Origin of the sequence: Microbacterium sp. F2E (genome assembly GCF_020905435.1) — a bacterium.
In the GTDB taxonomy this organism is placed as follows: domain Bacteria; phylum Actinomycetota; class Actinomycetes; order Actinomycetales; family Microbacteriaceae; genus Microbacterium; species Microbacterium lacticum.
The window spans coordinates 1-56,766 of record NZ_JAJJIB010000015.1; the positions used below are offsets into that span (position 1 = coordinate 1).

A 56,766-nucleotide genomic window follows, 5' to 3' on the forward strand; every position below is an offset into this window, starting at 1 on the left:
CTCGTCACTCAGGACCAGATCAGCTTTCGGACGCCCAACTCGTGCCATACCCCATTCTAAGAGATAGACAACGAATTACTGGCGTACGACACTAGTTCGTTGTCGTTCATGACGCCTCCCAGCGTGGTTCACAAACAACATGTCCAGCAAGGCGTGAGGTGTTGCATCCGCCGGACAGATGTATCCGGAGATACATGCAGTCATCGATCGGGCTAGGAGAAGGTGTCGACAAGCGTCGATCCCGGCGCCCTGAATCGAAGGAGAGAAATGGCAGACAATAGGCCGCGCAGCAAACGCGGACGGCGTGCGCTCACAATGTCCATCGCAGCTGCTGCGTTCGTTACGGCGCTCGTCGGAGTAGGCACCGCACCTGCAATGGCGTGGGGCAGTGTCAAGGTCGGCGCTCCCGGCGGCTGCACGGGAAGCGCATCTGGCAATAGCTGGATTTCGGGACCCACGGCACATGCTGAGACGGGTGAGAGCGGCAACATCTGTCTCGTGATCGTGCCGGTGAGCGCGGGCCTACGCCACAACGGCGACTCCACGTTGTGGAATGGCTCGACCGGAGTGAGCTACGTTCACGTCACCGCGTCGCAGATCGCTTACGGCTACGACGGTGGCTGGCACCGCTGGGGCGCAAAGGTCGCCAGTTGATCCACCGAATCCGGGTTCCGCTCTCCGCCGCCTTCTCCCTCACCCTGAGGTCGAGAACTCGCTCGGCCGACTCGGCACGGACTGGATCGACCTCTACCAGGTGCACCGCCCCGATCCCGCCGTCGACATCGAGGAGACCCTCGGCGCCCTCAGCGACCTCGTCCACCAGGGCAAGATCCGCTACATCGGGTCATCCTCGTTCTCCGGCTCGCAGATCGTCGAAGCGCAGTGGGCGTCCCGCGCCCGCCGCCTCGAGCGGTTCGTCACTGAGCAGCCGCCGTACTCGATCCTCGTCCGCGGCATCGAGGAGGGCGTCCTCCCGACCGCGCAGCGGCACGGGATGGGCACCCTCACTTACAGCCCCCTGTCCGGCGGGTGGTTGTCGGGCACGTGGCGGAAGGATGCCGCGGGCGCGCCCACCTCGTCGGCGCGACCGAAGGCACGCTTCGACATGTCCGCCCCCGCGAACCAGCGGAAGCTCGACATCGTCGAAGATCTCGCCCAGCTCGCCGAGCAGAACGACATGACACTGATCGAGATGTCCATCGCGTTCGCGATCAACCACCCGGGCGTCACCGCCGCCATCGTCGGGCCCCGCACCATGGAACAGCTCGATTCCTACCTGCCCGCCGCCGACATCCGCCTGTCCACGGACGTGCCGGATCGGATCGACCAGCTCGTCGCGCCCGGCGTCACCGTCAACCCCGACGACAACAGCTACGGCGCGCACGAACTGCAGCCAACCGCACGCCGGCGGTGACCCGCTCCCGGCTATCGCCGACCGCGCGGGCCGGCGTCAAGACCTGGTCATGACGCCAGCGCCGCGCGGCCGACCAGCAGGCACGGGATGGCGGCGAGGAGGAGCACCGGCGCTCCGAGCAGTCCGCACCAGAAGCTGCGGGCGATGTCGGATGCCGGGAGCAGCGCCGCGACGACGGCGATGACGGTCAGGGCGACGCCCGCCCACGCCATGATCGGCTGCCCGCACACGAACGCGAGCGGCACGAAGTGGATGCCGACGACCGCGAGGATGAGCGGCGCGATCAGGTCGCTGCGTCGCGCGAGGGTGACCCACACGACGAGCGCGACACACGCGACGACCTCGATCGCGACCACGATGAGGTAGGCCACCCACGCGGTTCCCTGGAAGCGCATCGCCGTCCCGGCGGACCAGTGCCGCACCACAAGCGGGATCGCGAAACCCGCGACGACGAGTCCGATCACCCCGAGCCCGGCCAGCACGACCCGCACGCGCGAGGGGCCGCCCCGGCGCCGGATCACACGCCCGGCATCCTCTGCGCGCCGACCGCGCTCAACCTCCGCGACGCTCCGCACACGCGACGCAGCGCGTCGCGAAGGGGCGCGCCTCGAGCCGCGCGGCCGGGATCTCCCGGCCGCACACCTCGCAGATGCCGTACGTGCCGGCATCCACCCGCGCGAGCGCCACGTCGACGTCGGCGCGTTCGAGTGCGGCCGACCGGCGCAGCGCCTCGATGCGCTGCCACTCCCCCGACAGCGTCGAGCCCTCCGGGTCGTGCTCGTCGTCGGCGGTCGCGTCGGCCCGGTCGGCGCGCACCGCGCTCTCGTCGGCATCGAGGCGGGCGAGCAGCGCGTCGAGCTCCGCCGCCCGCGCGCAGAGCGCCGCCCGCGGATCGGAGCCGGTCACCCCTGGTAGCCGATGAGCCAGGTCACCCCGAACCGGTCGCGCACCTGCCCGTCGTGGTCGCCCCAGGGCTTCAGCGCGAGCGGGTCGAGCACACCCCCGTCGGCGACGAACGTGGCGAACTGGATGCCTCGGAGCACCGTCGTCTCCTCGCCGGGCGCCGTGTCCGAGGCGAACAGCTCGACGGGACCCTGCAACATGCCGTGCGCCACAGCGTCGGCCGGCCCGTCGTCGCGGCCCAGCTCGGCGGAGGTGTGCAGCACGATCTCACCGCCGAAGACGTCTCGGTAGAACTCCAGCGCCGCTCGGGCCGTTCCGTCGAAGTGCAGATAGGGCGTGATCCCGGTCATGCGCCGACTCTACGACCGGGCGCCGACACGCGCGAGACCCCGACCTGTCGGGCCCGTGTCAACCCCCCTCCCTCGCCGCGCCCGGCGGCGCAGACTCGGACACAAGCCCCATCGAAGGAGAGATCATGTCCGACCCGAACTCCACCGCCCCCGACGACGCCACGACCGAGGCCGCGGCCCGTGCGGCAGGCCAGGCCGCCGACCCGAACTCGACGGCCCAGCCGACGACGGAGCAGCTCGCCGAGCCGAGCACCGAGAAGGAGCCCGACGAGGAGCCGCTCGCACCGAACCCGTCGGAGCCGACCGTGCCGTCGCCGACCGAGCCCGGCGCCCCGACCCCGAGCGAACCGACGGTCCCCTCGCCCGAGGAGACTCCCGCGCCGGCGCCCGCCGAGCCCGGAACCGTCTCGCCGAGCGCCGGCGAACCCAGCCACGAGGCCACCGGCATCGGGGTGATCGGCGGCGCGGACGAGTGAGCCACGGGGGCATCCGTCGCCAGGGCACGCGCGGCTAGACTGGGTCCCACCCCCGGCATCCCGAGTCTTGGAGTCCAGCCGCGTGAGCACCCCTGTCGCCGATACCGTCCAGCACGCCGCGGAGACCCCCGAGAAGGAGCAGCCGTACGGCGCCCTCGGGCTCAAGCCCGACGAGTACGCGCAGATCAAGCAGATCCTCGGCCGCCGCCCCACGTCAGGCGAGCTCGCCATGTACTCCGTGATGTGGAGCGAGCACTGCTCCTACAAGTCGTCGAAGATCTACCTGCGCCGCTTCGGCCAGAAGGTCTCGGAGGAGATGAAGAGCCGCCTCATGGTCGGCATGGGGCAGAACGCGGGCGTCGTCGACGTCGGCGAGGGATGGGCGGTGACCTTCAAGGTCGAGTCGCACAACCACCCGAGCTACATCGAGCCGTTCCAGGGCGCCGCGACGGGTGTCGGCGGCATCGTCCGCGACATCATCTCGATGGGCGCGCGCCCCGTCGCCGTCATGGACCAGCTCCGCTTCGGCGCGATGGACCACCCCGACACCCCGCGCGTCGTGCACGGCGTGACGAGCGGGATCTCGTTCTACGCGAACTGCCTGGGTCTGCCGAACATCGGCGGCGAGACCGTCTTCGACGCCGTCTACCAGGGGAACCCGCTCGTCAACGCCCTCGCGGTCGGCGTCATGCGCCACGAGGACATCAAGCTCGCCAACGCCACCGGCGCCGGCAACAAGGTCGTGCTCTTCGGCGCACGCACGGGCGGCGACGGCATCGGCGGGGCGTCGATCCTGGCATCCGACACCTTCGCCGACGGCGGCCCGACCAAGCGCCCCGCCGTGCAGGTCGGCGACCCGTTCGCCGAGAAGGTGCTCATCGAGTGCTGCCTCGAGCTCTACGCGGGCGAGCTCGTCGAGGCGATCCAAGACCTGGGAGCCGCCGGCATCTCGTGCGCGACGAGCGAGCTCGCCGCCAACGGCGGCTCGGGCATGCGCGTCGACCTCGAGAACGTGCTGCTGCGCGACCCGTCGCTCACTCCCGAGGAGATCCTCATGAGCGAGTCGCAGGAGCGCATGATGGCGATCGTGGCACCCGAGAAGCTGGATTCCTTCCTCGCGGTGACGGGCAAGTGGGACGTCGAGACGAGCGTTCTCGGCGAGGTGACCGGCGACGGGCGCCTGCAGATCTTCTGGCACGGCGAGCAGATCGTCGACGTCGACCCCTCGACCGTCGCGGTCGACGGCCCGGTCTACGAGCGCCCCGTCGCCTACCCGACCTGGATCGACGCCCTCCAGCTCGACTCGGCCGCCGCCCTCCCCCGCACCGACGACCCCGCCGTGCTCAAGGACCAGTTCGTCGAGCTGCTCGGCAGCGCCAACCTCGCCGACACCTCGTGGGTGACGAACCAGTACGACTACTACGTCATGGGCAACACGGCGCTGAGCTTCCCCGACGACGCCGGCATGATCCGGGTCGACGAGGAGTCGGGCCTCGGCTTCGCGATCGCCACCGACTGCAACGGCCGGTACTGCCAGCTCGACCCGTACGCGGGCGCACAGCTCGCCCTCGCGGAGGCGTACCGCAACGTCGCCGTCACGGGCGCCGTGCCCACCGCCGTCACCGACTGCCTGAACTTCGGCAGCCCCGAGAACCCCGAAGTGATGTGGCAGTTCGGCCAGGCCGTCGACGGTCTCGCCGACGCGTGCCTCGAGCTCGGCGTGCCCGTCACCGGCGGCAACGTCAGTTTCTACAACCAGACCGGCGACACCCCGATCTTCCCGACCCCGGTCGTGGGCGTGCTCGGCATCATCGACGACGTCGCTCGCCGCATCCCGAGCGGCTGGCAGGATGCCGGTGAGAACATCTACCTGCTCGGCATCACCTCGACCGAGCTCAGCGGCTCGGCCTGGGCGGGCACCGTGCACGGCCACCTCGGCGGTCGCCCGCCGGCGGTCGACCTCGCCGCCGAGCGTCGCCTCGCCGAGCTCATCCAGGCCGCATCGCGGCAGGAGCTCGTCTCGTCGGCGCACGACCTCTCCTCGGGCGGTCTCGGTCAGGCCCTCGCCGAAGCCGTCATGCGCTTCGGCGTCGGCGCCCGCGTGTGGCTGCGCGAGATCATGGAGCGCGACGGAGTGGATGCCGCGACCGCGCTCTTCTCCGAGTCGACCGGCCGGGTCATCGTGTCGGTGCCGCGCGAGGAGGACGTGAAGTTCCGGGGCCTGTGCGAGGGCCGTGGCTACCCGGTGCTGCGCATCGGCGTGACCGATCCCGCCGCGGACGGCGACGAGCCGGCCCTCGAGGTGCAGGACGTCTTTACCCTCACGGTGCCGGAACTGCGAGCGATCTCCCAGGCGACCCTTCCCGCCGCGTTCGGCGCGACGGTCGCCGAGCCCGTAGGCTGAGCGTCATGACTGCTCCCTCCGACGAAGAATTCGACGAGATCGTCGAGAAGCGCGCACGCCGCACGCGCGTTATCGCCTGGATCGTGATCATCTCGCTGATCCTCGTCGGCGGCGGCGCGACGGTGCTCGCGCTCATCTTCGGCTGACCGCGCGCCCGCGACCCGCGGATCTGAGGTGCCTCAGCCCCGAACATCGGGCGATCGACCGATGCCCACGGGGGGCCTTAGCGACGACCGAGGAACGTGACGAACACCGTTTCTCACCTTCCAAAGGAGTCGCCATGCGTTCCGACCTCGATCTCATCGTCTACCGTCGCCGTGAGGCGGACATCATCGAACTCGCCGGGCAGCGGGCGTCGCCCGAGAGCCGCTCGTAGCGGGCCAGCAGCAGCTCGCGGAGGGTCTCGGGGATCGCGCTGTCGCGCCGGCAGGCGTCGATCGCGACGAGCTCCTCGACGAAGAACGGGATGCCGTCGCTGCGCTCGAAGACCGCGTCGACGTCGGTGTCCGCGGGCGCCTCGCCGATCAGCTGGTGCATCTGGCGGCGCACCTCGCCGCGGGTGAGCGGGCCGAGGTCCCACCGCTCGGCGGCGCGGTGGCGCTCGGCCTCGATGAGGAACGGGCGCGCGGGATGCCGGGGGCCGATGTCCTCGCCGCGGTAGGTGAGCACGAACAGCACCCGGCCCGCGGTGAGCGCGCGCATCGAGAACTGCACGGCGGCGAGGCTCGCCCCGTCGATCCAGTGGAGGCCTTCGATCACGACGACGACGGGACGCTCGCGCGAGGCCGCCTCGAGCAGCAGGGCGATCGCCTCGTGCAGCTGGGCCGCGCCGGCTCCGCCGACGGCGCCGGGTCGGAGCCGCCCTCCGGTGTCAGCTCGGTGAGCGCCGCGAGGGCGGGACCGGCCGCCTCCCGCGCGAACCCGAGCCCGAGCGCACCGACGACCGCCCGCAGCACGGATGTGATCGGCGCGTGCGGCGCGGAGACGTCTCCGAGATGAACGCACTGCCCGCGCCGACGATCGCGTCGTCGGCCGGGCGGTCGGCGAACGCGTCGACGAGGCGGCTCTTGCCCATGCCCGCCTCGCCGCGCAGGAGAGCGAACACGGGCGATCCCGACCGGGCGCGCTCCAGGGCGTCGTCGAGCCGCGCCACGTCGGCGTCGCGGCCGATGAGGGGGGCGCTCGAGACGGTCATCCCCTCATGCTGGCACGAGCATGCGACACCGGGGCGCGCACCGGGCAACACCACCCCCGTTCTCCTTTCAGGCATGCTCGATACCATGGCCAGGTGGATCCAGTGTGGGCGGCGATCGCCGAGTTCTGGTGGATCGGCCCGACGATGATCGGCGCCGGCACCCTCGGCTGGATCGGGCTGCGCCGAGGCCGCTCGACGAAGGCCCGTCGCCTCGCCTATGACGCGTCGCGCGATGCGCTGCGCCAGGCGCGGCAGGATGCCGCGGCCGCACGCGTCGGCGTGCGGGTCGCCCGCGCCGAGCTCTCGCAGGTGCAGGCCGAGGCCACCGCCGGCCGCGCGAGCCACGCCGAGGTCGCCGCGGCGCGGCGCGCGCTCGACGCCGCGCAGCGCAACACGCGGGCGGCGTCAGCGGGAGTGCGCGCACGACGGGCGAACCTGTCGGCCGACCGCGTCGCGCTGAGCGCGCAGAGCGGCCGCGGCGCCGACCCGGCCCAGCTGCCGCTCGCCCGGCTGATGGCCACCGACGACGCGATCACCGCGCGCTGGATGCAGTACGAGACGGATGCGGCACGCCAGCTCGCCTTCCCCGCCCTCGGCGATGCACGCGTACCGACCACGGCCGCCTTCCTCGCCGAGCTGAAGACGACCCGTGCCCTCCGACCGGCCGCCCCCGACGTGCGGATCACGCCCGCCCAGTTCACCGCCTACCGCGACGGCGTGGCCCGCCTCGGCCGCGCGTTCGACGCCGCCGAAGCCGAGGCCTGGCGCCTCGCGCGCAAGGACCGCTCGGCGCCCGCCGGCCCCGGCCCGGATGCCGCAGCACCCGCGGCGTGGGTCGTCTCGGTTCAGGAGATCGCACAGAACCTCACGCAGAGCGTGCTGGCGCGGGGTGCCGAGGCGCTCGCCCGCGCCACCGCCCCGCGCACGCAGCCCGCGCCGCCCGAGCACCCGGCAAAGTCCGAGCAACCCGCACGGCAGCCGCCGGATGCCACGACGCGCCCGACCCCGCCGAACGCCTCCCCGGGGGGCGACCAGACCACCGGCACGCCTCGCGCCGACCAGGCATCCGATGCCCCACCGGCTCCGCCGGTCTGGCCGATTCCGTCGCGGAGTGCCCGCCCGCCGCGCCCGTGAGGGCGCACGCACGTAAGGTGTGACGGTGGACTTCTGGCAGTTTCTGGCCGGCTATTGGTGGCTCGCGTTCCCGGTCCTCGGCGTGCTCGGCGGCCTCGGCCAGCGGTGGGAGCGCGGCGCGCGCTCGCGGCACAAGCGGCGTCTCGAGATCCTGCAGGCCAAGGCGGCGCTGAAGGCCGCCGAGCCGCCCAAGCAGGTCGCGCACGCGACCGAGCCGAAGCCCCTCACGAAGGCGTCGCCCACCCAGCCGCAGCTCGAGAAGCTCTTCGCCGAGCACGACGCGGTCACCGCGCGCTGGCTGGAGTACGAGCTGGACGTCGCGAAGCTCATCGCCTACCCGACGATCAGTGACGGGCGACAGCCGCTCACCGCCGCGTTCCTCCGCGCCAAGAAGACCGCCGACCGCCTGCGGCCGGGCTCACCCAAGGCCCACCTGACCGACGGGGAGCTCGCCGCCTACGCGAGCGCGGTCACCGACTACGAGGTCGCCTTCGACGTCGCCGAGCGCGAAGCGCGGCGGCTCAAGGACTCGGACTTCTCCGAGACCGAGCGCAAGCGCCTGCAGACGGCGCAGCAGCTGCTGTCGGTCGCCGTCGACGGCGGCGCCACCGCGGCGGAGCGCCAGATCGCCTACAAGCGCGTGCGCGAAGAGCTGGAGGGGCTCATCGTCGTCTCCGACGAGGCGATCACCGTGCTCGAGGAGAAGGTCGCGCTACCCCTCGCCGCGCGGGCCCCGCAGATGCCCGCGCCGCCGCCGGCGGCCTCGCAGCCACCCGCGAACCCACAGCCCCCGCAGACCCCGCCCGCCGCGGCGTCCTCCGACGACGCGGTCTGATCCCGTCAGGCGCCTTCGGCGGCGGTGGTGTGGTGGCGGATGACCTCGGCGACCACGAAGTTGAACCACTTCTCGGCGAACTCGGGGTCGAGGTCGGCCTCGGCGGCGAGGCGGCGCAGGCGCGCGATCTGCTGCTCTTCGCGGGCGGGGTCGGAGGGAGGCATCCCGTACTCCGCCTTCAGCACGCCGACCTGCTGCGTCGCCTTGAAGCGTTCGGCCAGCATGTGGATGAGCGCCGCGTCGATGTTGTCGATGCTCCCGCGCAGACGCACGAGAGTCGCGGACGGGTCGGGCTGCTCGCTCATGCCCCCGACTTTATCGCGAAGCGGGGGCGAGACCGGCCGAAGACCGGGCTCGCCCGGGGTGGGGGCGCCTCCGGCGGCGGTGTCGACGAGCGGGGTGAACTCGGCGACCATGTCGATCGGGCTCTGGATGATCGGCATCTCGCGGGTCGTCGCCGGCACATTGCCGAGCGCGGCGAGCAGGGTGACGCGCGGGATGACGCCGAGCAGGCGTCGGTTCTCGTCGACGACCGCGAGGGGCACGGTCGCCTCGACGGCGGTCTCGACGATGTCGGTGAGCAGGTCGTCGGGTCCGACCGTCGGGAGTGCCCGCGGCGAGGCATCCACCACGCGGCGGAGGTCCGTCTCGCCCGCCTTCACGGCGCGGATGACGGCGCGATCGGTGACGACGCCCACGAGGCGCCGGTTCTCGACGGCGAACAGCGCCCCGGTCTGCTGCGCGCGCATGGTGCGCAGGGCGCCGCGCACGCCCGCGCTCAGCGGCATGGTGGCGTGCGGGGGCTCCATGACGGATGCCGCGGTGAGCACGCGTGCGCGGTCGACGTCTTGCACGACGAGCTGCTCCTGCATCTCGCGGCGGATGAGCGGGTCGAGCGCCGAGAACGCCTCGTCCATCAGCAGGATGTCGATGCCCGCGGTGAGGGCGCGGGCGATGCCGACGGGCCCATGATCACGAAGGTCTCGCCGCGCTGCACGGAGAAGCTCGCGTCGATGACGGCGGCGGTACCGGCGTCGGCGACCTCGGCGCGGGTCTGGCCTCGGCGCAGTCGCTGCACGGCGTCTTTGGGCGCTCGGCCGAACACTTTGAACAGGTTCCGCGCCTCGAGAAGCGGCGCGGTCTCGCCAGTCGCCTCGCGAGGGGTGGTCTCAGGAGCAAGAGTCACAGAACACCTCGGCAGCCCGGTGCACAGGCTGCATCGGTCACGCCCGGGTGCCGGCCACGGGCGCTCTGCAGGGTCGGCGTCGGGCCACCTCCCCAACGTTTCAGGCATCGACATGGGCCTGCAAATTGGACACTCGGCGCCTCAGTCGCTACGCGCGGGCGCGTGGCGATCGATCGGGGCTTGCGTCGCGCAAGGTTCTGTGGTTACTTAGTCAAGTAACTAACCCATCAACCAGGAACGGCGGCGGAGTGATCGAAGAAGGAAAGGCGCTGTTCCTGCAGATCGCCGAGAACGTCGAAGACTCCATCCTCGACGGCAGCCTCGCCGACGACGCGCGGGCGCCCTCGACGAACGAACTCGCCGCCTTTTACCGCATCAACCCCGCCACCGCCGCGAAAGGAGTGAACGTGCTCGTCGAAAGAAGCATCCTCGTCAAACGCCGCGGCATCGGCATGTTCGTCGCTCCCGGCGCCCGCGCGCAGCTGATCGCAGAGCGTCGCGGGGCCTTCGCCGACCGCTACATCGACCCGCTCCTGGCCGAGGCCTCCGCTCTCGGCCTCGACGCCGACGACCTGGCCCAGCTTCTGCGGGAGCGGGCCGCCGCACACCGTACCGAAGGGAACCGCCCATGACCGTCATCGAGGTGCAGCACCTCACCAAGCGCTACAAGGAGACCCTCGCCCTCGACGACGTGTCTCTCGCCTTCGAGGAGAACACGATCTACGGCCTTCTCGGCCGCAACGGCGCCGGCAAGACGACACTCATGTCGATCCTCACCGCGCAGAACTTCGCCACGTCGGGCACGGCGCGCGTGTTCGGCGCGGACCCGTATGAGAACGCCGGCGTGCTCCAGCGCATCTGCTTCGTGCGGGAGAGCCAGAAGTACCCCGAGGACGCCCTCCCGACGCACGCGTTCCGCATGGCGAGCCTGTTCTTCCCGAACTGGGATCAGGGCTTCGCCGACGAACTCGTCGCGGCGTTCGAGCTGCCGCTGAAGACCCGCATCAAGAAGCTCTCCCGCGGGCAGCTCTCGGCGGTGGGCGTCATCATCGGGCTCGCCTCGCGGGCCGAGATCACGTTCTTCGACGAGCCGTACCTCGGGCTTGACGCCGTCGCGCGCCAGCTCTTCTACGACCGGCTGATCGAGGACTACGCGGAGCACCCGCGCACCGTCATCCTCTCCAGTCACCTGATCGACGAGGTGTCGAACCTCATCGAGCGGGTCGTCGTCATCGACGGCGGTCGCATCCTCCTCGACGAGGAGACCGACGCGGTGCGCTCGCGCGCCGCCGCGATCGTCGGCGACGCGGCGGCCGTCGAGGCGTTCGCCGCCGGGCGCGAGGTCATCCACCGCGAGAGCCTCGGACACGTCACGAGCGTCACGGTGCTCGGCGAGCTCACCGCCGCGGATCGGGCCGCCCTCCAGGCATCCGGGCTCGACCTCGCGCCCGTGTCACTGCAACAGCTGATCGTCCGCCTCACCCAGCATGCCGCGCAGCCCGCGGCGGAAGGAGCACTCCGATGAGCCGCACGCTGAACGTCGTCCGCATGCAGCTGGCCAACCGCGAGACCTTCGTGTGGGTGCCGCTGCTCATCCTCGGCAGCTCCTTCGTGATCTCCCTGATCATCTGGGGAATCATCGCCGCCGGCGGCGTCACGACCAACATGTACGGCGGCGGCGCCCAGGCACCGCTGTGGTACTTCATCGCGGTGGGGGTGCAGGCCCTCACGCTGACGTTCCCGTTCTCCCAGGCGCTGAGCGTCACCCGGCGGGAGTTCTTCCTCGGCACGATGCTGACCGCGGCGCTGACGGCGGGCATCCTCGCCCTCATCTTCGTCGTCGGCGGGCTCATCGAGATCGCCACGAACGGCTGGGGCATCGGGGGCTACTTCTTCGCGCTCGACTGGCTGTGGGCGTCGGGGCCGCTCGCGGCGGGGCTGTTCTTCTTCACTCTGACGATGATGGTCTTCACCCTCGGGTTCTGGGCGGCGACCGTGTACAAGCGGTGGGGGTCGTTCCGGCTGACGCTCATCCTCGTGGGCATCGCCCTCGTGCTGCTCGCCGCTATCTGGCTGATCACCGTGACCCGGTCGTGGCCGGAGGTGATGGGGTTCATCGTCGAGTCGGGCGTCTGGGGGCTGACGGTCGTGCTCGCGGTGATCACGATCGCGCAGGCGCTTGGATCGGCCGCGGTCCTCCCAAAGACGACCGTCTGACCCTAGAGTGTGACGCATGGGCGAACCCGAACCGACGCCGTACCGCAGCTCCGCCGACGCGACCGCCGCCAGTGCCGCCACGAGCGCTGGCGGCGAGGCCGTTCCGACGCCCGACGCGACGACGGTCGCGCTCGAGAACCAGGTGCCCGCGCGCACGATCTGGGCGAACCTCAACCATCCGTTCGTCATCGGGTTCTTCCTGACGTTCGGCGGCCTCGTGGCCTTCGCCCTCGGCATGGCGATCACGAGCCTCGTCACCATCTGGATCTACATCGCGTTCGCGATGTTCGCCGCGCTCGGACTCGACCCGCTGGTGCGGCGGCTGCAGGCGCGCGGCATGAAGCGTGCGTGGGCGATCACGGTGGTCTACTTCCTGTTCACGCTCGTGATCATCGCGATCCTCTGGCTCATCGTCCCCACGGTCATCCAGCAGATCGCCCAGTTCATCCGCGACCTGCCCGGCATGATCGGCGACTTCCAGCGCTCCGACCTGTTCGCGTGGCTCGTCACCCAGTTCGGCGACCAGGCGCCCGACCTGCTCGCCGAGCTGCAGAAGTTCCTGACCGACCCGAACAACGTCGCCGCGATCGGCGGCGGCGTGCTCTCGATCGGGCTGAGCATCGGTACGACGATCTCGGGCATCATCATCATCATCGTGCTGAGCCTGTACTTCCTCGCCTCGCTGCCCGAGATCAAGCAGGCGTTCTACCGCCTGTGGCCGGCGCGTCTGCGTTCCACGACCACCGAGATCACCGAGCAGATCACCGAGTCGGTGGGCGGCTACCTCGGCGGCATGGTCGTGCTGGCATTCTTCAACTCGCTCGTCGCGTTCCTGCTGTATCTGTTCCTCGGCCTGCCGTTCGCCGCGCTGATGGCCGTCGTGGCCTTCTCGGTCACGCTCATCCCGCTCGTCGGCAGCGTGCTGTTCTGGGCGATCGGCACGGTGGTCGCCCTCATCGCCAGCCCGATCGGCGGTCTCGTCTTCGCGATCGTCTACCTCGTGTACATGCAGATCGAGGCATATGTTCTGACGCCGAAGGTGATGAACAAGGCGATCTCGGTTCCCGGCTCGCTCGTGGTCATCGGCGCGCTCGTCGGCGGCACGCTGATGGGCCTCCTCGGTGCGCTCGTCGCGATCCCCGTGACGGCGTCGATCCTGCTGATCATCAAGAAGGTCTACATCCCGAAGCAGGATGCCGCGGTCTGAGGCTTCTGCGAAGACTCAGCCGCGGCATCCGGGTCCGGGCATCGACTCACGAGGTCAGTGCGTCGACCCACTCCTGGTTCTCCGCGATCCACTTCTTCACGACGGGACCGTAGTCGTCGCCGGAAGCCTGGTTGAACATCGCGTCCTCGAGCGAGTACAGAGTCTCGCTCGGCATCCGGAAGCCCGAGATCCAGCCGTGCACCTCGGGGAAGTCGGTCTGGAAGGACGTCGCCGCGACGGAGTGGATGCTCTCGGCGTCGCCGAGGAGCCCCTTCGGGTCCGCGAGGTCCTTGACCGGGAAGGCGTTGTAGGCCCAGTGCGGACGCCACAGGGTCACGGCGATGTTCTCACCGGCATCCGTCGCCTTCTTCAGCTCGGCCAGCATGGCCGGGGTGGACGATTCGACGAGCTGCAGCTTGTCGAGCCCATATCCGGGCACGACGTCGTCGCCGGTGATGCGCATGAGGCCCGACCCCGGCTCGATGCCGATGATGCGATCGCCGAAGGTGCCGGATGCCGCCGCCAGCTCGTCGAGCGAATCGATGGGCGCGTCCTCGTTGACCGCGATGGTGAGCTTGGCCTCGTCGTTCCAGGCGCCCAGGTCGTCGACATCGTCGCCGTAGCGGTCCATGTAGTCGGCGTGCGTTGTGGGCAGCCAGGTGTCGAGGACGATGTCGAAGTCACCGCCGGCGAGACCCTGGTACACGGGTGCGACGTCGGCATACGTGAGGTTGACGTCGTAGCCCTTCTCTTCGAGGATCGCCTGCCACAGGTACGATGCGGCGATTCCCTCGTCCCAGCCGTTGAAGACGGCGATCTCGATCGGGCGGTCGGCGGGGCCGTCGGTCGCGGCATCCCCGTCCGACGTGCCGGCGCAGCCGGCGAGCGCGAGGGTGGCGGCACCCGCGAGGGCGAGGCCGGTGAGGAGGTTCCTTCTCTTGGTCATCGTGACGTCCTCTCCATCCGTGTGCTGTTCACGGACTGGTCGTTGTGTGTCGGACGCGGAGTCTCCGCACCCCCGGCGGATGATGAGACCGCCTGGTCTGTGGTCTTGGGCGTGCCCACGCTCTTCGTGCGGTCGTTCCGTCGCGGAGACGTGTTCAGCGCGGAGGTGATGCGGTCGAGGATCATCGCGAGGATGACGACCGCGATCCCCGCTTCGAAGCCGAGCCCGACATTGATGCGGCCGATCGCCCGCACGATCTCGCCGCCGAGACCGGCGGCGCCGACCATGCCCGCGATGACGACCATCGACAGACTCAGCATGATCACCTGGTTGATGCCGGCCATGATCGACGGCAGCGCGAGCGGGATCTGGATCTGGCGCAGGATGCGGGCCGGGGTCGCCCCGAAGGCCTGTCCGGCCTCCACGATCTCGGCGTCGACACCGCGGATGCCGAGCTCGGTGAGGCGTACTCCCGGGGCGACGGCGAACACGATCGTGGCGATCATGCCGGGCACGGCCCCGACACCGAAGAAGATGATCGCGGGGATCAGGTAGACGAACGCAGGCATCGTCTGCAGGAAGTCGAGCACGGGCCGCACGACGCGCGACACACGGTCGCTGCGCGCCGCCCAGATGCCGATCGGGATCGCGATGACGATCGCGACGAGCGCCGCGACGACGACGAGCGCGAGGGTGTCCATCGCGGCTCCCCACTGGTCGACGCCGACGATGACGAGGAGCCCGACTGCCGTGCCGAGGGCGAGTTTCCAGCCGCGCACGGCGTACGCGAGGGCCGCGAACACAACCACGATGATCCAGAACGGCGGCGCGCTGAGCAGCCACTCGAGCCCGCCATAGACGCTCTTCAGCACAGTCGCGATGAGGTCGAAGAGCCACCCGAAGGCGTCGCCGAGGAAGTCGACGACCGCTTCGGCCCACTCACCGAGGGGGATGCGGAATCCGTCCATCAGCGCACGCTCCCTTCGGTCGCGCCGGCGGCTTGGTCGACGAGCGACGTGAACTCGGCCACCATGTCGATCGGCGTCTGGATGACGGGCATCTCTCGAGTCGTCGCTGGGACGTTGCCGAGTGCGGCGAGGAGCGTCACGCGCGGGATGACGCCGAGCAGCCGACGATTCTCATCGATGACCGCGAGCGGCACGGTCGCCTCGACGGCGGTCTCGACGATGTCGGTGAGTAGGTCGTCGGGTCCGACCGTGGGAACAGCACCCGGCGCGGCATCCACCACGTTCCGGAGGTCGGTCTCGCCCGACTTGACGGCGCGGATGACGGCGCGGTCGGTCACCACGCCGACGAGGCGGCGGTTCTCGATGGCGAAGAGGGCGCCGGTCTGCTGCGCGCGCATGGTGCGCAGCGCCCCGCGCACGCCGGCGCTCAGGGGTGTCGTCGCGGCCGGCGGCTCCATCACAGCGGACGCGGTGAGCACGCGTGCACGATCGACGTCCTGCACGAACTGGGCGACGTAGTCGTTGGCCGGATCGGTGAGGATCTCCTCGGGGGTCCCGTTCTGCACGATGCGCCCATCGCGCATGACGGCGATGCGGTCGCCGAGGAACATCGCCTCGTTGAGGTCGTGGGTGATGAACACGATCGTGCGGCCGAGCTCGCGCTGCAGCTCGACGAGCTGCTCCTGCATCTCCCGGCGGATGAGCGGGTCGAGGGCCGAGAAGGCCTCGTCCATCAGCAGGATCTCGGTGCCGGCGGTGAGTGCGCGGGCGATGCCCACGCGCTGGCGCATGCCCCCGGAGAGTTCGTCGGGCATCGCGAGAGCGCGATCGCCCAGACCGACGCGCTCGAGGATCTCCATCGCCCGAGCACGACGCTCGACCTTTCCGACGCCCTGGATCTCGAGGGCGTAGGCCGCATTGTCGAGCACGGTCAGGTGCGGCAGCAGCGCGAAATGCTGGAAGACCATCGACACCGACTCGCGGCGGATGGTGCGCAGCTCTGCGGGCGACGCCGTTGTGACGTTCCTCCCTCCGATGACGACGTCGCCGGCGGTCGGGGGCAGCAGGCCGTTGAGCATGCGGATGATCGTCGACTTGCCCGAACCGGACAGGCCCATGATGACGAAGATCTCGCCGCGCGCGACGGTGAAGCTCGCGTCGATGACGGCAGCGGTCCCGGCATCGGCGACGTCGTGACGCGACGCCCCGGCACGCAGCCGCGCCACCGCATCCCTGGGACTCCGGCCGAAGACCTTGTACAGGCTCTTCGCCTCGAGCGCGGGGGCCGCTGTGGGCGGAACTCCCACAGAAGTGGAATCGGACACAGTTCACCTCCACTGCCGAATGCACGCGGCAGCGTCGGTCACGCCCGGGTGGCGGCCACGGGCACCCCCATTCATGCAGCGGGAGTGTCACGACGTCAGGACATCGGATCCTTCGTACAGGCCGCCGACCGTACGCTCGCCGATCTGACGCTGGGCATCACCGGCAACCGCGGACTGGGTCGGACGGGCCTCTCATGAGGCCTTCACCACGCTGTCACGCGGCCGTGGTACGACGCAAATTCGCGGATGCCGTGGGGTCCTGCTATCGCGCGGGCGCGCGGGGAGACGGGCGCGCGCGGAGACCCCGGGGAAGCGGGCCGCGAGAGAGCGGGCGCGCGGCCCTTCAGCCGTGGGCCGCGAGCAGGCGGGTGGGGGACGGTGCCTCGACGCGCCGGCGCACGCGTCCTATCGCGCCGGTGCGCTCATCGAGCGTGAGACTCACGATCTCGTTCGAGAGCTGCCCGGCGACGAGCACCGTGTCGCGCTCGACGACGTGATGCCGCGGCCAGTCGACGCCGGATTCCGCAAGGGCGACGGCGGCGAGGGCGCGGCCGCCGTCGCGGACGCGGACGGTCGCGAGCGTATTGCTGCCGCGTATGCCGATGACGACATATGCGGCGTCGCGCGTGAGCGCGATCTCGGCGGCGAAGTCGGACCCGGGTGCCGTGCCGGCGCCGAGCGAGGTACCGCCGACGATCCGCCAGCCCTCCCCCGCGCGCGCAGCCGCGTCGCGGGCGAGTACGAACACCTCGAGCGAGAGCTCCGTGACCACGTACAGGTGCCCGCTCGGATGCCACACCGTGTGCCGCGGCCCGCTCCCGCGCGGCAGCGTGACCTCTTGCGTCAGGCGCAGCCCGGTCGGGCCGGAGGTCCAGAACCGAACGAGGTCGAAGCCGAGATCGGTCGTGACGACGACGCCTCCGGGCAGGAAGCGCGTCTGGTGCGCACGCGACACGCGCGCGGGCGCCGGTGTCGCCGGCCCGGTCTCGTCCTTGCCGTCCGCGCCGACGGCGCGCGTGACGTCAGACTGAGCCTCGGCGCCGAACAGCGGCAGGTCGCCGAGCGCCGTGAACCCCGTCATCTCGGCGAGCGCCGAGAGCTCGGCCAGCTGGTTCTGCGTCGCGCTGTCCGCGTCCTCGCTGTTGTCGGTGGTGGGGTCGTCTGCCGCAGCGGCGATGCGCGGCCCACCGATGCGCCCGTCCGCACTCACGGGGTACTGCACGACCCTCCCGTCGCCCCAGCAGGTGGCGACGAGCGACGAGCCGTCGGGAGCGACGGCGACGTGGCAGACCGCGTCACCGGCATCCACCGCCGCGCCGTGCGGCGCGTAGGTCTCCTCGCCCGTGCGCACGAACGCGCGCACGGTGCCGGCGAACTCCTGCGCGGCGTAGAGCACGTCGAGCGTCGGATGCGCGGCGATCCATGACGGTGACGGGGCGGATGCCGCCACCCCGCGGAACGCGAGGTCGCCCCCGGCGAGCGGGCTGTCGACCGCTCCCGCGTGCAGCACGCCGATGCCTGTGGCTGTGCCCTCGGCATCCGCGGTGTAGCCGCCGACCCAGAACCGCATGTCGCCTCGGGTCAGTCGACGAGATCGTGGCGGACGATCACCGCGTCGCGCGCGGGACCGACACCGATGACCGAGACGCGCGTGCCGCTCATCGCCTCGAGGGCGAGGACGTACTCCTGCGCCTCGAGCGGCAGGTCCTCGAACGCGCGGGCTTCGGAGATGTCGTCCTGCCAGCCCGGGAAGTATTCGAGGATCGGCGTCGCATGGTGGAAGTCGCTCTGGTTGACCGGCACCTCGTCGAAGCGCTCTCCGTCGACGTCGTACGCGACGCACACGGGGATCTGGTCGAGACCCGTGAGGATGTCGAGCTTGGTCAGCACGAGGTCGGTGATGCCGTTGACGCGCGTCGCGTAGCGCGTGACGGGGGCGTCGTACCAGCCGACGCGGCGCGGGCGCCCCGTCGTCGTGCCGAACTCGAAGCCGCGCTTGCGCAGCCATTCGCCCTGCTCGTCGAACAGCTCGGTCGGGAACGGGCCCGACCCGACGCGGGTCGTGTACGCCTTGACGATGCCGACGATGCGGTCGAGGCGGTTCGGACCGACCCCGGCACCGGTCGAGGCGCCGCCGGCGGTCGCCGACGACGACGTGACGAACGGGTAAGTACCGTGATCGACGTCGAGCATCGTGGCCTGCCCGCCCTCGAAGACGACGACGTCGCCGGCATCCAGCGCCTGATTCAGCAGCAGTCCCGTGTCGCACACCATCGGGCGGAGGCGGTCGACGTACGACAGCAGGTCGTCGACGATCTCGTCGACCGTGATCGCGCGGCGGTTGAAGACCTTCACGAGCAGGTGGTTCTTCTGGTCGAGCGCGCCCTCGACCTTCTGGCGCAGGATGTTCTCGTCGAAGAGGTCTTGGATGCGGATGCCGACGCGGTTGATCTTGTCGGCGTAGGTCGGGCCGATGCCTCGCCCGGTCGTGCCGATCATGCGCTTGCCGAGGAAGCGCTCGGTGACCTTGTCGAGCGTGCGGTGGTACTGGGTGATCACGTGCGCGTTGGCGCTGATGCGCAGGCGCGAGGTGTCGACGCCGCGGGCGTTCAGCGCCTCGAGCTCGCCGAAGAGCACCTCGAGGTCGACGACGACGCCGTTGCCGATGACGGCGTTGACGCCGGGGCTGAGGATGCCGGAGGGGAGCAGGTGCAGGGCGTACTTCTCGTCGCCGATGACGACCGTGTGCCCGGCGTTGTTGCCGCCGTTGAACTTGACGACCCAGTCGGTGCGTTCGCCGAGCAGGTCGGTCGCCTTGCCCTTGCCCTCATCGCCCCACTGGACGCCGACGATCACGATGCCTGGCATGGGCCTTCTCCCCCGCTTGTCGGACGGTCGCACCGAAATGCCGGTGCACCCCATCCTATCGAGCGGGCCCCCCGGCGGCGGCGGGTGGGTTGCGCACCCCTCCCCCGGTTCGAACGCCCTCTCCATGCGCTCACTACAATCGAGACCATGTCGAAGGTCCTCCAGTCCCTGCCCGTCGGCGAGCGCGTCGGCATCGCCTTCTCCGGAGGTCTTGACACCTCGGTCGCCGTCGCGTGGATGCGCGACAAGGGCGCCGTGCCCTGCACCTACACGGGCGACCTCGGCCAGCCGGACGAGACCGACATCGCCGCGATCCCCGGCCGCGCGCTCGAGTACGGCGCCGAGGTCGCGCGGCTCGTCGACTGCAAGACGGCGCTCGTCGAGGAGGGCTTCGTCGCGCTGCAGTGCGGCGCGTTCCACATCCGCTCCGGCGGCAAGACGTACTTCAACACGACGCCACTCGGCCGCGCCGTGACCGGCACCCTGCTCGTGCGCGCCATGAAGGATGACGGCGTCGACATCTGGGGCGACGGGTCGACCTACAAGGGCAACGACATCGAGCGGTTCTACCGCTACGGCCTGCTCGCGAACCCGGCCCTGCGCATCTACAAGCCGTGGCTCGACGCCGACTTCGTCACCGAGCTCGGCGGCCGCCAGGAGATGAGCGAGTGGCTCGTCGCGCACGGCTTCCCCTACCGCGACTCGGCCGAGAAGGCCTACTCGACGGACGCCAACATCTGGGGCGCCACGCACGAGGCGAAAACGCTCGAGCACCTGGATGTCTCGCTCGAGACCGTCGACCCGATCATGGGTGTGAAGTACTGGGACCCGACGGTAGAGATTGCCACCGAAGACGTGACGGTCGAGTTCGAGGCGGGCCGCCCGGTCGCGCTCAACGGCGTGCGCTTCGACGACCCGGTGGAGCTCGTCTTCGAGGCGAACCGCATCGGCGGCCGCCACGGCCTCGGCATGAGCGACCAGATCGAGAACCGCATCATCGAGGCGAAATCGCGCGGCATCTACGAGGCGCCCGGCATGGCGCTGCTGTTCATCGCGTACGAGCGCCTCGTCAACGGCATCCTCAACGAAGACACCCTCGCGACCTACCACGAGCAGGGTCGCCGGCTCGGCCGCCTCATGTACGAGGGTCGCTGGCTCGAGCCGCAATCGCTCATGCTGCGCGAGTCGATCCAGAAGTGGGTCGGGTCGACGATCACCGGCACCGTCACCCTGCGCCTGCGCCGCGGCGACGACTGGACGATCCTCGACACGACCGCGCCGAACCTCTCCTACGCGCCCGAGAAACTCTCGATGGAACGCGTCGGCGACGCCGCCTTCGGCCCGACCGACCGCATCGGGCAGCTCACGATGCGCAACCTCGACATCGCCGACTCGCGCTCGCGCCTCGAGCAGTACGCAGGTCTCGGCCTCATCGGCGGCGCGACCGGCGAGCTCGTCGGCCGCGTGACGGCGGGCGAGGCGGGCGAGATCATCTCGTCGGCCGAGGGGCAGGACGCCGAGTCCGAAGCGCTGGCCGACGCCGTCGAGGCGGCGTCCGAGTCGGCGATGTACGACTTCGGCGCCGACTGACCGGCCGGGCCCGGCCTCAGCCCCCTCACACCGCGACCCACTCGACCCGCGCCGCGCCCAACCGCCCGCGCCGCGACCCAGTCGGCCGCGCCGCGACCCTCCGCGCGCGGCGTGCGCCGACACGTGCGTGCGCAATGCAGGAGATCCGGACGCGCGCCGCGGCGGTGACCCCGGAAAGACGCGGCACCCGCGCACCGGCGTGCGCGAATCTCCTGCATTGTGCACGGCAGCGCCCCGCGACCCCTGCCCCCGCGCCCGCCCACCCGGGACACGCCAGCCCCAATCAACCCCCGCCACCCAAGAACTTGCACACCGGTGTGCAAACTGGTTGTACGATGGACGCGTGCGAAAGAGTGTGAGGGTCTTCCGGCGTGATGTCACGCGGATCTTCCGCGCGCGCCGGACGTGGGTCATCGTGCTCGGCGTGCTGCTCACCCCGGCGCTCTACGCCTGGTTCAACATCACCGCGTTCTGGGATCCTTACGCCAACACCGGCAACATCGGCGTCGCGGTCGTCAACCTCGACGAGGGCGCCCGCTCCGACCTGACCGGCCCCATCGACGTCGGCGCGCAGGTCGTCGACCAGCTGCATGACGACCACCAGCTCGGCTGGCAGTTCATGGGCGAGGACGAAGCCCGCGAGGCGGTGCGCTCGGGCGAGGTCTACGCCGCGATCATCATTCCGCGAAGCTTCAGCTCCGACCTGCTCAGCATCACGACGGGCACCTTCACCCAGCCCGCGCTGACCTACTACGTCAACGAGAAGGCCAGCGCGATCGCCCCGAAGATCACCGACGTCGGCGCCGCGGGCGTGAACGACAAGATCAGCAGCGCGTTCATCGAGCAGGTCGCCGAGGCGGCGACGACCGAGCTGAAGGATACCGGCGACGACGTGCAGCTGAAGCTGCTGAACGCCAAGAACGACGGCCTGAACGCGTTCGACCAGACCTCCGCCCAGGTCGCCTCGGCCCGCCAGAGCATCACCGACATGAAGGGCGGGCTCGAACGCTCGCGCGGTTCGCTGAGGGGTGCGCAGTCGACCCTGTCCGACGTCGACACCACCCTCGGCGACGTGCAGACCGCGCTCGGCCAGGCGCAGACGATCATCGCGCAGGCGCAGCGCGACGTGCTCTCGTTCACCGACGCCGCCACCTCCGCCTACGTGCAGGGCGCGACGCTGCTGGCGGACGCCTCGGCGCAGGCGCACATCTCGGTCACCCAGGTCACGCAGACCCTCGGTCAGGCCTCGGCCCGCATCGACACCGCGATCGACGACGTCACCGCCGTCGCCGACGCCAACGCGGCGGCGATCGCGCAGCTGCAGACGCTCCTCGATCAGGGCGGACTCGACCCCGCCATCGCCCAGCAGCTGCAGCAGGTGCTGACGGCCCTCGAGCAGCAGAACCAGGCCGACCAGCAGCTCCTCGCCGACCTGAAGGCGATGAACGACGACACCGCCTCGGCGGTGCAGGCCGTGCAGAAGACGGCGGATGCCGTGAACACGGCCGTCCAGGGCGCGCAGGCCTCGGCGACCGGCCTGCGCGACGCGCTCACCCAGTCGATCCCCGCGCTCACGAGCGCGATGGCGACGCTGTCGACGAGCGCCGGCGGATTCTCGGCCGCGATCGACGCGCAGCGCGCGCAGCTCACCCAGGCCGGCACGCTCCTGGCGGGACTCGACACCCAGCTCGTCGCCACCGGGGCGGCGCTCGACAGCCTCGACGGCACTCTCGGGGGGATCCAAACCGGGCTCGGCGATGCCCGCACCGACGTGCTCGCCCTCGGCTCGGCCTCGGCGTGGAACACCCTCGGCACCGTCACCGGCCTCGACCCGCAGCAGATCGCTCAGTTCATCGCGACCCCGGTCGACGTCGCCGAGCACGCCGTGTTCCCGGTCTCCTCGTACGGGTCGGCGATGGCGGCCCTCTTCACGAACCTCTCGCTGTGGATCGGCGCGTTCGTGATGATGGTCATCTTCAAGGTCGAGGTCGACACCGAGGGCGTCGCCCCGATCCGCGTCGGCGAGGCCTATGTCGGGCGCTTCCTGCTGTTCGCCTCGCTCGGGGTGCTGCAGGCGATCGTCGTGTGCGTCGGCGACCTCATCATCGGCGTGCAGACGGCGAGCGCGGTCGCGTTCGTCGGCACGGGCATCCTCATCTCGCTCGCCTACGTCAGCATCATCTACGCGCTGTGCGTGGCGTTCGGCCATGTCGGGCGGGGCCTGTGCGTGCTGCTCGTGATCATGCAGATCCCGGGCGCCTCGGGGCTCTATCCGATCGAGCTGATGCCGCAGTTCTTCCGCAACATCTACCCGTTCCTGCCGTTCACGTACGGCATCGACGCGATGCGCGAGACGATCGCCGGCTTCTACGGGGCACACTGGTGGCGCTTCATGGGCGCGCTCGCCATCTTCGTGGTGCTGGCCTGGATCGTGGGTCTCGTGCTGCGCCGTCGCCTGGCATACCTCAACCGTCTCTTCAACCGCGAGGTGATCGCGACAGATCTCCTCATCGGTGAGGACGTGCAGGTCGTCGGCCGCGGCTACCGCCTCACCGACGTGATCCACGCCCTCGCCGACCGCGGCGAGTTCCGCAACCGGCTCGACCGCCGCTCACGACCGTTCGTCGAGCGCTACCCGACCCTCCTGCGGATCGCCCTGCTGGCGGGCCTCGCGGGCATGGTCGTGCTCGGCCTCATCGCCTGGCTCCTGCACGAGCAGAGCGCGACGCTCCTGTTCCTCTGGATGCTGTGGTGCCTCATCGTCATCGCCTTCCTCGTCGTGCTCGAATACGTGAGCCACAGCTTCGAGGCCGCCGCCGAGCTCGCCGGCATGGGCGACGCGGAGCTGCGCCGCGCGATGCGCGACGACGGCGTGGCGACCGGCACGGCGACGGTGGTGGACACCGCAGAGGTGGATGCCTCCGCTGTGGATGCCCCGGAGACGGATGCCCCCGCGACGGATGTCTCTGAGACGAGCGAGTCCGCCGAGTCCGACGCGTCCGCGCAGTCCGACGAGCCGGACGGCGACGTGCTCACCCGCCTGTTCAGCCCGGCCGAAGCCGGCGCGGACGCCGTCGCGACGACGGAGCCCACCACCGAAACCGCCGACCCCACCCACACCGACGAACCCACCGACACCCCCGAGACCCGGCGCGAAGGAGGCGAGCAGGCATGAGAGGCATCCTGCATCTGATCCGCCGCGACCTGCGGCACTCGGTGATGAACGTCATGGCGATCATCGTGATGTTCGGGCTCGTGGTGATCCCGTCGCTGTTCACGTGGTTCAACGTGCTCGCCAGCTGGGACCCGTTCGGCAACACGAAGAACCTCACCGTCGCGGTCGCCTCGACCGACGAGGGGTACCAGAGCGACCTCGTGCCGATCCGCGTGAACATCGGCGAGCAGGTGCTCTCGCAGTTGCGCGCGAACGATCAGCTCAACTGGGTGATCACCTCGGAGGACGACGCGATCGACGGCACCAAGTCGGGCCGGTACTACGCGGCGATCGTGCTGCCGCCCACGTTCAGCGCCGACATGCTGACGTTCTACGCCGACGGCGCCCAGCGCACCGAGCTGGCCTATTACACCAACGAGAAGAAGAACGCCCTCGCCCCGAAGATCACCGGCCAGGGCGCCGAGGGGGTCTCGGCGCAGATCAGCTCGGTGTTCACCGAAACGCTCAGCGATGTCGCTCTGAGCCTCATCTCCTCACTGTCGGACTACCTGACCGACGCCGACACCCAGGCGGCGCTCGCCCGCGTCGAAGCCCGCGTCGGGTCGCTCGCGACACAGCTGCGCGCCGGCGCGCAGACCGCCGACATGTTCCAGACGCTCGTCCAGGGCACGATCCCGCTCGCGCAGAGCGCCTCGGCTCTCGTCTCGGGCGCGGGCGACGCGTTCGGCGACGCCTCCGACGCCGCGGGCAGCGGCGCGGGCGCCGCCCGGCAGCTGGGCGAGACGCTGCAGTCGGCGACGGGCGCGGTCGCCGACGCCCTCCGCACGACGGCGCAGGGATACGCCGCCGTCGGGACGAGCGTCGACGACCTCTACACGCAGGTCGGCAACCTCACGGGCAGCCAGGCCGACGTGCTCACCACCATCGCCGCGCGGGTGCAGAAGCAGATCGACGACGCGGCCGCTCTCCGCACGACGCTCGTCGACGACGTGCGGCCGCAGCTGCCCCCGGCGGCGCAGCCGGCGCTCGACGACGTGGTCGCCCAGCTCGACCGTGCGATCGCCCGCCAGCAGGCCGTGCACGACTCGCTCGCACAGGCCGCGGCCGACATCACCGCGGGGAACGCCGACGCCCAGGCATCCCATCAGAAGGTGAAGGACCTCATCGCGCAGGCGCAGCAGGCGATCGCGCAGGCGGAGGACTCGTACACGGGCACCCTGAAGCCGCAGCTGGATGCCTTGGGCGACACCCTCTCCGTCATCGACGACGACATCTCGGCGGTGCGCGGCGACCTCGCGCAGGCGGCGTCGGGGCTCTCCGGGGCATCCGATTCGATCGTCGGCGCGCTGCAGGGCGCCGAGCAGGTGACGGGGCGGCTCAGCACGGCCCTCACCGACGCCGCGGCGAAGTTCGACGCCGTGCAGCAGGCGATCGCGAACGCGGCGAAGACCGGCGACCTCGCCGGGCTCAGCGAGATCATCGGGTCGGACCCGAGCGTGCTGGCCACCTCGCTCGCCGAGCCGGTGCGCGTCGACCGGGTCGAGGTGTTCCCCGTGGTGAGCTTCGGCGCGGGCATGGCGCCGCTGTACATCGTGCTGGCCCTCTGGGTCGGGGCGCTCCTCATGACCGTCGCGATCCGCGTCGACGTGAGCCGCGACGCGCTGCCCGACGAGCCCGAGCTGTCGTCGACGCAGAAGTACCTCGGCCGGTACGGCATCTTCGCCGTGACCGGGCTCGCGCAGTCGACCCTCGTGATCCTGGGTCTGATCCTGTTCGTGCGGATCGAGCCCGCGCATCCGTTCCTGCTGCTTCTGGCGGGGTGGGTGACCTCGCTCGTGTTCACGCTCATCATCTACACGTTCGTCGTCGCGTTCGGCAATGCCGGCAAGGCGCTCGCGGTGCTGCTGCTCGTGATCCAGATCTCCGGATCGGGAGGTGCGTATCCGCTGCAGCTGCTGCCGGCGTGGTTCCAGAACGTCAGCCCGTTCCTGCCGGCGACGCACGCGATCTCGGCGATGCGCTCGGCGATCGCGGGCACGTACGGCGCCGACTTCTGGATCTCGATCGGGCTCCTCCTCACCTTCCTCGTGCCGACGCTGCTGCTCGGGCTCGTGCTGCGGCGACCGCTCGTCTCGTTCAACCGCGGGCTCGTGGACGCGATGGCCTCGACGAAGCTCATGTGAGGGATGCCATGGCCCGAACCATCTCCACCGCACCCGGGCGTCGCCGCGACGCGACGGCGAACCGGGCGGCCCTCCTCGCCGCGGCGCAGACGGTGCTCGCGCGCGACCCGCACGCCTCGCTCGACGCGATCGCGCAGTCGGCGGGGCTCTCGCGCCGGGCGCTGTACGGCCACTTCTCCGATCGGGAGAGCCTCCTTCGCGAGGTGATCGCAATCGGCGCCGGGCGCTTCAACACGATCGCCGAGGCCACCGACGACCCCGACCCGCGGGTCGCGCTCGCGCACATGGCGGCGCAGCTGTGGCGCGAGGCATCCGCCGTGCGCGCCTCGGCGAACATCGCGCTCGACGACGCGCACGTGGCCCAGACGGTGCGCTCGCTCGCGCCGCTGCGCCGGCGGGTGCGCGAACTGACCCGGGAGGGCGTCGCCTCCGGCGCGTTCCGCGGCGACGTGCCGCCGGAACTGCTGGCATTCCTCATCGAGGAGACCGCCCGCGCGACCCTCCGCGAGCTGCGGCTGACCACCGCGCACGCCGACGCGGCGGTCGTGCGGGTCGTGCTCAGCATCGTCGGGCTGTCGTGGCAGGAGCAGGTCGCCCTGCTCGACGCGCACCCGGAGATCCTCGGCGAGAGCTAAAGCGCCGCGCGCACCCGTGCCCACCAGCAGCGAGGGGTGCGCATAGGATGCCAGGACGGTCTGTTCTCCTGGGGGGCGCGGACCGTGCCGGCGCATCGGGCCCCGAAACCCGCAGCGCCGCGAAGCCCTGCCGCCTCCCGGACCCCGCCTGGAAAGCGCTGCGACGACGATGTCTGATCTCCCCTCCCTCACCGGCGCGAACCGCACGATCGCGCACCCCGCAGACTCCGAGCACGCGCCCACGCGGCGGCGCCGGATCGGCCGCCGCATCGGCATCATCGCCTACTCGGTGGTCGCGGGGCTCACCGTCATCGCCCTGATCGCGGCCGGTTTCGTCGTCTGGACGATCCAGCGCTCGTTCCCCCAGTTGGACGGCACCGTCACCGCGCCCGGCCTCGAGACGGACGTCTCGGTGTACCGCGACGACCTCGGCATCCCGACGATCGAGGCCGACTCGACCCACGACCTCTTCTACGCGCAGGGGTACGTGCAGGCCCAGGACCGGTTCTGGGAGATGGACTTCCGCCGTCACGTGACGAGCGGCCGGCTCGCCGAGCTCTTCGGCGCCTCGCAGCTGCCGACCGACCAGTTCCTGCGGACGCTCGGCTGGCGCCACGTCGCCGAGCAGGAGGTCGCCGCCCTCGACGACACCACCCGCGGCTACTACGAGGCCTACGCCGACGGGGTGAACGCGTACCTCGCCGACCATGACGGCGCCGCCGTCTCGCTCGAGTACGCCGTGCTGGGACTGCAGAACGGCGACTACGAGATCGAGCTCTGGTCGCCGGCCGATTCGGTCGCCTGGCTCAAGGCGATGGCGTGGGATCTCCGCAGCAACATCGAGGAGGAGACCGACCGGGCCCTTCTCGCGTCCCACCTCACGCCCGCGCAGATCGCCGACCTCTACCCCGCCTACCCGTACGCCGATCACCCCGTGATCGTGCCGACGATCACCGCCGATCCGCCCGCGGTGGCCGGAATGGATGCCACGGCCGCCGCCGGTGCCGTCACGGCGGGCGCCGCCACGTCCGGCGCCCCTGGCTCCGAAGGCGTCGGCGTGTCGTGGACCGAGGTCGGCTCGGTCGTCGAGGCCGCCACCGCCCTGCTCGGCGATGTCGGCGAAGGCGTCGGATCGAACTCGTGGGTGGTCTCGGGCGCTCTCACCGAGAGCGGACTGCCGCTCCTCAGCAACGACCCGCACCTCGGGGCATCCCTCCCGAGCGTGTGGCACCAGATCGGGCTGCGCTGCCGCACCGTGAACGACGCGTGCGCGTTCGACGTCGCCGGGTTCGGGTTCTCGGGTGTGCCGGGCGTCGTCATCGGGCACAACGCCGAGATCGCCTGGGGGTTCACGAACCTCACCGCCGACGTCACCGACCTCTACCTCGAGCGCGTCGACGGCGACCAGTACTGGCGCGACGGCGCCCTCGTCCCGCTCGAGACCCGCACCGAGACGTTCCACGTCGCGGGCGGCGACGACGTCAGCCTCGAGGTGCGCTCGACGGTGCACGGCCCGATCGTGTCGGGCCTCACCGACGACTTCACCGCGATCGCGGACGACCCCGCCACCGGGTCGACCGACGACGTGCGAACCCTCGACGACGAGGCATCCACCACCGGCGGCGCGGACAGTGCCGACGCGACCGCTGGCGCCACCGAGACCACCGTGCCGCCGGGCGAGTACGCGGTGTCGCTGCGCTGGACCGCGCTCGACGCGGGCACGACCGCCGCCGCCATCTTCGCGCTGAACACGGCGACCGATTTCACGCAGTTCCGCGCCGCGGCGAGCCTCTTCGACGTGCCGGCGCAGAACCTCGTCTACGCCGACCGCGCGGGCAACATCGGCTACCAGGCGCCGGGCAGGCTGCCGATCCGCGGCGCCGGCGACGGCACCATGCCCCAGCCCGGCTGGGACTCGGCGTACGACTGGCGGGGCTTCATCCCCTTCACCGAACTGCCCGTCGTCTACAACCCCGACGAGGGCTACATCGTCACCGCGAACAACGCCGTGATCGGCACCGACTATCCGTACTTCCTCGGCTCCGACTGGGACTACGGCTGGCGGGCGGCGCGCATCGTCGACCTGATCGAGCGTGCCGCCGCACGCGGCCCGCTCACCGCCGACGACATGACCGCGATCCAGGCCGATCAGGAGTTCTGGATGGGCAAGCGCCTGATCGGCGCCTACGCCGACATCACCCTGCCGGACGAGAAGGCCCAGCGGGGCCTCGACCTGCTCGCCGGGTGGGATGCCCAGAACGGGGCCGACTCGTCGGCCGCCGCCTTCGCGAACGTGCTGTGGGACGAGCTCGCCTCCGACCTGTTCGCCCGGCGTGCGCACCCGGTCGTCCTGTCGGGGCAGAGCCGGCTGTTCGTCGTCGTCGACCGGCTGCTCGACGAGCCCGACTCGGACTGGTGGACCAACGACACGATCGGCGTCGACGGTCAACGCGAGATGCTCGAACGGGCCGCGACCGACGCGTCCGCGCGGCTCGTCGCGCTGCAGGGCGACGACCCGGATGCCTGGAACTGGGGCTCGCTGCACGCGATCACCCTCACCAGCGGCACGTTCGGCAAGAGCGGCATCGCGCCGATCGAGGCCCTGTTCAACCGCGGGCCGTTCCCCGTCGGCGGCGGCGCCTCCGTCGTCGATGCGACCGGGTGGATGCTCGGCAGCGGCTCGTTCGCGACGACGACCGTGCCCTCCATGCGCATGACGATCGACCTCTCCGATCTCGACGCGTCGCGGTGGAACCACCTCACCGGCACGAGCGGTCACGCCTTCCACCCGAACTACGACGACCAGTTCGACGCGTGGCAGCACGGCCGCCAGACGCCGTGGCTGTTCACGCGCGAGCGCGTCGAGGCATCCGCGGTCGACACGCTCGTGCTGACACCGGGAGACTGACGCCCCGCGCGGCCGCGTCAACCCCCGCTCGGATTCCGGGTCCGCCCCGTAGCATCGAGAGGGACCGCCCCACCCGAGGAGGCCCCATGGCGACCGCCAGCGTGAGACTGTTCGACTGCACCCCTGACGACGTGTTCGCCGTGCTCGGCGACGGCTGGCTCTATCCGGTCTGGGTGGTGGGTGCCGCGCGCATGCGCGACGTCGATCCGGAGTGGCCGGCCGAGGGCGCGCACATCCACCATTCGCTGGGCGGGTGGCCGATCCTGCTGGACGACGACACCCAGATCGTGGAGTGGTCGCCGCCGCACCGGATGAAGCTGCGCGCGAAGGCGGGACCGCTCGGCCGCGGGGTCGTGGTCATCGAGGTGAAGCCCCGCGGCACCGGATGCGTCGTGCGGCTGGGCGAGGAACCCGTCGCGGGCACCGCGGCGAAGTTGCCGCGGTTCGTGTGGGCGCCGATGCTGCACCTGCGCAACGAGGAGACGCTGCGGCGCCTCGCCTTCCTCAGCGAGGGCCGACGGCGCGAGCGCGAGGCCGGGGAGCACTCGGCGCGCACGACGGTGCCGGATCCGGCCGAGGGCACGCCCGACGCCGAAGCCGCGGCAGACGTCGCCGCCGCCACGGATGCCGCCGCGGCGGCGTCGGGTGAGGGCCCCGCCGCATGACCGACGTCGAGATCGTCGGCTCCGGGCCGAACGGGCTCGCGGCGGCCGTGACCCTCGCGCGGGCGGGGCTCTCGGTGCGCGTGTACGAGCGGATGGCGCGGATCGGAGGCGGGGCGAGCACGCGCGAGGCCGTGGCGCCCGGCTTCTGGCACGACTCGTGCTCGGCGGTGCATCCGCTGGCCCTGGCATCCCCGTTCTTCCGCGCGTTCGGGCTCGCATCGCGCGTCGAGTTCGTCACCCCCGAGGTCTCGTTCGCCCATCCCCTCCCCGCCGCGGTCGGCGGCTCGGGCATCGCCTACCGCGATCTCGACCGCACGGTCGACGCGCTCGGCGCCGACGGCCCCGCCTACCGACGCCTGCTCGAACCCCTCGCCGCGCACGCGCGCGAGATCGCCCGGTTCACCGGCTCGTCGCTGCTGCGCGTGCCGCCTCATCCGGTCGTCGAGGCCCGGTTCGGTCTGCGCACGCTCGCGCAGGGCGGGCCGCTCTGGAACGCGGGCTTCCACGGCCGCGTCGCCCCGGCGATGATCACGGGCGTCGCGGCGCACGCGATCGTGCCGCAGCCGAGCCCGGTCGCCGCGGCGGCGGGGCTCGCCCTGCAGACGCACGCCCACGCCGGCGGCTGGCCGATCCCGATCGGCGGATCGCAGGCGATCTCGGACGCCCTCACCGCCGACCTCCTCGCCCACGGCGGCGAGATCGTCACGGATCACGAGGTGGGTTCGCTCGACGAGCTCACCGCGCGCGCGACCGTGCTCGATGTCACCCCGCGCGCGCTCATCCGACTCGCCGGAGGGCGGATGCCCGGGCGCTACCGGCGACGCCTCGAGCGATTCCGTTACGGCAGCGGCGCCTCGACGGTGCAGTTCGCGCTGTCCGGTCCGGTGCCGTGGTCCGACGAGCGCATCGCGCGCGCCGGCACGGTGCACATCGGCGGCACGCGCGAGCAGATCGCCGCCGCCGAGCGCGACGTCCTGGCCGGGCGGCACGCGGCATCCCCGTATGTGCTCGTCTCGCAGCCCTCGGTGTTCGACGCGAGCCGCGCCCCCGCGGGTGGGCACGCGCTCTGGACGTACACGCACGTGCCGACCGGGTCGACCCTCGATCAGACCGAGGCCGTCACCCGGGCGATCGAGCAGCACGCGCCGGGCTTCCGCGACCTCATCGTGGCGAGTCGTGCGCGCACCGCCGCCGAGCTGGCCGAGTACAACCCGAACTACGTCGGCGGCGACATCGCCGCGGGCGCCGCGACGCTCGGGCAGCTGCTCGCGCGGCCCGTGCTGAGCCTCGATCCGTGGCGCACTCCGATGCCGGGCGTCTACCTCACCGGCGCCTCGACCGTGCCCGGTCCCGGCGTCCACGGCCAGTCGGGCTGGTTCGCCGCCCGCAGCGTGCTGCAGCGCGAGTTCGGCATCCGCCGCACCCCGTCCGTCGCCCCCTGATCCCCCGGGCCGCCCAGCGTCGGCCGCGCCCGGCTTAGCCGCCGGCGGCGGGCGGGGTGCCGCGGGTCTCGGCGAGCTCGTCGACGTAGAGCGAGCGCTCGTCGATCGTGCCGTTGCGATACGCCTGGCGACCGACCATGTGCGCCGACAGGGGCGCGGACGCCAGCTGGATCAGCACGATCGGCACGAGGAAGGCGACCACGGGCCATGACCGCAGCGCCAGCGCGATCGCGATGCAGATGAGGATGAGCCCGAGCACCTGCGGCTTCGTCGCCGCGTGCAGGCGGGTGGGCACGTCGTGGAAGCGCAGCAGGCCGATCGCCGCCGTGATGCACAGCAGCCCGCCGATCAGCACGAGGACGAGCGCGACGGTGTAGAGGATCTCGTTCATTGGTCGGTGTTGTCCCTTCTCGCCACGAAACGGGCGATCGCGATCGAGCCGAACACGCCGACCGCCGCGATGATGAGCAGCGCCGGCAGCGAGCGGGTGTGGTGGTTGATCACCATGTCGGCGCCGAGCGTGCACATCACGAGGGTGAGCAGCACATCGGATGCCACGGCGCGGTCGAGGATCGACGGGCCGACGATGATCCGCCACAGCGTCAGCAGCGCCGCGACGGCGAACACCACGTAGATGACGACGATCAGCACACCGTTCAAGACGCCGCCCCCTCTCCGCGCGGCAGGCGGGGATCGACGCCGCGGATCGCCGCCAGCTGCGCGCGCGATCCGACGGCGCGGACGATCCGCGCCTCCCAGACCTGCACCGCGCGCCGCTGCTTCTCGACGTCGACGGCGGAGGACACCCTCAGCACGTGGAGGTACAGGATCCGCCGGTCGCGATCGATGTCGATGATGAGCGATCCGGGGATGAGCGACGCCGTGACGCCCACGTGGGCGAGGATCAGGTCGTCGTCGGTGCGCAGCGGCACCGCGATGATCGCCGTTCCCGGGTAGTGCCGCAGGTCGAGGGTCTGCCACGCCACGAGGAGCGAACCGCGCACCAGGGCGCCGAAAAAGGTGACGATGAAGAGGAAGCCGTACCAGAGGTTGACCCGGCCCGACAGCTCCACCGGCGGCAGCCGGAAGATCCGCGTGACGAACACCGCGACGATGAGCCCGGTGAGAGCAGCGAGCACCGTGAACTGGCCCCACAGCAGCATCCACAGGGCGATGAGCCACACGAAGAACGGCAGCTGACGCCACACGGCGCCCGCGATCGAGGTGACCGGGCTCATGGCTGCGCCTCCTGGTCGAGCTGCACGAGGGTCACGGGCGTCAGCAGCGCGTCGCCGATGCTCGCGCAGAGCCGGTACAGCGGCCCGGCGAACACGGTCAGCGCGATCGTGACCGCGACCATGCCGGCGGTCGTGGCGGTCATGATGCGGGGGATGACCCGCCGGTCGCCCTGCTCGTCGGCGGCCGGCGCGTCGCTGAGGTACGAGATGCGCTCCACGACGGCGGGCTCCTCCGCGTGGTCGTCGTCCTCGCGCCAGAACGCGAGGTTCCACGCGCGCATGAGCGTGTAGAGCGTCAGCAGCGACGTCACCACGCCGCCCACGATCAGCACGTACATGAGCGGCGTGCCCACCTCGGCGGCGGCGTCGAACAGCGCGAACTTGCCGATGAAGCCCGAGAACGGCGGGATGCCCCCGAGGTTGATCGCCGGGATGAAGTAGAGCACCGCGATCACCGGCGCCGCGCGCATCAGCCCCTTGACCTTGAGGATCGACGTCGACCCGGCGCGGCGCTCGATGAGCCCCACCGCGAGGAACAGCGTCGTCTGCACGATGATGTGGTGCACCATGTAGTAGATCGTGGCGCCGAGGGCGAGCGGGGTCGCGATGCCGAGGCCGAACACGAGATAGCCGACGTGGCTGACGAGCGTGAACGACAGGATCCGTTTGAGCTCGGCCTGCGCGAGCGCGCCGAGCACGCCGACGATCATCGTCGCGAGCGCCACGATGAGCAGCAGCGTGTTCACGTCGTTGTCGCGGAAGATCTGCGTCTCGGTGCGGATCATCGCGTAGACGCCGACCTTGGTCAGCAGGCCCGCGAACACCGCCGTCACCGGCGCCGGCGCGGTCGGATACGAGTCCGGCAGCCAGAACGACAGCGGGAAGACCGCCGCCTTGATGCTGAACGCGAGCAGCAGCATGAGGTGCAGCACCAGCTGCGTCGACTGCGGCAGCTGGGTCATCCGTTCGGCGAGCTGCGCGATGTTCACCGTGCCCAGTGCCCCGTAGATCGCGGCGATCGCGGCGAGGAAGAGGATGGATGACACCAGCGAGACGACGATGTAGACGACGCCGGTGCGGATGCGCGACTCGGTCGATCCGAGCGTGATCAGCACGTACGAGGCGACGAGGAGGATCTCGAACCCGACGTAGAGGTTGAACAGGTCGCCCGCGATGAACGCGTTGAAGATGCCCGCCGCGAGGATCAGGTAGGTCGGGTGGAAGATCGTGACGGGGGTGTCGTCGTCGCCGTCGGCGGCGCCCTGGCCGACCGAGAAGAGGAGGACGCCGAGCAGCACGATCGCCGAGATCACGACGAGGAGCGCCGCGAGCCGGTCGACGTAGAGCACGATGCCGAACGGGATCGGCCAGCCGCCCACCGACACCGCGATCGCCTGCCCCGACGAGTCGACGGCGTACAGTAGCACGGCCGCGATCACCATGACGAGCGTGAGCGTCACGATCGAGACGCCGACCTGCACCCGGCGGCGGCGGCCGAAGATCAGCGCGACGCCCGCACCGAGCAGCGGCAACGTGACGAGCAGGGGGACGAGCGCGCTCATCGGGCGTCACCCCCGTCGCGGTCCTCAGCTCGGCGGTCGGTGGGGGCGTCGTCGCGGATGCCGTCGACGTCGCGGTGGCGCAGCACGGTGATGGGGGCGGTATCCGTTCCGATGAAGTCGGTGGTGGCGTCGTCGTCCTCGTCCTCGATCGAGGTCTCATCGTCCATCTGCTCCTCGTCGTCCTCGGTGCGGGAGCGGACGGCGAGGTCGACCTCGTCGTCGTGCACCGTGTCGGCCTGGCCGAGCTGCCACGAGCGGTAGATGAGGGCGAGGAGGAACGCCGAGACGGCGAAGGTGATGACGATGGCGGTGAGGGTGAGGGCCTGCGGGAGCGGGTCGCTCATGTCTTCGGGATCGGCGGCGCCGTAGAACGGGGCGACGCCCGGCCGGCCCATCACGATCAGCAGGAACAGGTTCGCGGCGTTGCCGAGCAGCAGGAATCCGATCAGCACGCGGGTGAGGCTGCGCTCGAGCATCGCGTAGACGCCGGCGGCGAAGAACACGCCCATGATGATGACGAGCACGAGGGAGACGGTCACGACGCGCTCACCCCCGGCATCCCGTGGGCGCCCTGCACCGCTTCGGGTGCCTGACCGGCGGCCGGCGGCTGGGCCTGGCGGAGCGCCTGCGTCTGCCGGTCGACCTCGCCGCCGAGCGAGCGCAGCACGTCGAGCACGAGCCCGATGACCACGAGGTACACACCGATGTCGAACAGGGTCGACGTGACGAACTCGACGTGCCCGATGACGGGCAGGTCGGCCTCCCAGAACCAGCTCGTGAGCGGCGCCGCACCGAACAGCAGCGGCACGACGGCGCACGCGATGGCGAGCGTCATTCCGGCGCCGAGCAAGCGCCCGGCATCCGTCGGCGCCGCGGCGCCCAGCTCGTAGCGCCCGCCGGCGATGTAACGCATGACGAGGGCCATGCCGGCGACGAGGCCGCCCGCGAAACCGCCGCCGGGCAGGTTGTGGCCCGCGAAGAGCAGGTAGATCGACACGACGATGATCGTGTGGAAGAGCACGCGCACGATCACCTCGAGCATGATCGAGCGGTTCTCGGGTCGCATGCGCTGACCGCCGACGAGCCATGCCTGCCTCGTGCTGCTCGACCCGGCGGTGCGTGCGCGCAGGCCTTCGGAGGTCTCGACGAGGGGGCGGCGGGTGCGGGTCGCCCCGGTGGGGAGCGCCGAGATCGACTGCGAGATCAGATCGGAGCGGTGCGTCACGAACACGAGCGAGGCGACACCGGTGGCGGCGAGGATGAGCACCGACAGCTCGCCCATCGTGTCCCACCCGCGCAGGTCGACGAGGGCGACATTCACGACGTTCTTGCCGTGGCCGAGGTTATAGGCGAGGTCGGGGAAGGCGGTCGAGATGGGTTCGGCCACGCGTGCGCCGGCCGCGACGAGCGCCACCATCGCCATCGTCGCGCCGACCGCGACGGCGAGCACCATGCGGGCCACCGGCCACACCGACGCGTTGTGCTCGCCCATACGCGCCGGAATGCGCCGCAGCACGAGCGCGAACGTCACGAGCGTCACCGTCTCGACGAGAATCTGCGTGAGCGCCAGGTCGGGCGCGCCGCTCGTCGCAAACAGGGCCACCATGCCGAGCCCCGTGACCGAGACGAGCACGACCCCTGTGTACCGCTTCTGCGCGCGCACGGCGACGAGGCCCGCGATGATCATGATGGGCGCCGCCATGAGCTGCATGGGCGTCTGCCACAGGTCGAACGACACGCGCCACTCCGGGCTGGCGAGCAGCGCCGTGCCCTCGGCCGCGACGAACACGACGAAGATCGTGCCGACATAGACGGGCAGCGATCCGCGCTGCGTGAGCGTCGTCGTCAAGACGGCGACGCGCGCGATGCCGCGCAGCGTGCCGTTGTAGACGTCGGCCGCGGTGAACGGCAGAAGGCGGCGCGGCACGCGGCGCGTGCGCTGCGCGACCCAGAACAGGCCCGCGCCGAGAGCGATGCTCGCGAGCGAGAGGAAGAGCGCCGGCTCCCACCCGTGCCAGAGCGCGAGGTGGTACGGATGCCCCTCACCGCCCGCGCTCGGCAGCGTGTCGGCGTAGCCCGAGAAGGCCACATCGAGCAGCGGGGCGGCGAAGCCCGCGATGAGCGTGAGGGCGGACAGCATGACCGGAGAGGCGATGAACCCCATCGGCGGATCGGGCCACCGCGTCTGCGGCATCTTCTCGCCCGACGCGTCGCGCTTGGTCCAGAACGCTCCCCAGATGAAACGCAGACCGTAGGCGGTGGTCAGCACCGACCCCAGCACGATGCCGATGAGCGGGATCACGGCATCCGGTCGCGAACCCCCCTCGATGAGCGAGGCGAGCACCGCCTCCTTCGCGACGAAGCCGACCGTGGGGGCGAGCCCGACCATCGAGCCGACCGCGACCATCGAGGCGATCGCGAGGGTGGGCGCCTGTCTGCCGACGCCGGAGAGCTCGCCGATGTCACGGGTGGACAGCTGCCGGTCGATCACGCCGACGACGAGGAACAGCGCCGACTTGAACAGCGCGTGTCCGACGAGCAGGGCGAGGCCGGCGAGCGCGGAGTTGCGCTCCCCGTAGCCGAGCACGACGGTGAGCATGCCGAGCTGGCTGACCGTGCCGAAGGCGAGGATGCGCTTGAGGTCGGATTCGCGCAGCGCCTGCAGCCCGCCGAGGAGCATCGTGAACAGGCCCAGGCCGATCACCATCGGCCGCCAGGGCTCGCTGTGCGCGAAGGCCGGCGCGAGGCGGGCGATCAGATAGATGCCCGCCTTGACCATCGCCGCCGCGTGCAGGTAAGCGCTGACCGGGGTGGGCGCGGCCATCGCGCCCGGCAGCCAGAAGTGGAACGGGAAGATGGCCGACTTGCTCAGCGCGCCCACGAGCAGCAGCACGATCGCCGTGTTGATCAGGGCGCTGCCGGCGAGCGCCGACCCGGCGGCCGTGTACGCGGCGAGGATCTCCGACAGGCTCGTCGTGCCGGCCTGCACGACGAGGATGACCGCGCCGACGAACATCGCGAGCCCGCCGAGCGTCGTCACCAGGAGCGCCTGCAGGGCGGCTCGGCGGCTCGCGCCACGCGCGTGGTAGAAGCCGATGAGCAGGTAGGACAGGATGCTCGTGATCTCCCAGAACATCACGAGCACGATGAGGTCGTCGGTGAGGACGAGGCCGTACATGGCGCCCGCGAAGGCGAGCAGGCTCGCGGCGAACATGCCGACGCCGGGCTTGACCCGCTTCTTCCGCGCGCTGCCCGCGGTGGCCGTGGCGCCGGCGGTGCCCTGGGAACTCTTGGCGCCCTTGGAGCTCTTGGCGTCGGCATCCTTCGTCGTGTCGGCGAAGTACCAGCGGCAGTAGATCATGACGAGCGCGCCGACGCCGGTGACGATGAGCGCCATCAGCCAGCCGAGCGTGTCCATGCGCATCGACAGCGAGAGCCCGAGCGACGGGATCCAGGCGTACGACTCGGTGAGCACCTCGCCCGAGACGACCCGCGGCGTCTGCAGCGCGGTGTACACGAACGCGATGATCGGCACGAGCGCGGCGACTAAGAAGCCGCGCGGTCCGAGCCTGCCCATCAGCCACGGCAGCGCCAGCGGCAAGACCGCGAACGCCACCAGAAGAACCAGCAAGCGGGCCTCCTGACTGTCGCGGGGGGTCGGACTCCCAGTCTACCGGGGTCGGGACAGCGGTCCGGTCATCGGACCCGCTACGGCCGGAGCATCCCGTGCGCCCGGGCGTGCGAGACGGCGGCCGTCCGCGAGGTCACGCCGAGCTTCGTGAACACGTGCACGAGGTGCGACTTCACGGTCGCCTCGGTGATGTGCAGCCGCGCGGCGATCGCGCTGTTGGTCGCCCCGTCGGCGACGAGCTGCAGCACCTCGAGCTCGCGCCCCGACAGGGCCGCCTGCGGGCTCCGCATCCGCGACAGCAGCCGGCCGGCGATGGCGGGGGCCAGGGCACTCTCGCCCGCAGCCGCGGCGCGCACGGCGGCGAGCAGCTCGTGCGGCGGGGCATCCTTCAGCAGGTATCCGCTCGCCCCCGCCTCGACGGCGCTGAGGATGTCGCCGTCGCTGTCATAGTTCGTCAGCACGAGCACGGGCGGGGCCAGGTCTGCGGCGCGGATGCGCGTGGTGGCGTCGGCACCGGTCGTCGCCTGCCCGAACTGCAGGTCCATCAGCACCAGGTCGGGAGTCAGCTCCGCGGCGGCCGCGACCGCCTCGTCGGGGGTCGTCGCCTCGCCGACGACGACGATGTCTTCGGCGGCTTCGAGCAGAGCGCGAAGGCCGGCACGCACGACCGGATGGTCGTCGGCGATGACAATGCGGATCATGCGGAGCCTCCGTGCAGAGTGACGGTGAGGGTCGTGCCCTGGCCGGGGGCGCTGTCGATCGCGAGCTCGCCGCCGAGCTGCTCGACCCGCTCGGCGATCGCGCGCAGACCGAACGACCCGGCGGCCGCCGCCCCGGCTCGCACCTCCGCGGGGTCGAACCCGACGCCGTCGTCGCGGACGACGAGGATGGTACCTTCAGGCGCGGCGTCGAGGACGAGCTCGATCGTGTCGGCGTGGGCGTGCTGCCCGATGTTCGCGATCGCCCCCTGCGCGATGCGCAGAAGCGCGGTCTGCTCGTCCATCCGCAGCACGGACTCATCGCCGGTGACCTCGACGCACACCGTGCGGCCCGCCTGCGCGCCCTGCGCGCCGAGCCGCTGCAGTGCCGCGGCGAGGCCACCTTCGAGGGTAGGCGGGGCGAGTTCCCGGATGAAGCGGCGCGTGTCGGCCAGTCCCTCGGCCGCCGTCTCGCGGGCGAGGCGGATGTGCTCGATGCCGGGCCGGTCGCCGTCGGCCGCCTCGGCCGCGTGCAGCAGCATCTGGATGCTCGACAGGCCCTGCGCGACGGTGTCGTGGATGTCGCGCGCGAGACGCCCCCGCTCGGCGAGCACGCCCTGCTCGCGCTCGGCTGCCGCAAGCCGGTCGCGCGTGCGAATGAGCTCACTGAGCAGCGCCTCGCGTTCGGCCGCCTCACGCGCGAGTGCGCGGTAGCCGAGGCCGATCAGCAGAGCCACCCCCGCCCCGACGAGCGGCCCGACGACCCCGCCCATCGTGAAGCCGCCGTGCAGACCCAGGGCGACCACGGCGATGAGGGTCGTGACGACGACCGCGATCGGTCCGGCGGCACCCCGCAACACGTGCAGATAGAGGAAGAACAGCGGGAAGACCAGGTACGCCGCTTCGGGCACGAGGATCAGCAGCGCGACCCAGCACACGGTCAGCGCGACGATCCACGCGGCTCCCGCCGCCGCTCGGCGGCGCGGCGCCAGAGCGGTGATGCGCGCTCCGAGCAGGTACAGCACGGCGAAGCATCCCGCGAGCGCCAGCGCCGCGCCCATCGTGCTCGGCCGGACGATGAGCACGCGCACGACGACCACCGCGAGCAGGGCCGCCGACAAGAGGTGCAGACCTGTGCGCAACCCGACGAAGACGGGGGTGAGGGTGCGGTGCGCCATGTCGGTCTCAGCGTACGTGCGGAGCCCCGCGCGCGTGATCCATCGAAAGTCGGATCGACACCGTGAACTATGCGGCGATGACCGGGCGCGACGAGATGACGAGGCTGGATGTCGGCGGCGGGAGATCCCCGATCGCAGAAGGGAGACACCGTGTTCGTCGCTTGGCGAGACCTGCGCGTCGCGCGCGGACGCTTCGTGCTGATCGGTTCCGTCGTCGCGCTCATCACTCTGCTCGTCGGCTTCCTCGCCGGCCTGACCGGTGGCCTGGCGGCGCAGAACGTGTCGGCGGTGCTCGCACTACCCGGTGATCGACTCGTGCTGCAGGCACCCGACGCGGGCACGCGGGCGTCGTTCTCGCAGTCGGCGCTCGATGACGAGACCGTGTCGGCATGGCAGCACGCCGAGGGCGTCGCCCAGGTCACTCCGATCGGGATCGTGCAGGGGCGGGCGGCGCGCGCGGATGCCTCCGACGCGGGCGGGTCCGCGACGGGCGTCGCGCTCTTCGGCATCCCGGGCGATGCGGCGCCGTCGACCGTGACCGCGCTGGCTCCCCGTGCCGACGACCACGCGGGCCTGTCGGCCGGCGCGGCGAAGGCGCTCGATGTCGCCGTCGGCGACCACATCACCGTCGCCGGCACGAGCTTCGTCGTCGACACCATCGGCGGGGATGCGTGGTACAGCCACACGCCGGTCGTCGCGCTCACCCCGGCGGCGTGGGCCGACACCGACCGCCGCCTGGGCGGCGACGGCGACGCTACCGTGCTCGCCGTGTCGGGATCGCCCGACTGGGATGCCACGGCGGCGCGCACGCACACCACCGCCGCTCCTGCTGTGCAGAGCCTCACCGCGCTGGAGACGTTCACGTCGGAGGTCGGATCGCTGGCCCTGATGATCGCGATGCTGTTCGGCGTCTCGGCGCTCGTCGTGGGCGCGTTCTTCACGGTGTGGACCATGCAGCGCGCCGGCGACATCGCCGTGCTGAAGGCGCTCGGCGCGTCGACCGGCTCGCTCGTGCGCGATGCGCTCGGCCAGGCCTTCGTCGTCCTCGTCGTCGGGATCGGTGTCGGCATCGGCGTCGTCGCGGTGCTCGGCTCTCTCGCCGGCGGCGCGCTCCCCTTCGTGCTCAGCCCCCTCACCACTGTGCTGCCCGCGACGATCATGGCCGCGCTCGGCCTCGCTGGCGCCACGGTCGCCCTCCGCACCGTCACCCATGCCGACCCCCTCACCGCGCTCGGGAGCAGCCGATGATCACCCTCGACGACGTCACCCTCACCTTCCCCGATGGCGATTCGCGCATCACCGCGGTCGATCACGTGTCGCTGAGCGTTCCGGCGGGTCGGGTCACCGGGATCACCGGCCCCTCCGGTTCGGGGAAGTCCTCGCTGCTCGCGGTGGCGGCGACCCTCATCCACCCCGACTCGGGGAGCGTGCGCATCGGCGGGATCGAAGCGGCGACACTGAGCCGCGGCGAGGCGACGGCGCTCCGACGCGAGCGCATCGGCATCGTCTTCCAGCAGTCGAACCTGCTCCCCTCGCTCACCGCGCGCGAGCAGCTGCTCGTCATGGGTGAGCTCGGCGGTTCGGCGGCCGGCCGCCGGGCCGCGATCCGCGAGCGAGCCGACGAGCTGCTCGACGCCGTGGGGCTCGCGGCGCACGCCGGCAAGCGCCCCGCGCAGTTGTCGGGCGGTCAGCGTCAGCGAGTCGCGATCGCGCGCGCTCTCGTGCACGGACCCGACGTGCTCCTCGTCGACGAGCCGACGAGCGCGCTCGATCAGGAGCGGGGCGCCGACATCATGGACCTCATCGCCCGGCTCACCCACGAGCGCGGCACGGCGACCATGCTGGTCACCCACGACCTCGTCCACCGCGAGTCGCTCGACGACCTGGTCACGGTGGTCGACGGAGCGATCACCGCACCGGCCGCGCCCCGGCACCCGACGGACGCGGTCGCCGTCGGGTGACGCGCCGGCATCGGACCGGCGAAGTCGCGCTCAGCGGGGGAGCGGTCCGGTCGTATTCCCCTCGCGGAACGTGCATGTGAAGAGCACGGATGCCGGGGCGCGGCCGTCGAGCATCGCCGCGACGGCGGCGCCCGCCGCGCGGCCCTTGTCGGTCGGCGCCTGCACGAGCGTCGTGAGCTCGTAGGGCGACAGACCGTCGACGGGCACCCCGTCGAAACCGGTCACGCTGACGTCCTCGGGGACGCGGAGGCCCGCCTCTTCGGCGGCGCGGATGACGCCCGCGGCGAGCAGGTCGCTCTGGGCGATCACGGCGGTCGGGCGGCGCTCCGGGTCGGCGAACAGCACCCGCCCCGCGAAGACGCCCTGGTCGATCGAGCTTCCCGCCGTCGCCAGCGCGGGGGCATCCGGGTAGACATCGCGCGCGCCGTCGAGCCGTTCACGGGTGACGTCGATCGTGATCTCCGCGTCGGGCTCGATCCATCCGCCCGCGACCGCCGCGCTCGAGCGCAGGGTGACGATCGCCACGTCGGTGTGGCCGAGGCCCCGCAGGTGCGCGGCGGCGGTGCGCTGCGCCTCGCGGTTGTCGAGCAGGATGCGGGGCACGTCGTCGCCCGCGTCGCCCTCGATCACGACGATCGGCAGCCCGCGCAGGTGTGCGGTCTCGAGCGAGGCGCGCAGCGGCGCATCGCAGCCGATCAGCACCGCGGCATCCACCGGCACGGTGAGCAGAGTCGGCGCGTTCTCGATCTCGGGCGATGAGCGCAGCAGCAAGAGACCGGCGCCGAACGGCGCGACCGCCTCGGCGAGGCCGTCCATCATGAGCCGTTGCACGGGGTCGAGGAACAGGTGGTTGAGGCTCGAGCCGACCACGACGCCGACGATGCCGCTGCGTCCGCGCCGGAGGGATGCCGCGCGGGGGTCGGGCCCGGTATAGCCGAGCGAGGCCGCCGCGTCGAGCACGCGCTGGCGGGTGGCATCCGAGACGGGGGTCTTTCCGCTGAACACCACGGATGCCGTCGAGGCCGAGACCGCGGCCTCGCGCGCGACGTCGGAGATGGTGGCGCGTCGGCTCGTCACCCTTGAATGGTAACCCGCCCACACGCCGGGGGTCGAATCGATTCGGTAGACTGTGTCGGTGACCGCTTCCTCCACCCTCGGCCGCCCGCAGCTGGTGCACTGGCGCACGGCGATCTTCACGCTGTTCCTCCTGTGCGGGCTCACCTTCGCCTCGTGGGCGTCGCGGCTGCCGGCGGTCAAGCAGAATCTCGGCATCGACGACTTCGAGGTCGGCGTGCTGCTGTTCGCGATGGGGGCGGGCTCGCTCATCGGCGTCATGTCGGCGAACGTCATCGTCGCGCGCTGGGGTGCGCGGCGCGGGCTCTCGGTCACCCTCGTCGGCGTCGCGATCGGCCTGTTCGTCGCCGCGCTCGGGGTCGACGCGCTGGGGTCGTACCCGGTCGCGGTCGTCGGGCTCGCCCTGATGGGGCTGTCGTTCGGAGCCACCGACGTGATGATCAACGTCGAGGCCGCCTCGGTCGAGCAGGCCTTCGGCCGCACCCTGATGCCGCTCTTCCACGCGTTCTTCAGCCTCGGCACGGTCGCCGGCGCCGGCATCGGCGTCGCGATGGCGGCGTGGGGCGTCGGGGTCACGTGGCACCTCGGCGTCGTCGCCGTCGTGTGGTTCGTGATCACGGGCGTCGCTCTGCGCTTCGTTCCGGCCTCCGAGCGGATCGCCGAGAAGGCGGTCGGCGCCGTGCCGCCGCGTCGCGAGCGGATGCACGCGGCGCTCGAGGTGTGGCGCGACCCGCGCACCTACGCGATCGGCGCGATCATCCTCGGCATGGCCTTCGCCGAGGGCAGCGCCAACGACTGGCTGACGATCGCCGTCGTCGACGGCCACGGCGAGACCGAGGCGACGGGCGCGATCTTCCTCACGGTGTTCTCGGTGTCGATGACGGTGTTCCGCGCGATCGGCGGACCGCTGGTCGACCGGATCGGCCGGGTGTGGACGCTGCGCGCCCTCTCGATCGCCGCCGGGATCGGCCTCGTGATCTTCATCCTCGCGCCGAACCTGCCGATCGCGTTCGTCGGCGTCGCCCTGTGGGGCGCCGGCGCCTCGCTCGGGTTCCCGCTCGGCATGTCGGCCGCGGCGGACGATCCCACCAAGGCCGCGGCATCCGTCTCGGCGGCGGCGACCATCGGCTACGTCGCGTTCCTCTGCGGCCCGCCCGTGCTCGGCTGGATCAGCCACCAGATCGGCATCCTCAACACCCTCTGGATCATCGTCGCCCTCATCGCGATGAGCGGCCTCACCTCCGGCGCCGCCAAGCCGATCGCCGGGTCGAAGGTCGGCACCGGCCACCACTGACCCGGAGCGGGTCGCGGCCCGGCGGCTCGCCCGCTCCCGCGCCCGCGCCCATGCCGCCCGTGCCCGCCCCCGCCCGTGCCGTTTGCAGGAGTTTCACGCCGCCGCGGTCCCCAGAACCCGGCTCGCCCGGCGTGTCGTGTGGTCTGATCCTGCAAACGGCACGCCCGGTCGCCGCGAGTCCCACCGCAACCCGCCCCCGCGCGGCAAAGCCGGGCCGGGGAACTGCGAGACTTGTCGGGTGCGTCTCATCGTTGCCCACTGCTCCGTCGACTACTCCGGGCGGCTGAACACTCACCTCCCCCTCGCGACGCGGCTCATCATGATCAAGGCCGACGGCACGGTCGCGTTCCACCGCGACATCCAGCACGCGCCGCTCAACTGGATGAGCCCGCCGTGCACGCTGACCGTCGAGCAGCCCGACGCCGAGTCGGCCTCGGCCGGCGTCATCGAGCACTGGCGCGTGACGCACGCGAAGACGGGGGATGCCCTGCTGGTGCGCATCTACGAGGTGCTGCACGACTCGGCGCACGAGCTCGGCATCGACCCGGGGCTGCAGAAGGACGGCGTCGAGGCCGATCTGCAGCGGCTGCTGGCCGAGCAGGTGGATGTCATCGATCCGCACGCGACCCTCGTCAGGAGGGAGTTCCCGACCGCGATCGGCCCCGTCGACCTGCTGCTGCGAAACCCCGACGGCGGCACGATCGCCGTCGAGGTGAAGCGGCGCGGCGACATCGACGGCGTCGAGCAGCTGACCCGCTACCTCGAGCTGCTCAACCGCGACCCGCACCTCGCGCCGGTGGCCGGCGTCTTCGCCGCGCAGGAGATCAAGCCGCAGGCGAAGGTGCTGGCCGGCGACCGTGGCATCCGGTGCGTCACCCTCGACTACGAGGGCATGAAGGGCACCGAGTCGGGTGCCCCGCGCCTGTTCTGATCCGGGCACCGCGGGGCTGGATAGGCTGGATGCCATGACGTTGCGATCGCCCTGGACCTGTGTGCTGTGGGATGTCGACGGCACGGTGGTGGATGCCTCGGAGGGAATCCTGCGCCGCCTCGCGATCGCGCTCGAGCACTTCGGCAAGCCGGCCGCGACCCGTGAGGAGCTCGTGCACTGGATCGGGCCGCCGATGTTCGAGTCGTTTCAGACGAACGTCGGCATGACCCCCGACGAGGCCTCGGAGGCGGTGGCCTACTACCGGATGATCGGCAAGGCCGACGGATACACGACCGGCGCGAAGCTGTACCCGGGCATCGGCGAGCTGATCTCCGATCTCGATGCGGCCGGCGTCGCGCAGGCGACGGCGAGCTCGAAGCCCGAGAACCAGGTGTCGGCGCTCGTCGATCACTTCGACCTCGCGCCGCATCTGCAGGCCGTGGTCGGGGCGACGCCCGACGAGAAGACGTTGGCCTCGAAGTCCGACATCGTGGCCGAGGCGCTGCGGCGGCTGCAGGCCGCCGGCGCCGACACCTCGCGCCCGGTCCTGATCGGTGATCGCCACCACGATGTCGAGGGCGGGGCGACGCAGGGCGTTCCGGTGATCTTCGTGCGCTGGGGCTTCAGCTGGCCGCACGAGAGCGAGGGTGCGGCCGCGGCCGTCGACACCCCCGAAGAGCTGCGCGCGCTGCTCCTCATCGAGGACTGAGAAGCTCGCCCCCAGGCCCGGCCCAGGCCCAGGCCCCGGCACCAGCCCCGGGCGCCGGGTACGCGAAAGGCGCCGCGGTCCGGGTGGACCACGACGCCTTCAGCGATCGTTGAGAGCTCGCGCTGGCGCGAGCCGTCACAAGATCAGAGGGGTCGGATGTTCTCCGCCTGCAGGCCCTTGGGGCCCTGGGCGATCTCGAACTCGACGCGCTGGTTTTCCTCGAGGGAGCGGTAGCCGCTCGACTCGATGGCGGAGTAGTGAGCGAAGACGTCTGCGCCGCCCTCATCGGGAGCGATGAACCCGAAGCCCTTCTCCGAGTTGAACCACTTGACGGTGCCCTGCGTTGCCATGAACTGCCTTACTGACGTGCGATGACGACGCGAGTGCGCCGACACCGACAAACCTAGCCGCGGGAGGCACTTTCCGCATCATCCTTTTGTCTAAGGTGACACAAACGTTGCAACATCCCCTCGCGTTCGACCCGCTCGCCACGCCCGGAAACCATTCGACGCCCGGGCGCATCGCGCTTGGCGCGTCGCCCGGGCGTCGACGGATCCCCCCGGATAGGTCACGCTCAGCGTGACAGGGCCCAGACTACTGATATATCGGGGCGGTCAGGAGGTCCTGTGGATGGGAATCCGCCCAGAGATCGTGCAGGAATCGCGCCATATCGCGACCGGATTGCACGGCCGGCGACACGGCGTTTCAGCTCCGGCACTCGTAAACTGTCGGGCGATGAGAGCAACGCTTGACCCGATCCGCCTGAACGGCGGCACGATCCTCAGCGACGAGGTCTACGCGCGCATCGGGGCGGCTATTCTCGACGGCACGCTTCCGGCCGGAGCGCGGCTGCGCGACGTCGAGCTCGCCGAACAGCTCGGGGTCTCCCGCACGCCGGTACGCGAGGCGCTGCAGCGCTTGGAGCGCTTCGGCCTGGTCGAGGTGGCCGTCGGCCGGTACACGCGGGTGTCGGAGCCGAGCGATCGGCTGCGCGAAGAGACCGGCGAGTTCACCGCCTACTTCATGGGCAACGCCCTGCGCATCGCGCTGCAGCGGTGCAGCGACGATCAGCTCGCCGCGATCGTCGAAGCGGCGGATGCCGTGGTCGCAGCCGCCCGGCGCGAAGACGGGCTGTCGCTGTTCGAGGCATCCACGACGATGTTCCAGCAGGTGACGCGGGGCACCGGAAACTCGGTGTTCATCGGGTTCATCCATGAGGCCGCGCTCGCGATCGAGCGGAATCTGCGGGGCTGGCAGCCGTTCAGCGGATGCCCGATCGCGCCTGCCGACGGATATCAGGAGCTGCGCACGTGCATCGCGGAGCGCGACGCCGACGGCGCCGAACGGATGCTGCGCTACCTGCACGGCCTGGCCTGAGCGCGCCCAGGCTGATCGAGCCGCGCGTCATCGGAGTGAACGCGCGGATCACGGGCGATGTTCTCGTCCTGAGCCGCGACTCGTTCATCGACGATGTCGCGACTCAGGACCTGTGGTGCGCGAGGGGGGACTTGAACCCCCACGCCCTTGCGGGCACTGGCACCTGAAGCCAGCGCGTCTACCTATTCCGCCACTCGCGCGTGTCGATGCAGGCATCGACCCAACTTCCCGAGAATATCACGTCGCCGAGGGCGCATCGAACCCGTCTCCCGGCTGTTTGGCGCGTCCACTCAGACTCTGCAACTAGCATGTACGCACCGGTCGCCAGCCTGAGGAGCCCCGTGGGACTACTTGACAGCTTCGAGAAGGGACTCGAGCGCGCTGTGAACAGCGCGTTCGCCAAGTCCTTCCGCAGCGGCATCCAACCGGTCGAGATCGCGGCGGCGCTGCGCACCGAATTGGATGCCAAGGCCGCCGTCGTCAGCCGCGACCGCATCCTCGCCCCGAACGCGTTCGAGGTGCGCATGTCGCCCGCCGACGCCGAGCGGATGCGCTCGATCGGCAGCACCCTCGACACCGAGCTGCACACCCTCGTCGAGAAGCACGCCGCTGCGCAGGGCTTCAGCTTCGCCGGGCCCGTGACGATCACCCTCTCCGCCGACGAGCAGCTGCCCACCGGCACCCTGCGCGTGCTGTCGCAGACCGCCGCCGGAACCGTCTCCTGGCGCGGCGTCGTCGAGATCGCGGGAACGAGGCATCCACTCGTCGCGAGCCGCACGGTCATCGGCCGCGGCAGCGACGCCGACATCACGATCGCCGACGCGGGAACGAGTCGCCGGCACGTCGAGATCCTGTGGGACGGCGAGCGCGCCATGGTGCGCGACCTGGGCTCCACCAACGGCACGCAGCTCGACGGGCGCAAGATCACCGAGGCCCCGCTTCCGCCCGACGGCATCATCACGATCGGCCGCACCGACATCACCTTCCGCGTCATCGCGCAGGCGAGCCCGCCGCGGCCGACGACCTCGGCCGCCGACGCCACGCGCGCGTTCGGGATCGGCGGGCTGTCGTGAGCGAACTGACCCTGCTGCTGCTGCAGGTCGGCTTCCTGATCCTGCTCTGGTTCTTCGTCTTCGCCGTCGTCTACTCGCTGCGCGCCGACCTGTTCGGCGTGAAGGTGCGAAAGCTCGCCGACCCCGCCCCAGCCGCCGCGACACCCGCCCCCGCGCCCGCCGGGGCGAGCGCCGCGACCGCCCCGGTCACCCCGCGACCCTCACGATCCGCCGACGCACCCGCGCGGAACGACACCCGCGGCGACACCCGCCCGGCCGGCCCGCAGCAGGCCACCCGCGACAGCGTCAGCCGCATCGTCATCACAAGCGGCCCGAAGGCGGGCCTCGAGCTCCCCCTCACCGGCGAGCCGCTCACGATCGGCCGCTCCAGCGAATCGGGCCTCGTCATCCGCGACGACTACACGTCCAGCCACCACGCCCGACTCCTCCTGTGGGGCGAGCAGTGGATGCTGCAGGATCTCGACTCGACCAACGGCACCTGGCACGACGGGGCGCGCGTCGCGACGCCCGTGCCCGTGCGGATCGGCGCCCCGATCAAGGTCGGCGCGACGACGTTCGAGCTGCGGAAGTAAGCGGACGCGGTCATGGTCTTCGAGGGGTCGAGCGCCGCCATCTCCCATACCGGGAAGGTGCGCTCCAACAACCAGGATTCGGGGTACGCCGGCTCGAACCTGTTCGTCGTCGCCGACGGCATGGGCGGCCACGCCGGCGGCGACGTCGCCTCGAGCATCGCCGTGCACCGGCTGAAAGACCTCGACCACCCCTTCGCCACGCCCACCGAGGCGGAGGTCGCCCTGCAGCAGGCGATCTCGGCGACGGCGACCGTGCTCATCGACACAGTCTCCGAGCGCCCCGAGCTCGCCGGCATGGGCACCACCGTCAGCGCCCTCGTCATGGTCGACGACTACGCGGTCATCGCCCACATCGGCGACTCGCGCATCTACCTGTACCGCGACGACGCGCTCACCCAGATCACGACCGACCACACCTTCGTGCAGCGCCTCGTCGACTCGGGCCGCATCACCCCGGAGGAGGCCCGCTACCACCCGCGCCGCTCGGTGCTCATGCGCGTGCTCGGCGACATGGATCCCGATCCGCAGATCGACACGTTCATCATGCCGACCCAGCCGGGCGACCGCTGGCTGCTGTGCTCCGATGGCCTGTGCGGCGTCGTCGACGACGCGCACATCTCGAAGACCCTCGGCCAGGGCCTGCCCCCCGGGCGCACCGCCGACCTGCTGCTCAAGCAGGCGCTCGACGCGGGCGCGCCCGACAACGTCACGGTCGTGATCGTCGACGTTGGCGGCAGCCACCCGATGTTCAGCGGCGCCGGCACGATCGTCGGGTCGGCCTCGAACCCCCGCGGCGTCGAGGTGCCCGCCGCCCGCCCCGGCCGCACCAGCTGGCTGCACCCCGGCCGCCAGGCCGCGAACGAGCCCACCCACTTCGAGCCGGCCGCCGAGTTCCTCGAAGAGCTCATCGAAGAAGACCGCCGCCGCGCCCGTCGCCGGCGGGTCTGGTGGATCGTCGGTCTCGCCGTGATCCTCGCGGTGCTCGCCGCGGCGACGCTCGGCGCCTACTCGTGGACCCAGTCGCGCTACTTCGTGGGCGCCGACGACGACACGGTCGTCATCTTCCGTGGCATCCAACAGGACCTCGGCCCCATCTCGCTGTCATCGCCCTATGAGGACACCGGCATCGAGCTCGTCGACCTGCCGTTCTATCAGCGCCTCGCCGTGCAGCAGACGATCTCGGCGCGCTCCCTCGCCGACGCCGAGGCGATCGTCGAGACGATGCGCCGAACGCTGGAGGATGCCCCGTGACCGCCACCGCCGGGGCGGTCACGACCGACACGACCGTCGTGAAGGCGCTGCGCAGAATCCGGATGCCGCAGACCCAGCGCAACCGCGAGCTCGGGCTGCTGCTGTTCGCGTTTCTCATCAATGGCGCGGCCGTCGCCCTCGTGCAGCTCGGGGCCACCGGACACATCGACTGGACGTTCCTCTACTACTGCGGCGGGCTCACCGTGCTCGTGCTCGGGCTGCACATCGTGCTGCGCTACCGCGCGCCGCAGGCCGATCCGTTCGTCGTACCGATCGCGACGGTGCTGTCGGGTCTCGGCCTCGCGATGATCTACCGCATCGACATCGAAGACGGCGACACCGGCTGGGCGGCGCTGTCGACCCGCCAGCTGGTGTGGCTCGTGATCGCGATCGGCGCGGCCGTCGCGATCGTGGTGCTGCTGCGCAACTACCGCGTGCTGCTGCGCTACACGTACGTATTCGGCCTGGCCGGCATCGTGCTGCTGCTGCTGCCGTTCATCCCGGGCCTCGGCACCGACGCGGGCGCGGACGTCTGGATCTCCATCGGCGGCATCTTCTCGTTCCAGCCGGGCGAGCTCGCCAAGATCTGCCTCGCGATCTTCTTCGCCGGCTACCTCGTGCGCACCCGCGAGTCGCTGACCTCGGTCGGCACCCGGTTCCTCGGCATCACGTGGCCGCGCGCCCGCGAGCTCGGGCCGCTCCTGCTGCTCTGGGCCGGCGCCATGGCGATCATCGTGCTGCAGCGCGACCTCGGCACCGGGATGCTCATCTTCGGCATGTTCGTCGCGATGCTCTACGTCGCCACCGGCAAGACGAGCTGGGTCGTGATCGGCCTCACCCTCGTCGCGATCGGCGTCGCCCTCGCGACCACCGTGCTGCCCTACGTGCAGGCGCGGTTCACGAACTGGCTGCACCCGTTCGACCCCGACACGATCAACGACTCGAGCTATCAGCTCGCCAGCGGCATCTTCGGCCTCGCCCACGGCGGCCTCATCGGCACGGGTCTCGGCCACGGCCGGCCGGGCCTCACCCCGCTCTCGCAGAGCGACTACATCTTCCCGAGCCTCGGCGAAGAGCTCGGGCTCATCGGGGTGTTCGCGATCCTCTGCCTCTACATGGTGTTCACGAGCCGCGGCATCCGCATCGGCATGGCGGGGCAGGATGACTTCGGCAAGCTGCTCGCCACAGGCCTGTCGTTCACCCTCGCGCTGCAGGTGTTCATCATGGTCGGCGGCGTGACGGGGCTCATCCCGCTCACCGGACTCACCACCCCGTTCCTCGCCGCGGGCGGCTCGTCGCTCATCGCGAACTGGATCATCGTCGCGCTGCTGCTGCGCATCTCCGACGCGGTGCGCTCCCGGCCCCGGGTGGTGATCGGATGACTCGCGAGCTCAAGCGCCTCAGCATCATCATGGTGGTGATGTTCTTCGGCCTGTTCGGTGCCACCAGCTGGATCCAGGTGGTGCAGGCGCAGACCCTCGCCGAGAACCCCGAGAACCGCCGCACGCTGTACGACTCGTTCGAGGTGCAGCGCGGCTCGATCATCGCGGGCGACGAGGTCATCGCCTCGTCGGTGCCCATCGACGACATCTACAGCTGGCAGCGGCAGTACGCGGATGCCCCGATGTGGGCCCCCGTCACCGGCTACATCAACCCGGTGCTGCAGTCGGCCACCGGCATCGAGCAGGCGATGAACCGGGAGCTGTCCGGCACGGCGAGCTCGCAGTTCCTCTCCCGCGTCGACCAGATCATCACGGGCCAGCCGCCCCGCGGCTCGAACGTGCTGCTGACTCTCGACCCCGCGCTGCAGCGCGTCGCGACCGAGGCGCTCGGGTCGTACCAGGGCGCCGTCGTCGCGATCGAGCCGTCCACCGGCCGTGTTCTCGCGATGGTGACGAGCCCGAGCTATGACACGAACACCCTCGCGGTGCACGACTCGGCGGCGGTCAACACGACCTACCACGAGCTGCTGAACGCCGCGGTCGATCCGCTCGCCAACCGCACGATCGACACGCTGAACCCGCCCGGGTCGACCTTCAAGCTCGTCGTCGCCTCCGCCGCGCTCGCGTCGGGCAAGTTCACTCCCGACTCGACGTTCGCGAACCCGTCGAGCTACGTGCTCCCGGGCACCTCGACCGCGATCCACAATTTCGACGGCAACACGTGCGGCCCGGGCGACCAGGTGTCGCTCGCGACGGCGCTCCGCCTCAGCTGCAACATCCCGATGGCCCAGCTCGCCGTCGCCCTCGGCGACGACGCGATCCGCGACGAGGCGAAGAAGTACGGCTTCAACACGCGCTTCGACATCCCGCTCGCCGTCTCCGCCTCGAACTACCCCGAGGGGTCGCTCTCCGACGACCAGACCGCGCAGACCGGCTACGGCCAGCTCGACGTGAAGGCGACGCCGCTGCAGATCGCGATGGTGTCGGCGGGCATCGCCAACCACGGCATCGTGATGAACCCGCGCATGGTCGACCGGGTCGTGGCGCCCGACCTGACCGTGCAGCAGACCTTCGAGAACACCGAGTTCGGCCGCGCGCTGAGCGAGCAGGACGCCGCCACCATGACGAGCCTCATGATCGCCAATGTCAGCAACGGCGCAGCGAGCGGTGCAAGAATAGAGGGCGTCGACGTGGCCGGGAAGACCGGCACGGCCGAGCACGGTCCCGGTGATCCGTACACCCTCTGGTTCACCGGCTTCGCTCCGGCCGACGACCCCACAGTGGCCGTCGCGGTGATGATCGAGGACGGCGGAGGGCTCGGGCAGTCCGGGACGAGCAACGGGATCGCGGCCCCCATCGCGAAGAAAGTCATAGAGGCGGTGCTGAGCAGATGAGACCGACGCAGGGTGTGAGCTTCGGCGGGCGCTACGAGCTGGTTTCGCGGATCGCGATCGGCGGCATGGGCGAGGTCTGGGAGGCGACCGACCACGTCATCGGCCGTACGGTCGCGATCAAGATCCTCAAAGACGAGTACATGGGCGACCCCGGGTTCCTCGAGCGCTTCCGCGCCGAGGCGCGTCACGCCGCGCTCGTCAACCACGAGGGCATCGCGAGCGTGTTCGACTACGGCGAGGAGAACGGCTCCGCCTTCCTCGTGATGGAGCTCGTTCCCGGTGAGGCGCTGTCGACCATCCTCGAGCGCGAGGGGTCGCTGTCGACCGACAAGACCCTCGACATCGTCGCCCAGACCGCCTCGGCCCTGCAGGCCGCGCACGCGGCGGGCCTCGTGCACCGCGACATCAAGCCCGGGAATCTCCTGATCACCCCCGACGGCCGGGTGAAGATCACCGACTTCGGCATCGCCCGCATCGCCGACCAGGTGCCGCTGACCGCGACCGGTCAGGTGATGGGCACCGTGCAGTACCTCTCGCCCGAGCAGGCGTCGGGCCACCCGGCATCCCCGGCGACCGACATCTACTCGCTCGGCATCGTCGCCTACGAGTGCCTCGCCGGAAAGCGTCCCTTCACCGGCGAGTCGCAGGTGGTGATCGCGATGGCGCAGATCAACGACGCGCCGCCGCCACTGCCGGCGACGATCGCCGAGCCGGTGCGCAACTTCGTGATGTCGATGATCGCCAAAAAGCCCGAGGACCGCCCCGCGACCGCCTCGGCGGTCGCCCGTGCGGCCACGGCGCTTCGCCGCGGCGACGTCGCCGGCGCGGTGGCGATCGTGCCCGCGATCGCCGGGTCGGGATCGGACGACGCGACGCGTCTGCTCACCTCGACGGGCGACGACGGCACGACCCGGATCATGGAGACCACGACGGTCGTCGGCCCCGCCGACGAGGTCGAGGCGCTCGCGGGCGACAAGCCGAAGAAGAAGCAGAGCCCGTGGACGTGGCCGCTGATCGCGCTAATCGTGCTTCTGCTGCTCGTGCTCGGCGGCACGCTGTTCGCCCTGTTCGCGAACCAGGGCGCGAGCCCCGCGCCGATCTCGAGCAGCGCGACCGCGGCCCCCACGCGCACGACCGCGCCGCCCTCCCCGACGCCGTCGGCCACGACGGTCGCACTCGCCGACCTCGGCTTCGTCGGCAAGACGTGCGACGAGGCGCTGCAGATCGCGAACGACCACGGGCTGACCGGCGTGACCTGCGAACGCGGCACGGCCGCCCCGTCGCCCGACCAGGTGGGCCTGATCTACCAGACCAACCCGACCGCCGGAAACGTGCGACTCGACCAGCAGATCGTGCTGACGTTCTACGACGAGCAGACGCCTATGGAGACGCCTGCCGCGCCGACCGTCACGAACGACCCGGCCGGTTCGCAGACCTTCACGGTCACGTGGGACGCGTTCTCGTGCCCCGCGGGCTCGTCGGTCACGGCGTACAACTTCACGGTGATCAACGGCACCTTCGACGCGAACCGCGGCACGACGTACCAGGCGCCGGCGAGCCCGCGGAGCCTCAAGGTCACCGCCGACCCCGGTGCGGAGCCCGGCTCGCTCATCCTCGTCAAGTACACCGCTCAGTGCGGCGACCGCGAGAGCCCCCCGTCGAACGAGGGCCAGGCGCCGATCCCCAGCCAGTCCACGTCGACGCCGACCACCGCGCCATAACGGGCGGTCGATTAGGCTGGCTGTCGAGCCGGTCCAGGGAGAGATGTGTCTGCAGAACGTCGTGTGCTGTCCGATCGCTATGAGGTCGGCGAGCTCATCGGCCGCGGCGGCATGGCGTCGGTCTACCGAGGCCGCGACCTGACGCTCGGCCGCGAGGTCGCGATCAAGATCCTCGAGAGCGATCTGGCCGCCGACGCGACGTTCCGCACCCGGTTCCGCCTCGAGGCGCAGGCCGCCTCCCGCATGTCGCACCCGACGATCGTGCGCGTCTACGACGCCGGCGAAGACGTCGAGACCGACGCCGACGGCACGACGCGCGCCGTGCCGTACATCGTCATGGAGCTCGTCTCGGGCCAGACGCTCAAGGAGATCATCGCGGCCGGTCCGGTCTCGATCGACGACGCCATCCACTACACCGACGGCATCCTCGAGGCCCTCGAGTACTCGCACCGCGCCGGCGTCGTCCACCGCGACATCAAGCCGGGCAACGTCATGGTCACCTCGGCCGGCCAGGTGAAGGTGATGGACTTCGGCATCGCCCGCGCCGTCTCCGACTCGTCGTCGACCGTCGCCGAGACGACGCAGATCCTCGGCACCGCCGCGTACTTCTCGCCCGAGCAGGCCAAGGGCGAACCGGTCGACTCGCGCGCCGACGTGTACTCCGCCGGCGTCGTGCTCTACGAGCTGCTCACCGGCCGCCCGCCGTTCCGTGGGGAGTCGCCCGTCGCGGTGGCGTACCAGCACGTCAGCGAGACGCCCGTCGCACCGTCGGAGATCGTCGACACCGTGCCGCGGTCGTTGGATGCCGTGGTGCTGCGCGCTCTCGCCAAGGATCCGTATCAGCGGTATCAGGATGCGGGCTCGTTCCGCGCCGCACTCGACGCGACCCGCGACGGGCGCACGCCGAGCCGCAAGCAGGTCGGGGCGTTGACGAGCGAGCTGTACGGCGCGAACCCGCGGCAGGCCGCCGAGACGGCGCGCTCACTGCGTCAGCTCTCGACCGACACGACCATGCGGCGCACGCAGGCCGGCCCTCCGGCCGCCTGGATCTGGGCGGGCATCGCGGTGATCGCCGTCGTGCTCATCTCGGTGCTCTTCTGGGTGCTGAACAACCGCCCCGGGACCACCGTGCCGGACAACGCGCGTGTCGTGCCCGACGTCGTCACGATGACGTGGGACCGCGCCAACGAGCTGATGTTCGAGCAGGACCTCGACACCGAGCGCTTCGACGAGAGCAACGACCAGATCGCCGAAGGCAACGTCATCCGCACCGACCCCGCGGCCGGCACGACGGTCGCACCGGGCCAGCTCGTGAAGGTGTACGTGTCGACCGGCCAGAAGATGAGCACCGTGCCCACCCTCGCCGGGCTCAGCACCGATGCGGCCACGACCGCGCTGACGAGCGCCGGTCTCACGCTCGGCGCGGTCACGACCCGCAACGATCCCGACCTCACCGCCGGCACTGTCATCTCGGCCGATCCGGCGGAGGGCTCGGAGATCGCGGTCGGCAGCGCGGTGAACCTCGTCGTCGCGAGCGGAAAGGTGACGCTCGTCGACGTCGTCGGCTACACCGCCGAGGCCGCGCAGCGTGCCCTCTCCGCCGACACGCTGAAGCTCGTTCCGACGATCGTGGA

General features: G+C 70.8%; 53 protein-coding genes, 1 tRNA gene and 1 pseudogene (1 of these 55 only partly in view). 31 read left to right on the plus strand and 24 right to left on the minus strand.

Going from position 1 to position 56,766, the window contains the following annotated elements; genetic code table 11:
* Positions 1-498: 498 nt before the first annotated feature.
* Positions 499-654: a hypothetical protein gene (locus LOK55_RS11115; protein WP_229935464.1), complete on the plus strand. Its 156-nt coding sequence runs from the start codon at positions 499-501 to the stop codon at positions 652-654.
* Complete coding sequence (locus LOK55_RS11120; protein ID WP_242089959.1) at positions 617-1,414, plus strand: aldo/keto reductase; 798 nt, start codon at positions 617-619, stop codon at positions 1,412-1,414. The genes LOK55_RS11115 and LOK55_RS11120 overlap by 38 nt, the downstream gene beginning before the upstream one ends.
* Before the next feature lie 47 nt (positions 1,415-1,461).
* Here the strand turns inward: LOK55_RS11120 and LOK55_RS11125 are convergent, their stop codons facing one another.
* From LOK55_RS11125 to LOK55_RS11135, 3 genes are read right to left on the minus strand one after another with little or no spacing between them, the layout of a single operon-like run.
* Positions 1,462-1,935, minus strand: coding sequence for a DUF6609 family protein (locus LOK55_RS11125; protein WP_229935418.1), 474 nt, complete (start codon positions 1,933-1,935; stop codon positions 1,462-1,464).
* Positions 1,936-1,966: 31 nt separating this feature from the next.
* Positions 1,967-2,320: a TraR/DksA C4-type zinc finger protein gene (locus LOK55_RS11130; RefSeq protein WP_229935419.1), complete on the minus strand. Its 354-nt coding sequence runs from the start codon at positions 2,318-2,320 to the stop codon at positions 1,967-1,969.
* A complete protein-coding gene (locus LOK55_RS11135) occupies positions 2,317-2,667 on the minus strand; it encodes a VOC family protein (protein WP_229935420.1) in 351 nt (116 codons plus the stop codon). The genes LOK55_RS11130 and LOK55_RS11135 overlap by 4 nt, the downstream gene beginning before the upstream one ends.
* A gap of 125 nt (positions 2,668-2,792) precedes the next feature.
* On the opposite strand from LOK55_RS11135, the gene LOK55_RS11140 reads away from it, so the two are divergent.
* The 3 genes from LOK55_RS11140 (at position 2,793) to LOK55_RS11150 (ending at position 5,693) form a co-directional block, all read left to right on the plus strand.
* Entirely contained in the window at positions 2,793-3,143 is a 351-nt protein-coding gene (locus tag LOK55_RS11140) for a hypothetical protein (protein WP_229935421.1), read from the plus strand.
* An 82-nt stretch (positions 3,144-3,225) separates the two neighbouring features.
* Positions 3,226-5,547 carry a phosphoribosylformylglycinamidine synthase subunit PurL gene (gene purL, locus LOK55_RS11145; RefSeq protein ID WP_229935422.1) on the plus strand — a complete coding sequence of 774 codons (2,322 nt, stop codon included), beginning with the start codon at positions 3,226-3,228 and terminating at the stop codon, positions 5,545-5,547.
* 5 nt (positions 5,548-5,552) lie between these two features.
* Positions 5,553-5,693: a hypothetical protein gene (locus LOK55_RS11150; protein ID WP_170214248.1), complete on the plus strand. Its 141-nt coding sequence runs from the start codon at positions 5,553-5,555 to the stop codon at positions 5,691-5,693.
* Positions 5,694-5,853: 160 nt separating this feature from the next.
* Here the strand turns inward: LOK55_RS11150 and LOK55_RS14125 are convergent, their stop codons facing one another.
* Together LOK55_RS14125 and LOK55_RS14130 are read right to left on the minus strand one after the other, a co-directional pair.
* Positions 5,854-6,507, minus strand: a complete 654-nt coding sequence (locus LOK55_RS14125; RefSeq protein ID WP_308066668.1) for an AAA family ATPase — start codon at positions 6,505-6,507, stop codon at positions 5,854-5,856.
* Positions 6,419-6,742 (minus strand): ATP-binding protein, encoded by a 324-nt coding sequence (locus LOK55_RS14130; protein ID WP_268252537.1) that lies wholly within the window; start codon positions 6,740-6,742, stop codon positions 6,419-6,421. Before LOK55_RS14130 ends, LOK55_RS14125 begins: the two co-directional genes overlap by 89 nt.
* 93 nt (positions 6,743-6,835) lie before the next feature.
* Here LOK55_RS14130 and LOK55_RS11160 point away from each other — a divergent pair, with 93 nt between their 5' ends.
* Positions 6,836-7,876, plus strand: a complete 1,041-nt coding sequence (locus LOK55_RS11160; RefSeq protein WP_229935423.1) for a hypothetical protein — start codon at positions 6,836-6,838, stop codon at positions 7,874-7,876.
* A 25-nt stretch (positions 7,877-7,901) separates the two neighbouring features.
* Positions 7,902-8,711 (plus strand): hypothetical protein, encoded by an 810-nt coding sequence (locus LOK55_RS11165; protein ID WP_229935424.1) that lies wholly within the window; start codon positions 7,902-7,904, stop codon positions 8,709-8,711.
* A 5-nt stretch (positions 8,712-8,716) separates the two neighbouring features.
* Here the strand turns inward: LOK55_RS11165 and LOK55_RS11170 are convergent, their stop codons facing one another.
* The 3 genes and pseudogenes from LOK55_RS11170 to LOK55_RS14295 form a co-directional block, all read right to left on the minus strand.
* The gene (locus tag LOK55_RS11170; RefSeq protein WP_229935463.1) at positions 8,717-9,016 is read right to left on the minus strand and encodes a chorismate mutase; all 300 of its coding nucleotides are present in this window, start codon (positions 9,014-9,016) and stop codon (positions 8,717-8,719) included.
* A gap of 225 nt (positions 9,017-9,241) precedes the next feature.
* Positions 9,242-9,628 (minus strand): annotated as a pseudogene (locus LOK55_RS14290) (CBS domain-containing protein); the annotation flags it as partial.
* Positions 9,628-9,897, minus strand: a complete 270-nt coding sequence (locus tag LOK55_RS14295; protein WP_308066666.1) for a hypothetical protein — start codon at positions 9,895-9,897, stop codon at positions 9,628-9,630. The gene LOK55_RS14295 and the pseudogene LOK55_RS14290, both read right to left, overlap by 1 nt.
* 248 nt (positions 9,898-10,145) lie before the next feature.
* Between LOK55_RS14295 and LOK55_RS11180 the strand changes: the two genes are divergently transcribed.
* Genes LOK55_RS11180 through LOK55_RS11195 form a run of 4 tightly spaced genes read left to right on the plus strand, consistent with a single transcriptional unit; the run spans position 10,146 to position 13,321 of the window.
* Positions 10,146-10,529, plus strand: a complete 384-nt coding sequence (locus tag LOK55_RS11180; RefSeq protein WP_229935425.1) for a GntR family transcriptional regulator — start codon at positions 10,146-10,148, stop codon at positions 10,527-10,529.
* A complete protein-coding gene (locus LOK55_RS11185; protein ID WP_229935426.1) occupies positions 10,526-11,422 on the plus strand; it encodes an ABC transporter ATP-binding protein in 897 nt (298 codons plus the stop codon). The genes LOK55_RS11180 and LOK55_RS11185 overlap by 4 nt, the downstream gene beginning before the upstream one ends.
* Positions 11,419-12,114 carry a hypothetical protein gene (locus tag LOK55_RS11190; RefSeq protein ID WP_229935427.1) on the plus strand — a complete coding sequence of 232 codons (696 nt, stop codon included), beginning with the start codon at positions 11,419-11,421 and terminating at the stop codon, positions 12,112-12,114. The genes LOK55_RS11185 and LOK55_RS11190 overlap by 4 nt, the downstream gene beginning before the upstream one ends.
* A 16-nt stretch (positions 12,115-12,130) precedes the next feature.
* Positions 12,131-13,321: an AI-2E family transporter gene (locus LOK55_RS11195; RefSeq protein WP_229935428.1), complete on the plus strand. Its 1,191-nt coding sequence runs from the start codon at positions 12,131-12,133 to the stop codon at positions 13,319-13,321.
* 46 nt (positions 13,322-13,367) lie between these two features.
* On the opposite strand, the gene LOK55_RS11200 is transcribed toward LOK55_RS11195, so the two are convergent.
* The 5 genes from LOK55_RS11200 to LOK55_RS11220 form a co-directional block, all read right to left on the minus strand.
* Positions 13,368-14,267 (minus strand): glycine betaine ABC transporter substrate-binding protein, encoded by a 900-nt coding sequence (locus tag LOK55_RS11200; protein ID WP_229935429.1) that lies wholly within the window; start codon positions 14,265-14,267, stop codon positions 13,368-13,370.
* A complete protein-coding gene (locus tag LOK55_RS11205; protein WP_229935430.1) occupies positions 14,264-15,235 on the minus strand; it encodes a proline/glycine betaine ABC transporter permease in 972 nt (323 codons plus the stop codon). Before LOK55_RS11205 ends, LOK55_RS11200 begins: the two co-directional genes overlap by 4 nt.
* Complete coding sequence (locus tag LOK55_RS11210; RefSeq protein ID WP_229935431.1) at positions 15,235-16,542, minus strand: glycine betaine/L-proline ABC transporter ATP-binding protein; 1,308 nt, start codon at positions 16,540-16,542, stop codon at positions 15,235-15,237. The genes LOK55_RS11205 and LOK55_RS11210 overlap by 1 nt, the downstream gene beginning before the upstream one ends.
* 361 nt (positions 16,543-16,903) lie before the next feature.
* Complete coding sequence (locus LOK55_RS11215) at positions 16,904-18,130, minus strand: beta-propeller fold lactonase family protein (protein WP_229935432.1); 1,227 nt, start codon at positions 18,128-18,130, stop codon at positions 16,904-16,906.
* A gap of 11 nt (positions 18,131-18,141) precedes the next feature.
* Positions 18,142-19,428: an adenylosuccinate synthase gene (locus LOK55_RS11220; RefSeq protein WP_229935433.1), complete on the minus strand. Its 1,287-nt coding sequence runs from the start codon at positions 19,426-19,428 to the stop codon at positions 18,142-18,144.
* 147 nt (positions 19,429-19,575) lie between these two features.
* Here LOK55_RS11220 and argG point away from each other — a divergent pair, with 147 nt between their 5' ends.
* The 7 genes from argG to LOK55_RS11255 all read left to right on the plus strand — a co-directional run bounded on the left by argG (position 19,576) and on the right by LOK55_RS11255 (position 32,026).
* A complete protein-coding gene (gene argG / locus LOK55_RS11225) occupies positions 19,576-21,018 on the plus strand; it encodes an argininosuccinate synthase (protein ID WP_141380796.1) in 1,443 nt (480 codons plus the stop codon).
* A 343-nt stretch (positions 21,019-21,361) separates the two neighbouring features.
* A complete protein-coding gene (locus tag LOK55_RS11230; protein ID WP_229935434.1) occupies positions 21,362-24,193 on the plus strand; it encodes a YhgE/Pip domain-containing protein in 2,832 nt (943 codons plus the stop codon).
* Positions 24,190-26,376: a YhgE/Pip domain-containing protein gene (locus LOK55_RS11235; RefSeq protein ID WP_229935435.1), complete on the plus strand. Its 2,187-nt coding sequence runs from the start codon at positions 24,190-24,192 to the stop codon at positions 26,374-26,376. Before LOK55_RS11230 ends, LOK55_RS11235 begins: the two co-directional genes overlap by 4 nt.
* Before the next feature lie 8 nt (positions 26,377-26,384).
* On the plus strand, positions 26,385-27,011 hold the full coding sequence (locus tag LOK55_RS11240) for a TetR/AcrR family transcriptional regulator (protein WP_141379318.1): 627 nt from the start codon (positions 26,385-26,387) through the stop codon (positions 27,009-27,011).
* Between the two features lie 169 nt (positions 27,012-27,180).
* Positions 27,181-29,919, plus strand: a complete 2,739-nt coding sequence (locus tag LOK55_RS11245) for a penicillin acylase family protein (protein WP_229935436.1) — start codon at positions 27,181-27,183, stop codon at positions 29,917-29,919.
* 86 nt (positions 29,920-30,005) lie between these two features.
* Positions 30,006-30,584 (plus strand): SRPBCC family protein, encoded by a 579-nt coding sequence (locus tag LOK55_RS11250; protein ID WP_229935437.1) that lies wholly within the window; start codon positions 30,006-30,008, stop codon positions 30,582-30,584.
* Positions 30,581-32,026 (plus strand): NAD(P)/FAD-dependent oxidoreductase, encoded by a 1,446-nt coding sequence (locus LOK55_RS11255; protein ID WP_141379324.1) that lies wholly within the window; start codon positions 30,581-30,583, stop codon positions 32,024-32,026. The genes LOK55_RS11250 and LOK55_RS11255 overlap by 4 nt, the downstream gene beginning before the upstream one ends.
* A gap of 34 nt (positions 32,027-32,060) precedes the next feature.
* Here LOK55_RS11255 and mnhG read toward each other — a convergent pair whose 3' ends face one another.
* The 8 genes from mnhG to LOK55_RS11295 all read right to left on the minus strand — a co-directional run bounded on the left by mnhG (position 32,061) and on the right by LOK55_RS11295 (position 40,333).
* On the minus strand, positions 32,061-32,417 hold the full coding sequence (gene mnhG / locus LOK55_RS11260) for a monovalent cation/H(+) antiporter subunit G (protein WP_229935438.1): 357 nt from the start codon (positions 32,415-32,417) through the stop codon (positions 32,061-32,063).
* Positions 32,414-32,686 carry a monovalent cation/H+ antiporter complex subunit F gene (locus LOK55_RS11265; protein WP_229935439.1) on the minus strand — a complete coding sequence of 91 codons (273 nt, stop codon included), beginning with the start codon at positions 32,684-32,686 and terminating at the stop codon, positions 32,414-32,416. Before LOK55_RS11265 ends, mnhG begins: the two co-directional genes overlap by 4 nt.
* The gene (locus LOK55_RS11270; protein ID WP_229935440.1) at positions 32,683-33,264 is read right to left on the minus strand and encodes a Na+/H+ antiporter subunit E; all 582 of its coding nucleotides are present in this window, start codon (positions 33,262-33,264) and stop codon (positions 32,683-32,685) included. The genes LOK55_RS11265 and LOK55_RS11270 overlap by 4 nt, the downstream gene beginning before the upstream one ends.
* On the minus strand, positions 33,261-34,826 hold the full coding sequence (locus LOK55_RS11275; RefSeq protein ID WP_229935441.1) for a Na+/H+ antiporter subunit D: 1,566 nt from the start codon (positions 34,824-34,826) through the stop codon (positions 33,261-33,263). The genes LOK55_RS11270 and LOK55_RS11275 overlap by 4 nt, the downstream gene beginning before the upstream one ends.
* Positions 34,823-35,365 (minus strand): Na(+)/H(+) antiporter subunit C, encoded by a 543-nt coding sequence (locus LOK55_RS11280; RefSeq protein ID WP_229935442.1) that lies wholly within the window; start codon positions 35,363-35,365, stop codon positions 34,823-34,825. The genes LOK55_RS11275 and LOK55_RS11280 overlap by 4 nt, the downstream gene beginning before the upstream one ends.
* Positions 35,362-38,457 carry a Na+/H+ antiporter subunit A gene (locus LOK55_RS11285; RefSeq protein WP_229935443.1) on the minus strand — a complete coding sequence of 1,032 codons (3,096 nt, stop codon included), beginning with the start codon at positions 38,455-38,457 and terminating at the stop codon, positions 35,362-35,364. Before LOK55_RS11285 ends, LOK55_RS11280 begins: the two co-directional genes overlap by 4 nt.
* A gap of 77 nt (positions 38,458-38,534) precedes the next feature.
* On the minus strand, positions 38,535-39,158 hold the full coding sequence (locus LOK55_RS11290) for a response regulator transcription factor (protein ID WP_196323570.1): 624 nt from the start codon (positions 39,156-39,158) through the stop codon (positions 38,535-38,537).
* Positions 39,155-40,333, minus strand: coding sequence for a sensor histidine kinase (locus tag LOK55_RS11295; protein WP_229935444.1), 1,179 nt, complete (start codon positions 40,331-40,333; stop codon positions 39,155-39,157). The genes LOK55_RS11290 and LOK55_RS11295 overlap by 4 nt, the downstream gene beginning before the upstream one ends.
* Before the next feature lie 150 nt (positions 40,334-40,483).
* Here LOK55_RS11295 and LOK55_RS11300 point away from each other — a divergent pair, with 150 nt between their 5' ends.
* Entirely contained in the window at positions 40,484-41,581 is a 1,098-nt protein-coding gene (locus LOK55_RS11300) for an FtsX-like permease family protein (RefSeq protein WP_229935445.1), read from the plus strand.
* Positions 41,578-42,294, plus strand: coding sequence for an ABC transporter ATP-binding protein (locus LOK55_RS11305; protein ID WP_229935446.1), 717 nt, complete (start codon positions 41,578-41,580; stop codon positions 42,292-42,294). Before LOK55_RS11300 ends, LOK55_RS11305 begins: the two co-directional genes overlap by 4 nt.
* A gap of 30 nt (positions 42,295-42,324) precedes the next feature.
* On the opposite strand, the gene LOK55_RS11310 is transcribed toward LOK55_RS11305, so the two are convergent.
* Positions 42,325-43,371, minus strand: a complete 1,047-nt coding sequence (locus LOK55_RS11310) for a LacI family DNA-binding transcriptional regulator (RefSeq protein WP_229935447.1) — start codon at positions 43,369-43,371, stop codon at positions 42,325-42,327.
* A gap of 58 nt (positions 43,372-43,429) precedes the next feature.
* Here LOK55_RS11310 and LOK55_RS11315 point away from each other — a divergent pair, with 58 nt between their 5' ends.
* From LOK55_RS11315 to LOK55_RS11325, 3 genes are all read left to right on the plus strand, one after another.
* Positions 43,430-44,662 (plus strand): MFS transporter, encoded by a 1,233-nt coding sequence (locus LOK55_RS11315; RefSeq protein WP_229935448.1) that lies wholly within the window; start codon positions 43,430-43,432, stop codon positions 44,660-44,662.
* A 238-nt stretch (positions 44,663-44,900) separates the two neighbouring features.
* Entirely contained in the window at positions 44,901-45,593 is a 693-nt protein-coding gene (nucS, locus tag LOK55_RS11320; protein ID WP_229935449.1) for an endonuclease NucS, read from the plus strand.
* Positions 45,594-45,627: 34 nt separating this feature from the next.
* Complete coding sequence (locus LOK55_RS11325; protein ID WP_141379350.1) at positions 45,628-46,302, plus strand: HAD hydrolase-like protein; 675 nt, start codon at positions 45,628-45,630, stop codon at positions 46,300-46,302.
* A gap of 143 nt (positions 46,303-46,445) precedes the next feature.
* On the opposite strand, the gene LOK55_RS11330 is transcribed toward LOK55_RS11325, so the two are convergent.
* Positions 46,446-46,652: a cold-shock protein gene (locus tag LOK55_RS11330; RefSeq protein ID WP_018173742.1), complete on the minus strand. Its 207-nt coding sequence runs from the start codon at positions 46,650-46,652 to the stop codon at positions 46,446-46,448.
* A gap of 385 nt (positions 46,653-47,037) precedes the next feature.
* Here LOK55_RS11330 and LOK55_RS11335 point away from each other — a divergent pair, with 385 nt between their 5' ends.
* Positions 47,038-47,679: a GntR family transcriptional regulator gene (locus tag LOK55_RS11335; RefSeq protein WP_229935450.1), complete on the plus strand. Its 642-nt coding sequence runs from the start codon at positions 47,038-47,040 to the stop codon at positions 47,677-47,679.
* Between the two features lie 113 nt (positions 47,680-47,792).
* Here the strand turns inward: LOK55_RS11335 and LOK55_RS11340 are convergent.
* Positions 47,793-47,879 (minus strand) — tRNA-Leu (locus tag LOK55_RS11340).
* Positions 47,880-48,020: 141 nt separating this feature from the next.
* On the opposite strand from LOK55_RS11340, the gene LOK55_RS11345 reads away from it, so the two are divergent.
* From LOK55_RS11345 to pknB, 7 genes are all read left to right on the plus strand, one after another.
* The gene (locus tag LOK55_RS11345) at positions 48,021-48,752 is read left to right on the plus strand and encodes a DUF3662 and FHA domain-containing protein (protein WP_229935451.1); all 732 of its coding nucleotides are present in this window, start codon (positions 48,021-48,023) and stop codon (positions 48,750-48,752) included.
* The gene (locus LOK55_RS11350; protein WP_196323092.1) at positions 48,749-49,324 is read left to right on the plus strand and encodes an FHA domain-containing protein; all 576 of its coding nucleotides are present in this window, start codon (positions 48,749-48,751) and stop codon (positions 49,322-49,324) included. Before LOK55_RS11345 ends, LOK55_RS11350 begins: the two co-directional genes overlap by 4 nt.
* A 12-nt stretch (positions 49,325-49,336) precedes the next feature.
* Complete coding sequence (locus LOK55_RS11355) at positions 49,337-50,575, plus strand: Stp1/IreP family PP2C-type Ser/Thr phosphatase (RefSeq protein ID WP_229935452.1); 1,239 nt, start codon at positions 49,337-49,339, stop codon at positions 50,573-50,575.
* Positions 50,576-50,637: 62 nt separating this feature from the next.
* A complete protein-coding gene (locus LOK55_RS11360) occupies positions 50,638-51,957 on the plus strand; it encodes an FtsW/RodA/SpoVE family cell cycle protein (RefSeq protein ID WP_196323127.1) in 1,320 nt (439 codons plus the stop codon).
* On the plus strand, positions 51,954-53,411 hold the full coding sequence (locus LOK55_RS11365; protein WP_229935453.1) for a penicillin-binding protein 2: 1,458 nt from the start codon (positions 51,954-51,956) through the stop codon (positions 53,409-53,411). The genes LOK55_RS11360 and LOK55_RS11365 overlap by 4 nt, the downstream gene beginning before the upstream one ends.
* Positions 53,408-55,132 (plus strand): serine/threonine-protein kinase, encoded by a 1,725-nt coding sequence (locus tag LOK55_RS11370; protein WP_229935454.1) that lies wholly within the window; start codon positions 53,408-53,410, stop codon positions 55,130-55,132. Before LOK55_RS11365 ends, LOK55_RS11370 begins: the two co-directional genes overlap by 4 nt.
* Before the next feature lie 45 nt (positions 55,133-55,177).
* On the plus strand, positions 55,178-56,766 hold the 5' portion of the coding sequence (gene pknB, locus LOK55_RS11375) for a Stk1 family PASTA domain-containing Ser/Thr kinase (RefSeq protein WP_229935455.1). 115 nt of this gene lie beyond the right edge of the window; the window shows 1,589 of its 1,704 coding nt (coding positions 1-1,589); the start codon lies at positions 55,178-55,180; its stop codon lies off the right edge, out of view.

What these genes read in the sequence shown, in the direction of transcription:
- LOK55_RS11360 (WP_196323127.1), top strand. Translation starts at nt 50,638, where the DNA reads ATGCCGCAGACCCAGCGCAACCGCGAGCTCGGGCTGCTGCTGTTCGCG.
- LOK55_RS11270 (WP_229935440.1), bottom strand. Translation starts at nt 33,264, where the DNA reads ATGAGCCCGGTCACCTCGATCGCGGGCGCCGTGTGGCGTCAGCTGCCG.
- LOK55_RS11195 (WP_229935428.1), top strand. Translation starts at nt 12,131, where the DNA reads ATGGGCGAACCCGAACCGACGCCGTACCGCAGCTCCGCCGACGCGACC.
- LOK55_RS11290 (WP_196323570.1), bottom strand. Translation starts at nt 39,158, where the DNA reads ATGATCCGCATTGTCATCGCCGACGACCATCCGGTCGTGCGTGCCGGC.
- LOK55_RS11275 (WP_229935441.1), bottom strand. Translation starts at nt 34,826, where the DNA reads ATGAGCGCGCTCGTCCCCCTGCTCGTCACGTTGCCGCTGCTCGGTGCG.
- LOK55_RS11305 (WP_229935446.1), top strand. Translation starts at nt 41,578, where the DNA reads ATGATCACCCTCGACGACGTCACCCTCACCTTCCCCGATGGCGATTCG.
- argG (WP_141380796.1), top strand. Translation starts at nt 19,576, where the DNA reads ATGTCGAAGGTCCTCCAGTCCCTGCCCGTCGGCGAGCGCGTCGGCATC.
- LOK55_RS14130 (WP_268252537.1), bottom strand. Translation starts at nt 6,742, where the DNA reads ATGACCGTCTCGAGCGCCCCCCTCATCGGCCGCGACGCCGACGTGGCG.
- LOK55_RS11245 (WP_229935436.1), top strand. Translation starts at nt 27,181, where the DNA reads ATGTCTGATCTCCCCTCCCTCACCGGCGCGAACCGCACGATCGCGCAC.
- LOK55_RS11200 (WP_229935429.1), bottom strand. Translation starts at nt 14,267, where the DNA reads ATGACCAAGAGAAGGAACCTCCTCACCGGCCTCGCCCTCGCGGGTGCC.
- LOK55_RS11365 (WP_229935453.1), top strand. Translation starts at nt 51,954, where the DNA reads ATGACTCGCGAGCTCAAGCGCCTCAGCATCATCATGGTGGTGATGTTC.
- mnhG (WP_229935438.1), bottom strand. Translation starts at nt 32,417, where the DNA reads ATGAACGAGATCCTCTACACCGTCGCGCTCGTCCTCGTGCTGATCGGC.
- LOK55_RS11370 (WP_229935454.1), top strand. Translation starts at nt 53,408, where the DNA reads ATGAGACCGACGCAGGGTGTGAGCTTCGGCGGGCGCTACGAGCTGGTT.
- LOK55_RS11325 (WP_141379350.1), top strand. Translation starts at nt 45,628, where the DNA reads ATGACGTTGCGATCGCCCTGGACCTGTGTGCTGTGGGATGTCGACGGC.
- LOK55_RS11355 (WP_229935452.1), top strand. Translation starts at nt 49,337, where the DNA reads ATGGTCTTCGAGGGGTCGAGCGCCGCCATCTCCCATACCGGGAAGGTG.
- LOK55_RS11330 (WP_018173742.1), bottom strand. Translation starts at nt 46,652, where the DNA reads ATGGCAACGCAGGGCACCGTCAAGTGGTTCAACTCGGAGAAGGGCTTC.
- LOK55_RS11150 (WP_170214248.1), top strand. Translation starts at nt 5,553, where the DNA reads ATGACTGCTCCCTCCGACGAAGAATTCGACGAGATCGTCGAGAAGCGC.
- LOK55_RS11220 (WP_229935433.1), bottom strand. Translation starts at nt 19,428, where the DNA reads ATGCCAGGCATCGTGATCGTCGGCGTCCAGTGGGGCGATGAGGGCAAG.
- LOK55_RS11215 (WP_229935432.1), bottom strand. Translation starts at nt 18,130, where the DNA reads ATGCGGTTCTGGGTCGGCGGCTACACCGCGGATGCCGAGGGCACAGCC.
- LOK55_RS11185 (WP_229935426.1), top strand. Translation starts at nt 10,526, where the DNA reads ATGACCGTCATCGAGGTGCAGCACCTCACCAAGCGCTACAAGGAGACC.
- LOK55_RS11335 (WP_229935450.1), top strand. Translation starts at nt 47,038, where the DNA reads ATGAGAGCAACGCTTGACCCGATCCGCCTGAACGGCGGCACGATCCTC.
- LOK55_RS11295 (WP_229935444.1), bottom strand. Translation starts at nt 40,333, where the DNA reads ATGGCGCACCGCACCCTCACCCCCGTCTTCGTCGGGTTGCGCACAGGT.
- LOK55_RS11235 (WP_229935435.1), top strand. Translation starts at nt 24,190, where the DNA reads ATGAGAGGCATCCTGCATCTGATCCGCCGCGACCTGCGGCACTCGGTG.
- LOK55_RS11205 (WP_229935430.1), bottom strand. Translation starts at nt 15,235, where the DNA reads ATGGACGGATTCCGCATCCCCCTCGGTGAGTGGGCCGAAGCGGTCGTC.
- LOK55_RS11190 (WP_229935427.1), top strand. Translation starts at nt 11,419, where the DNA reads ATGAGCCGCACGCTGAACGTCGTCCGCATGCAGCTGGCCAACCGCGAG.
- LOK55_RS11170 (WP_229935463.1), bottom strand. Translation starts at nt 9,016, where the DNA reads ATGAGCGAGCAGCCCGACCCGTCCGCGACTCTCGTGCGTCTGCGCGGG.
- LOK55_RS11135 (WP_229935420.1), bottom strand. Translation starts at nt 2,667, where the DNA reads ATGACCGGGATCACGCCCTATCTGCACTTCGACGGAACGGCCCGAGCG.
- LOK55_RS11240 (WP_141379318.1), top strand. Translation starts at nt 26,385, where the DNA reads ATGGCCCGAACCATCTCCACCGCACCCGGGCGTCGCCGCGACGCGACG.
- LOK55_RS11250 (WP_229935437.1), top strand. Translation starts at nt 30,006, where the DNA reads ATGGCGACCGCCAGCGTGAGACTGTTCGACTGCACCCCTGACGACGTG.
- LOK55_RS11255 (WP_141379324.1), top strand. Translation starts at nt 30,581, where the DNA reads ATGACCGACGTCGAGATCGTCGGCTCCGGGCCGAACGGGCTCGCGGCG.
- LOK55_RS11140 (WP_229935421.1), top strand. Translation starts at nt 2,793, where the DNA reads ATGTCCGACCCGAACTCCACCGCCCCCGACGACGCCACGACCGAGGCC.